This is a genomic window from Nocardiopsis alborubida (assembly GCF_012396365.1).
GTDB classification, from domain to species: Bacteria; Actinomycetota; Actinomycetes; order Streptosporangiales; family Streptosporangiaceae; genus Nocardiopsis; species Nocardiopsis alborubida.
This window is the reverse complement of record NZ_JAAXPG010000031.1, coordinates 1-56773: the sequence shown is the minus strand read 5'-3', so window position 1 is coordinate 56773 and position 56773 is coordinate 1. Positions and strand designations below refer to the sequence as shown.

Sequence of the window (56773 nt, the reverse complement as noted above, 5' to 3'; positions counted from 1 at the left end):
TGCCCTACTTCTGGTCCGACCAATACAGGATGAAGGTCCAGCTGCTGGGGCAGGGCGCGCCCGCCGATCAGGTCGCCTTCGTGCACGGCTCCCCGGAGGACCGAAAGTTCGTGGCCTTCCTCGGCCGCGGCGGAATGCTCACCGGTGTGCTGGGGCTGCGCTCCACCCCCAGGACCATGCGCTACCGGAGTCTGCTGGAGAAGCCGACGACGTGGGACGAGGCGTTGGCGGCCGCGGGGGTCACTCCCGCACGGTGATGGCCCTCTTGGGGCACATGCGCTCGGCCTGGCGGACGCGTTCGTGCGACGCGGCGGCGGGTTCCTCGGTGAGCAGGTAGAGGAAGTCGTCGTCGCGGACCTCGAAGACCTCCGGTGCGGCGGCCATGCACAGGGCGTTGCTCTCGCACCGGTCGTAGTCGACCTCGACTCGCATCGTCACTGGACTCCTCGCGCGGAAGGCGGTGTGACCCCCGACTCTAGCCGGGGGCGGACGGGGTGCACAGGCCTGGACGGGTGTCGGGACGCGCGTCCAGAACTTCGCTTTTGTCCATAAAACGGATGCTGCGTGAACCGTCAGCGTGCGCGCGCTGTCCCACTGCCGACAGCACCGGGTAGTCCGGTGCCGTCGTGAAAGGGGCATACGGGTGAGCGAGGACGAGACCGCCGGGAATCCCGAGGGCCGCCGGTCGACGGTGGAGGCCGCTCCCGCGCCGGGGCCGCACGGGACCCCCGCGCCACCGGGTTCGCCGGAGCGGGTAGGACGACCGGGGCGACCGGCTCAGGTGGGGCAGCCGAGTCCGCCAGGACAGACGGGCCATCCGTGGCACATGGAGCAGGTGAGGCAGCAGGGTGCCCACCAGAGGCCACAGCAGTACGGCACGACGTTCGCCCACCTGTCGCACCTGTCACACCCTCAGCAGTACCAGCAGGCTTACCACGACCCGGCCTACCGGGAGCGGACGCGGGCGCCCCTGCCCCGGGCACCCGCGTGGCTGCCGGTCGCCGTACTCGGCGTCGGCGTGGTGGCCGCACTGCTGGCCACGTTCGACCGGCCCGGGATCGGCCTGGTCATCACCGGTGTGGTCGCGGCTCTGACCGCGTTCGCCGCGCTGACGGCGCGCCCCGCCACCCCCGGGAGCGAGACCGGGGACAAGGAGGCCCGAAGCGGGGAACCGGGATCCGGGGAGGCTTCCGGCACCGAGGGGAACCCGGGGGTCCACATGACCGAGGGTTCCGGTGATCCCGGTCCGGAAGCGGAGAGCGGACCGGCCGGAGGCAACGGGGAACCGCGGCCCGAGAACCCCTCCGGCGCCGCGGAGGACCCGGAGGACCTCGGAACTCCCTCCGGGATCGAGAACGCGGTCTCCGGGACCGGGGGGGACCACGAGGCTTCCGCGACCAGTCCCTCGGCTGAGGAGGGAGGGACATCCGAGCCCGCGGAGGGCAGCGATTCCGACAGCAGCGGAACAGGTACGCCAGGGAGTATGACCTCTGGGGACACGGGTGCCCCAGAGGCTGATGAGGGTTCCGCGCCGAGCGCCTCTGAGGCACCTGAGCCGTCCGGGAGCGGGGATGACGCCAGAACCGCCTCCGCCCCCGAGCTCCCTGGGCCGGTCGCGTCCGACGGTACAACCGGGAACCCAGAGGCCACCGAGGCCGCTGGGACCGGCGAGGCCACCAGGACAGGGCCCACCGGAGCTGGCAAAACTGCTGAGGCTTCTGAAACCGCTGAGGCCACTCCAGCCGCCGCACCCTCACCTCCGCCCCTCTCCCACCCCACAGCCGCACACGCCACCGCCCCCCGACCCGCCTCTCAAGCCACACCCGCCCCTGCTCCCGACCCCGAGCCCACACCCGACCGCCACTCCTACGCCTGGTCGGCGGTATACGGCGTGCTCGCCGCCGTCCTGCTGTTCACGGCGGTGTTCCGCGACGCGGGCTGGGTGCTCTTCTGGACCCTGACCGCGTCCTTCCTCCTCGCCTCGATGGCCTTCGCCGCGCGCGGCCCCGCCTCCCGCCAGGGCGCGGTGGGCGTCCTCGCCGGCTCGCTCGCCCTGTTCCGCAACCTGCCCTCCACACCGCGGTTCCTGACCGCGCCGCTCCAGGGCAGGCGGTCCCGCCGCCTGGCCGGGCCGGTCCTGGCCACCACGGTGGCCACGGTCGGCCTGCTGCTCGTCTTCGGCGTGCTCTTCGCCTTCGCCGACCCGGTGTTCGGCAGCTACCTGAGCCGGATGTTCACCGACCTGCTCCTGGAGAGCGACCTCAACCCGGTCGGCGACCTGTTCGCCATGGCGACGGCTATGCTCCTCACCGGATCCGCCGTGCTGACCGCGCGCCGCCGCCACACGCCGAGGCCCGCCGCCCACACCGCCCCCGCGGACCCCGTCCCCACGGGCCCCTCCCCCGAGCGGACTCCCCTGCCGGTGTGGGTGTGGACGATCCCGCTCAGCGCCCTGCTCCTCCTGTTCACCGCGTTCCTCGCGGTCCAGGCCGTCGCCATGTTCGGCGGCGACGAGTACGTCCAGCGCGTCGCCGGGGTCACCTACGCCGAGTACGCACGCCAGGGCTTCTTCCAGCTGGTCGTGGTCAGCCTGCTCGTCCTGTGCGTCATCGCGGTGGTCGTGCGCGTCCTGCCCTCCAGCACCACCCGCGTCCTGCGCAACACCCTGCTCGGGCTGCTGTGCACGCTCACCCTGGTCATCCTCGCCTCGGCGATGATGCGCCTGCAGCTGTACATCGACGCCTACGGGCTGACCCGGATGCGGGCCAGCGCCGAGGCGTGGATCATGTGGAGCGCGGGGGTGTTCGGCCTGCTGCTCGCGGCGGGTGCGCTCAACACCCTGGGCCGGTCGGCGGCCTGGCTGCCCCGTGCCACGGCCGCCCTGGCCGGAGCGGCCCTGGCCGTGTTCGCCTACGGCAACCCGGACCTGCGTATCGCCGAGAGCCACCAGGACCTGGACCTGACCACGGTCGACACCTGGTACCTGCGCGACCTGTCCGCCGACGCGATCCCCGGTCTGGTCGAACTGGAGGGCAACGACCGCGACTGCGCCCTGGTGGGCTTCCAGAACCTCGTGGAGGAGTCCGACGACACCGGGTTCGCGTCATGGAACCTGTCCCGTCACCGGGGGGTCCGGCAGCTGGCCGATCTGGGCCTGTTCGAGATCGGCGGCCAGGCCGGGATGAGCTGCTCCTACGAGCGCGGCCACTAGGGAGCGTGGCGGGCGCCTCGCGCGGTTCCTCCCGCGCACGGCTCCCGCCGCGTTCGTGGACGACCGGACCGGCCGGGGACGCGGGGCGCGGGGGCTCCCCGCACTCCGCGCCTCTTCCGAAGAGCCGGGGCGGCCCTCCCGCCCGTCCCGGGGCCGGGCCGCCCGCGCCCGGGTTACTTCGCGAAGCGGTCGGTCGCCTCGATCAGGTGGTCCAGGATGCCGGGCTCGCTGAACGCGTGCCCGGCGTCGTCCACGATGTGGAAGTCCGCCTCCGGCCATGCCTTGTGCAGGTCGTAGGCGGTGCGGGCCGGGGTGCACACGTCGTAGCGGCCCTGCACGATCACGCCGGGGATGTGCCGGATCGCCTCCGCCCCGTCGATGAGCTGGTTCGGTGTGAGGAACCCGCGGTTGACGAAGTAGTGGTTCTCGATCCGCGCGAAGGCCAGCGCGTAGTCCTCGTCCGCGTGGTGCTCGCGCAGCTCGTGGTTGGGCAGCAGGGTGACCGTGGACCCCTCCCACACGCTCCACGAGCGCGCGGCGGCCAGGCGCTCCTCCCGGTCGGGCGAGTTCAGCCGGCGCGCGTAGGCGGCGACGAGGTCCCCGCGCTCCTCCTCGGGGATGGGCGCCAGGTAGGACTCCCACAGGTCCGGGAAGAGCTGGGAGGCGCCCTCCTGGTAGAACCAGCGCAGCTCGCTCTCGCGCAGGGTGAAGATGCCGCGCACGACCAGCTCGCTGACGCGCTCGGGGTGGCGCTGGGCGTAGGCCAGCGCCAGGCAGCTGCCCCAGGACCCGCCGAAGACCTGCCAGGACTCCGCGCCGATCATCTCGCGCAGCCGCTCCATGTCCTGCACCAGCGTCCAGGTGGTGTTGGTGGACAGGTCGGTGTCCATCTGGCTGGCGTGCGGGGTGGAGCGGCCGCAGTTGCGCTGGTCGAACAGCAGGATCCGGTACCGCTCCGGGTCGAAGAGCCTGCGGTGGTCGGGCACGCATCCGCCGCCGGGACCGCCGTGCAGGAACACCACGGGCTTGCCCGCGGGGTTGCCGCACAGCTCCCAGTAGACGCGGTGTCCGTCGCCGACGTCGAGCATCCCCGAGTCGTACGGCTCGATGGGCGGGTACAAGGTACGCAAAGCGTGGGCCCTTTCGTGGACGTGGTTCCTCCCCGGGGGACCCCGGCGGAGTCGGGCGCCGCGGCCGGGAGTACCCGGGCGCCCGGTGGGGGGCCGACCGGTCAGAGCCGGTCGAGGAGTTCGGCCTTCTTGGCGCTGAACTCCTCGTCGGTGAGCAGCCCCTCGGCGTGCAGCCGCCCGAGCTCGCGGATCTTGGCGAAGACCGCCTCGCTGCCGTCGTCGGCCGCCGCGGTGAGCTCCCCGGTCCCCGCCTGGGCCTCCCGCGCCGCCGCGACGTGGGCGTTGACGGTGGCGGCCATCAGCAGGGTCTCCTCGCTGCCCTTGGTCCCGTGCGAGGCGAGCGTGAAGAAGTCGTTGTCCAGCGCCGTGGCCTCGGGGATGGTCACCCCGCGCAGCACGATGCGCAGGTGGCCCTCGGTGACGTCGACCGGCGGGTGCCAGTGGGCGGTCTCGATCTCGGAGAGCCGGTAGTCGCGGGACTTCTCCTTCTCCTTGGCCGTGCTGGCCAGCCAGCCGTCCCACTGCAAGCGCACGCGGGTGCCGTCGAAGGAGGCCGACCCCTCGGCGGTGCGGACCTGGAGCGGGGGCCGGGCCACCAGCCCTCTGGCCACCTCGCGCGGGTCGGGTTCCTCGGTCAGGGTCTCGCGGGCGAAGCGGGCCGAGGCGGCGACCCGCTCGGAGTAGTACTCGGCGAGGAGTTCGCCCTCGTGCGGGCCGGTGATCAGCAGCGGGGTGGGCACGTCCCGGCCGGGGACGCCCAGGAGCGCGTAGGGGTCGGCGCCCTCCACCAGCCTCAGCCGGAGCCGCCACCCCTGCTTGCGGCTGCCCCGGTCGAAGTCGACCTCGCGGACGGCGGTCATCGGAACCGCGCAGCCGCCCAGCGACCGGAAGAGGGTGGGCACCTTGCGGCCGGAGTCGAAGCGGATACGAATCGTCTCGTCGTCGATCCGCCAGATCCCGTGGTGTCCGCGAAGTTCCTCCATATCCACACATCCTAGAGCCAGAGGGCCCCGCGTGAGGGGGCGCGGGACGGTCGGCCGCACCGGGTGCGGGGGAGAGGGCGCTCCGGAACCGGACGCCGCCCTCCCGGAGGCGCGTCACCGCCTCGGATCCCCGTCCGCCGCGGCCTCCACCGCGGGTGAGGCGTCGCTGCAGCGCATCCCGGGTAGGACCAGCGGGGCACACCCGTTGCACCGCCCCGCCCGGGCGGGACCGGCGGACAGTGCGGTCGGCGCCCTGTCCCTGAACCGGAGGTCGCCACATGTCGAGAGAGACGGCAGCCGCGGGCGCGGCCGAGTTCCGCGCCGCCCGGGACCTGCTCCTGGACCTGCGCGAGGACCAGGAGAGGGCGCACCGGGAGTTCACCTGGCCCCGGTCGGACCGGTTCAACTGGGCGCTGGACTACTTCGACGAGGTGGCCGAGCGGCGTCCGGACCGGACGGCGCTGTGGATCGTGGAGGAGGACGGCGGCCAGACCAGGTACACCTACCGGCGGATGTCGGAGCGCTCCGGCCAGGTGGCCAACTGGCTCAACAACCAGGGCGTGCACCCGGGCGACCGGATCCTGCTGATGCTCGGCAGCCAGGTGGAGCTGTGGGAGACCCTGCTCGCCGCGGCCAAGCTCGGCGCCGTGGTCTGTCCGACCCCCACCTCCCTGTCCGAGAGCGACCTGCTGGACCGGTTGGAGCGCGGCGAGATCGCGCACGTGGTGTGCTCGGCCGCCGAGACCGAGAAGTTCGCCCCGCTGCGGGGGCACTGGACGCGGATCTGCACGGGCTACATGGAGGGGTGGCTGAACTACGCCGACTCCGAGCACGCCGGTCTGGACTTCCACCCCCCGCACCCCACCCATCCCGACGACCCCCTGCTGCTGTACTTCACCTCCGGCACCGCCGCCCTGCCCAAGCTGGTCGTGCACACCCAGCGCTCGTACCCGGTGGGGCACCTGTCGACCATGTACTGGCTGGGCGTGCGACCGGGCGACGTCCACCTCAACGTGTCCGAGCCGGGGTGGGCCAAGCACGCCTACGGCAGCGTGTTCGCCCCGTGGAACGCCGAGGCGACGGTGCTGGTCGTCAACCAGGAGCGCTTCGACGCGGCGGGGCTGCTGGACGCGGTCGTGCGCTGCGGGGTGGACACGCTGTGCGCGCCGCCGACGGTGTGGCGGATGCTGGTGCAGGCCGGCCCCGCCGCGTGGGCCGTGGGGCTGCGCGAGGCGGTGGCCGCCGGGGAACCCCTCAACCCCGAGGTGGTGGACCGCGTGCGTGAGGCGTGGGGAGTGACCGTGCGCGACGGGTTCGGGCAGACCGAGACGACCGTGCTGCTGGGCAACGGCCCCGGCCAGGAGGTGGTGCGCGGTTCGATGGGGAGCGAGATGCCGGGCTACGACGTGGTGCTGGCGGACCCGGCCACCGACGAGGCCGCCGACACCGGGCAGATCTGCGTGGACCTGGCCCGGGAACCGGTGGGGGTGATGAAAGGCTACGCCGACAACCCCGACCTCAGCCGCGAGGTGATCCGCGGGGGCCGCTACCGCACCGGTGACATCGCCAGCCGGGATTCGAACGGTTACATTACCTATATCGGTCGATCCGACGATGTGTTCAAGGCCTCAGATTACCGCATCTCACCATTCGAACTCGAAAGCGTTCTGGTCGAGCACGAATACGTGGTCGAGGCGGCCGTGGTCCCCTCCCCCGACCCGCTGCGGCTGGCGGTGGCCAAGGCGTACGTGACCCTGGCCGCAGGGGTGGCCCCGGACGCCGAGACCGCCCGGTCGATCCTGGCCCACGCGCGCGAGCGCCTGTCACCGCACCAGAGGGTGCGCCGCCTGGAGTTCGGCGAACTGCCCAAGACCGTCTCCGGTAAGATCCGTCGCGTGCAGCTGCGTCGGGCCGAGGCCGAGCGCGGCACGGTCACCGACGGCGCGCGCAACCCGCGCGAGTACTGGGAGGAGGACCTCCCGGGGTCGGGGCGGTGACCGAGCGGGCGCCGGAGCAGCCCCCGGCGGAAATGACCGCGGGAACCGGGAAAATACCGTCTCACGAAATGAGACGCTTTTCGGCGCCCGAAACCGGTGTGGTGTTTTCTGTCACGTGAACCGTGCCGGCCGACGCGCCCGCAGAGCGCCGAACCGTCCGCGCTACTGTTTTCATAAGACGGTTTTCGTGGCGACAGCGGAAAACACGACAGACGGGACCCGAGGGGAACACCATGCCGAGCACGAACGACACACGGGTGGCCAGTTACAAGCCGCTCATCGCCCCCCGGGACCTGCTGGCCGAGCTTCCGCTGGGTCCCGAGCGCAGCGCCCTGGTCGAGGAGTCACGCGCCGAGGTCAAGCGGGTGCTGGACGGTGAGGACGACCGCCTGCTGGTCGTCGTGGGCCCCTGCTCGGTGCACGACCCCGAGTCCGCCATGGACTACGCCCGCCGCCTGAAGGAGCTGGTGCCCTCCCTGCGCGACGAGCTCTGCGTCGTGATGCGCGTGTACTTCGAGAAGCCGCGCACCACCGTCGGGTGGAAGGGCCTGATCAACGACCCCGGCCTGGACGACACCTACGACGTGCACCGCGGCCTGCGCACCGCGCGCAAGCTGCTGCTGGACATCAACGCGCTCGGGCTGCCCGCCGGGACCGAGTTCCTCGACCCCATCACCCCGCAGTACATCGCCGACGTCGTCTCCTGGGGCGCGATCGGGGCGCGCACCACCGAGAGCCAGGTGCACCGCCAGCTGAGCAGCGGCCTGAGCACGCCCGTGGGCTTCAAGAACGGCACCGACGGCGACGTCCAGGTGGCCGTGGACGCGGTCGGCGCCGCCGCCGCCTCGCACACCTTCTTCGGGATCGACCCGGCCGGCGCCGGTTCGGTGGTCGTCACCGAGGGCAACCCTGACTGCCACGTCATCCTGCGCGGCGGCCGCAGCGGCCCCAACTTCGACGCCGGGCCGGTCAACGCCGCCCTGGACGTCATCGAGGGCGCCGGGCTGCCCCGCCGCCTGATGATCGACGCCAGCCACGCCAACAGCGGCAAGGACCACACCCGTCAGCCCGGTGTGGCCGCCGCGATCGCCGCCCAGGTCGCCGAAGGCCAGAAGGGAGTCATCGGCGTGATGCTGGAGAGCTTCATCGTCGAGGGGGCCCAGAAGCTGGGCGACCCCGCCTCCCTGACCTACGGCCAGTCGATCACCGACAAGTGCATGGGCTGGGAGACCACCGGGGACGTGCTGGCCCAGCTGGCCGAGGCCGTGCGCCAGCGCCGCAAGGCCTAGGTGGTGCTCTTCGGACCTCCGCTTCGCTGAGGCCCGCCCAGGAACAGCCCCTCTTCCGTGCATCGGCCCGCTCCCGCCACGGGGGCGGGCCGACGCGCGTCGCGGGGCCCGCGCGTCGCTCAGGCGGCGCGTTCCTCCTCGGGCAGGACCTCCAACTCCACGAGCATCTGCCGTCCCAGCGACTCGCACAGCTCGGCGCAACCGTCCTCCTCCAGGTCGAGGCGCAGCGCGAACGTGTACAGGTCGTCGCCGCGCTCGACCCAACCGACCCACCAGCCCTGCGCGGGGTCGACCTTCCCGCTCCACCCCGTCTTTCCGTGGAGGGCGTAGCCGTCGCCCTCCTCCAGGGCGGCGAGTTCGCGCACCGCCTCCTGGTGCGCGTCGTCCACGGGCAGCTCGTCTCGGGCCAGCCTCGCCAGGAACGCGGTCTGCTCCATCGCGGAGATCTCCAGCGGCCCCTCCACCCAGAACCGGTCCAGCGCGCCCGCCTCGCCCACCGAACGGTTGCCGTAGTCCAGCCGGTCCACCCAGGCCGCCATCGGCTCGTGCCCGACCCTGCGGGCCACCTCCTGGTAGACGGGGAGGTTCGAGGCGGGAAACGCCTCGCGCAGGGCCGTGCCCCGCTCCCAGCGGTCGACGGGCTGGGGCCGCACCACCTCGTCGACGTCCCCGACCGCGCCCGTCTGGAGACCGACCAGGGTGCTGACGAGCCCGAAGGTGGACGCGGGGACCGTGCGCTCGCGGGCCTCCTCCGGTTGCACGACGGTCGCCTCCCGCTCCATCACGTCGTGGAGCACGAAGGTGCCCTCGACGCCCGCGTCCGCGAACACCGGCTCCAGGTCCTCGCGCTCGACGGCGGCCACGTCGCCCCGCGTCAGGGGCGGGGGCCCGGCCTCCGCCCCCTCCCGGGCGGGCCCGTCCGGCTCCAGCGGTCCGCCCACGGCCCCGGCGCACCCCGTGCCCGCGGCCAGGGACAGCACGCATCCGGCCGCGAGCGAGCGCGCCCCGCGCGCCGCCCTCCCGGCGTCGGTTCGCATCCGTCTCCCTCCCCCCGGTCGGTACTCCCCGCACACGCTAATCCCCGCCTCCCCTCTCCAGGGCGGACGCGGCCGGAGTGTCGAAGACCCAAGGACACGGCGGACGCGGGCAGCGGGCGCGGGCGGCCCGGGAGCGGAGGGCGGACACGGAGCGGACGGCGCGCGACGGGGCCGCTCACGGGCTCCGGCGGGAGCACCGGCACCGCACCGGGCGCCCTTGGGCGCCGTTCACGGCCGCTGCTAGGCTGAACGTGTTGCTGACCCCGTACGGGAGAGTGCCCGCGTATCCAGCGCGGGCCGCCGAAGGAGCAATCCCTCCCCGAAGACAACCTCTCAGGCACAGCGGACCGTACGGGCGAGACCACTCTGGAAAGCAGGGACAGCCGTCCCTCGCCGAAGGTGCAAGCCGCGCCGAGCGCGCGGCGAAGCTCTCAGGCACAGATGACAGAGGGGGAGGATGGCAACGCCACGCACGTCACGACGCCCATCCTCTCGGGAGTGCCCATGTCAGACGCCTCATCCGCGCCGCGCGCGACAGCGCTGCGCGAGATCCACGAGAAGGCCGGCGCCACCCTCGTCGACTTCGCCGGGTGGCTCATGCCGCTGCGCTACGGCAGCGAGACCGCCGAGCACCGTGCGGTACGCGAGGCCGCGGGCCTGTTCGACCTCTCCCACATGGGCGAGATCCGGCTGACCGGCCCGCAGGCCGCCCAGGCCCTCGACCACGCGCTGGTCGGCCACCTGTCCCGGGTCAAGGTGGGACGCGCCCGGTACTCCATGATCACCGCCGAGGACGGCGGTGTCCTGGACGACCTCATCGTCTACCGGCTGCGCGAGGACGAGTACCTCGTCGTGGCCAACGCCGCCAACACCGCGGTCGTCGCCCCGGCCCTGGCCGAGCGGGCCGCGGGCTTCGACGTCGAGGTCCGCGACGAGTCGGCCGAGTACGCGCTGATCGCCGTCCAGGGGCCGCGCGCCGTCGACGTCCTGGCGCCGCTGACCGACGCCGACCTGGACGGCATCCGCTACTACGCCGGGTACGAGCACACCGTCGCCGGTGAGCCCGTCCTGCTCGCCCGCACCGGCTACACCGGCGAGGACGGTTTCGAGATCTTCGTCAGCCCCGCGGAGAAGGCCCCCCGGGTGTGGGAGGCCCTCATGGCCGAGGGCGGGCGGCACGGCCTCGTCCCCGCCGGGCTCTCCGCACGCGACACCCTGCGCATGGAGGCCGGGATGCCGCTGTACGGGCAGGAGCTGACCGCCGACCTCACCCCCTTCGACGCCGGTCTGGGCCGGGTCGTGAAGTTCGACAAGGGCGACTTCGTGGGCCGCGCGGCCCTGGAGGAGGCCTCCCGTTCCTCCCGTCCCCGCCGCCTCATCGGCCTCGTCGCGCGCGGGCGCCGCCCGCTGCGCCAGGGCCAGGAGGTCCTGCGCGACGGCACCTCCGTCGGAACCATCACCAGCGGCGCGCCCTCACCCACCCTGGGCCGCCCCATCGCCATGGCCTACGTGGACGGCGACCTCGACACCTCGACCGGCGCGTTCACCGTGGACGTGCGCGGGCGGGGCGAGGACGTCGACGTGGTCGAGCTGCCGTTCTACAAGCGGCAGTCGTAGGAGCAGGGGCCTTCACACCCCGAAGGCCCGCACGCCCCTCGCGGCGGGATCCCCCCACAGGGGACCCGCACGCACGGGGCGCGACCGGGCGTAGGCCGGGCCGGGCAGCCGTACGGGCGCGCGGCAGGAAAATGGAACACCTCCAAGGAGAGTTGAAGTGAGCGTTCCCACGGAGCTGGGTTACACCGCCAAACACGAGTGGGTCGTGGTCGAGGACGGGATCGCCACCGTAGGGATCACCTCGTTCGCCGCCGAGTCCCTGGGCGACATCGTCTACGTCGAGGTGCCCGAGGTCGGCAGCGAGGTGTCCGCGGACGAGCCGTGCGGCGAGGTGGAGTCCACCAAGTCCGTCAGCGACGTCTACTCGCCCGTGAGCGGTGAGGTCGTCGAGGTCAACGCGATCCTGGAGAACGAGCCCGAGACCATCAACTCCTCGCCCTTCGAGGACGGTTGGCTGTTCAGGGCCCGGATCTCCGAGGAGCCCTCCGACCTTCTCTCCGCCGAGGAGTACACCAAGCTGACCGAAGGCGAGGAGTAGGCCCCCGATGGCTACTGACAACACGCTCAACCAGACGCTGGGCGAACTGGATCCCGAGGTGGCGGCCGCGGTCGACGCGGAGCTGGCCCGCCAGCGCGACACCCTGGAGATGATCGCCTCGGAGAACTTCGCCCCCCAGGCGGTGATCGAGGCGCAGGGCACCGTCCTGACCAACAAGTACGCGGAAGGGTACCCGGGCCGCCGCTACTACGGCGGGTGCGAGCACGTCGACGTCGTCGAGCAGCTCGCCATCGACCGCGCCAAGGCGCTGTTCGGCGCCGAGCACGCGAACGTGCAGCCGCACTCGGGCGCGCAGGCCAACACGGCCGTGTACTTCGCGCTGCTCAAGCCGGGTGACACCATCCTGGGCCTGGACCTGGCCCACGGCGGCCACCTGACCCACGGCATGAAGATCAACTACTCCGGCAAGATCCTCAACGCGGTGGCCTACCACGTGCGCGACGAGGACGGCACCGTCGACTACGACGAGGTCGAGGCGCTCGCCGAGGAGCACCGGCCCAAGATGATCGTCGCCGGCTGGTCGGCCTACCCGCGCCAGCTGGACTTCGCCCGCTTCCGCAAGATCGCCGACTCGGTCGGCGCGCTCCTGATGGTGGACATGGCGCACTTCGCCGGTCTGGTCGCGGCGGGTCTGCACCCCAACCCGGTGCCGCACGCCGACGTGGTCACCACGACCACGCACAAGACCCTGGGCGGTCCGCGCGGCGGCATGATCCTGTCCAAGGCGGAGCTGGGCAGGAAGATCAACTCCGCGGTGTTCCCCGGCATGCAGGGCGGACCGCTGGAGCACGTGATCGCGGCCAAGGCGGTGGCCCTCAAGGTCGCCGCGGGCGAGGAGTTCGCCGACCGGCAGCGCCGCACGGTCTCGGGCGCCAGGCTGCTCGCCGAGCGGCTGACGCGGCCGGACGCAGCCGAGGTCGGCGTGAAGGTGCTCTCGGGGGGCACGGACGTGCACCTGGTCCTGGTGGACCTGGTGGACTCCGAGCTCAACGGCCAGGAGGCCGAGGACCGCCTGCACTCGATCGGGATCACGGTCAACCGCAACGCGGTGCCCAACGACCCGCGTCCGCCGATGGTCACCTCCGGTCTGCGGATCGGCACCCCGGCGCTGGCCACCCGCGGTCTGGGCGACGAGGACTTCGCCGAGGTCGCGGACGTCATCGCCGAGGCGCTCAAGCCGGAGTTCGACGAGGCCGCGCTGCGCGGCCGGGTCCAGGCGCTGACCGCCAGGTACCCGCTCTACCCGAACCTGTAGAGCCCCGCCGTGCGGGGCCTGGCGGCCCCGCACGGCACCCTCATGCCCCGGGCCCTGTACTCGACGAGGAGGACAGCCATGGCCATCAGCGTGTTCGACCTGTTCAAGATCGGAATCGGACCGTCCAGCTCGCACACGGTCGGGCCGATGAAGGCCGCGCGCACGTTCGTGGCCGGACTGCGCGAGGAGGGCCTGCTCGACGGCGTGGCCCACGTGCGCGCGGAGCTGTACGGTTCCCTGGCGCTCACCGGCAAGGGGCACGGCAGTGACCGGGCGGTGGTCCTGGGACTGATGGGGCACACCCCCGAGCACGTGGACGTGGACGCGGTCCCCGAGCTGGTGGAGCGGGTGCGCGAGGAGCGGACCCTGTACCTGGGCGGGCCCGAGGGTCCGCCGGTGGCCTTCGACTCGGCCGTGGACGTGGACTTCCGCCGCAGGGAGAGCCTGCCCGACCACCCCAACGGGATGCGGTTCACGGCGCTGGACTCCTCCGGATCCGAGCTGGCGGCGAAGGTGTACTACTCGGTGGGCGGCGGGTTCGTCGTGGACGAGCGCGCGGCGGGCGCGGACCGGATCAAGGCCGACGACACCGAGGTGCCCCACCCCTTCGGCAGCGCCGAGGAACTGCTGGGGATCTGCGCCGACACCGGGATGTCGATCAGCGCGGTCATGCTCGCCAACGAGCGGGCCTTCGGCCGCTCCCCCGCGCAGGTGCGCGCCGAGCTGCTCGTGCTGTGGGAGGCGATGCGCCAGTGCGTGCGCCGCGGGGTGAACACCGAGGGCAGCCTGCCCGGCGGGCTGAAGGTGCCCCGGCGGGCGCACCGCCTGTACCGGCAGCTGGGCGGCAACTGCGACGAGTCGGGCCTGCTGGCGCCGACGGGGGTGGACTCCGACCCCATGCGCGGCAGCGACTGGATCACGCTCTACGCGCTGGCCGTGAACGAGGAGAACGCCGCGGGCGGCCGCGTGGTGACCGCGCCGACCAACGGGGCGGCGGGCATCGTGCCCGCCGTGCTGCACTACTACCTGCACTTCAGTCCGGGCGCGGGCGACGAGGGCGTGGTGCGCTTCCTGCTGACCGCGGGGGCCGTGGGCATCCTGTTCAAGCAGAACGCGTCGATCTCGGGCGCCGAGGTGGGCTGCCAGGGCGAGGTGGGCTCGGCCTCCTCGATGGCCGCCGCCGGGCTGGCCGAGGTGCTGGGCGGCACCCCCGCCCAGGTGGAGAACGCCGCGGAGATCGCCATGGAGCACAACCTGGGGCTGACCTGCGACCCCATCGGCGGCCTGGTGCAGGTGCCGTGCATCGAGCGCAACGCGCTGGCTTCGGTCAAGGCGATCAGCGCCGCGCGCATCGCGCTGCGCGGCGACGGCAGCCACTTCGTGTCGCTGGACAAGGTCATCCGGACCATGCGCGACACCGGCCGCGACATGATGGACAAGTACAAGGAGACCTCGCGCGGCGGCCTGGCCGTCAACGTCATCGAGTGCTGAAACCACCCGCGCCAGGCCCCGGACCGGGCTTGGCGGGCACCTCCCCCATTCTGTTAACAGTATGGAGGTATGCCCCCTGCGGAAGCTCGCAGGCAACGGCACACTGACGCCCTCTGCCCTCTATGCCCCCTTGAACAGGCCAGATCCCAGGGGAATGGCCGTGGAACCAGTCGACCGCCATGGTGTTAACAAAATTCACGCATTGCAGTGCGCTTGCCTTCTCCATCGCGCGCCTGTACCGTGGACACCAAGTTGGACGACGCGGACCCCGTGGTTCCCGAGCCCCCGCACCTGTGCCGCCCCCGGACACAGCTGTGCCCCGGGTGGCGTGCTGAGCAGAGGCGGCCCGGGGCTTACGTCCTCAACGCTACCACGCGGAACTCGGAGCAGACAGCCCCCGCCCCCCCGACCGAGACGGAAGAAGGCCCTGTTGAGCGACGACATGCCGGAGTGGATGTACACCGTCTACTCGCGTCCGCGCCTGGCTCCCTACATCGCCAGCTGCGGCGGAGACGCTGCCAGGGCGGCCCGCCTGTACCACTGGAACGTCGCCGTCTCCGCTGCCTTCTACCACCCCCTGCACGTTCTCGAGCTGGCGCTGCGCAACTCCATGCACGACCGGCTGTCCGACCACTTCGAGCGGGCGGACTGGTGGCGCGCGGCCCCGCTCCATCCCAGAGGCCTCCAGCTCGTGGACCAGGCGAGGGAGACCTGCCTCCGGAGGGGCTCCCTCGCGGCCCCGGACGACGTCGTCACCGAACTGTCCTTCGGCTTCTGGTCCTTCCTCCTGGTTTCCCGCTATGACCGCAGCCTCTGGCGAACGGCCCTGCACCGCGCCTTCCCCTCCTACAGCGGGCCGCGTGAGAACCTGCGCAGGGAGCTGGACTACCTGCGCACCTTCCGCAACCGCATCATGCACCACGAGCCCATCCACCACCGCCACCTGGAAGCCGACCACAGCACGATCTACCGCGTCCTGTCCTGCATCAACTCGGAGGCGGCCAGCGGCATCAGGCACCTGGACCGGGTCCCCGAAGTGCTCCTGGTCAAGGAGCAGATGTGCCGGGGCGAACTCCCGCCGAACCCCTGAGGAGGCCATCGTGAGCAAGGAAGGGCCGACCCTGGTGTCGCGCGCGCAGCTGGCCAGGTACGCCGGGGTCAGCCGCGCCGCGGTCACCAACTGGCGCAAGCGCGGGCCCGACTTCCCCGAACCGGCGGACGCCGAACGGGAGCTGTTCGACCTCGACCAGGTCGCCGACTGGCTGTCCTCGCGTGCCGTACCCGTCAACGCCCGACAGCCGCACGAGCCCACCGGCACCACCTACGCGGACCGCGTACGCGCCAGTATCAGGGCCCAAGGCACGGGAGAACCCCTTCCCTCCTCCGCACCCGACGCGGGAGGGGAGGGTTTCGACAAGACCGTCCGCGAGGTCGAGCGCCTGCTCTGGCACGCTCTGGACGGACTCCGTGGGTACTTCCCCCCCTCCGAGAGCTGCTACCTCCTTCTCGACCTCCTGTACATGCACGCGGAGCACACGGACGCCTGGCGGGAACTACTGCTGCACATCGAGTCCCCGTCCGGTCCCACAGACCTGCCGGACGACGTCACGGCCCTCCTCCGCCCGCGCCTCTCCCTCTCTCTTGACGCGCTGGGCAAGAAGGACCCGTACAGGGCCCTCAGGAACATCGCGCTCATCGGTTCCGGCGATGACCGCACGGAGAAACTGGTCATCGCCTTCGACCTCCTGCTCTCGATCCTGGAGGAGGACAGGTCCACAGGAATCCTGCGCACTCCCGACAGCTTGGTGGAGGCGGTCGTCGGACTGCTCGTCACCGACACCGCGCCCTCCGCCCACGTCCACGATCCGTTCTGCCGGACCGGGGAGTTCCTGATCGCCGCGGACAAGCGACTGCGCAACGGTTCGTCCGCCACGTCCCACAGGCTCAGCGGCGCCGGGGGCCACACCGATCAAACGCGTACCGCGGGGATGAACCTCCGCATCCACGGCGTGGAAGCCGACCTCCTGACAGAGGCCGTCGAGCCGGGGCTGCTCCCGGACCTCTCCCCAGCCGACCTCGTCATCACCAATCCACCCTTCAACGCGCGGTTGCCGACCGTCTTCGGCCCTCCAGGATCCCCACCACTCGACTGGCCCACGCCCGTCCGTCGGGATGAACGCTGTTTCCCCTACGGGCTCCCTCCGGAGTCGAACGCGAACTTCGCCTGGCTTCAGCACGTCGTGACGATGCTCGCTCCGAACGGCAGGGCCGGTGTCCTGATGCCGACCAACGCCGCCTTCTCCGACCACCCGGACGAACGCAGGATCCGCTCGGCCATGGTCGAGGACGGGGCCGTGGAGGCCGTGGTGGCGTTTCCCAGTCAGCTCTTCCCGACCACGGGCATCCCGGTGAGCCTCTGGCTGCTGCGCAGTCCCGCAGGGCGCTGTTCCGAGATGCTGTTCATCGACGCGGGCGACCTGGGTTCGATGGCCTCCCGGACCCGCCGAGTGCTCCTTCCCCCGGACATCGACGCCGTACACGCCGTCTACCGTTCATGGAAACGTGGAGAAGCACTCGGGAACGGACTTCCAGCCCCGGGCCGTGCGGTGGGGATCGACGAGATCCGGAACCGGGACCACTCACTCCATCCTCCGTCCTACGTCACGGCAGGCCACGACCCCGAAGGCGCCGGAGCGCAGGCGGCCGAGCGGTTCAACCAGCTGACGAGGCGGCTCAGTGCTCTGGAGGGCCAGGTCCCCGAGACCGACAGCAGAGTCCGCCACCTGCTCAAGGAGGTGCACCGGTGGATTCCCTGATCGGCCCTCTTCCCGCTGGCTGGCGTGAACAGCAGCTCGGCGAGGTCTGTGAGATCCAGGCCGGGCCGTCCGGCGCGGGCACGTCCAGTCGGGAGTTCACCGACAGGGGAACTCCCCTGGTGCGTCCGAGGGACATCCGCGACCGCCGTGTCGACGGGGCCGAAACAGTGCGCGTAGCCGATGCGGTCGCCGCGCGCCTGGACCGCTACCTGCTCGCAGCCGGGGACGTCGTCGGCACGAGGACGGGAACCCTGGGCCGGTTCGCCGTCGTCGCACCCGAACAGCGGGGTTGGCTCTACAGCACCCAGATACTGCGGCTGCGCCCCTCACCGGAGCTCGATCCCGTCTACCTGACGCACTACCTGGCTCTGCCACCGGTGCAGAGATGGATCGACAGACACGCCTCCGGGAGCACCGTCAGGTCCATCACGCAACGCACCCTGCGCTCACTTCCCACCGCCCTGCCGCCCCTGTCCGTCCAACGTGCCGTCGGGGCGGCGCTCCACGCCCTGGACGACAAGGCCCGCCTGCACGCCGAGATCAGTCGCACCACGAACGACCTGCGCGAGGCTCTCGCGCCCATGCTGTTCTCCGGCCGGGTTCCGGTTCCGGAAGGGGATACTTCTCCTCCACCGGCATCTTGAGGTGGCGTCGCCCAAGGGCGAAAGCGGACGGGGGCCGCTCCCGGTCGGGAGCGGTCCCCGCCTGTGTCAGGCGTCGGTTCCGGTGGGCGCGGGCGCCTCGGCCGCGGCCACCCGCGCCGGGTCGGGGGCCTTGGTGACCAGGCTGGCCACGACGAGCGCGACCAGGGCGGAGGGCAGGGCGACGATGACCGCGTTGAGGCCGCCCGGGGTCCCGGCGACCTGCCACCCGATGGTGGTGGCGGCGCCGACCACCAGCGCGGCGACGGCGCCCGCCGTGGTCGCGCGCTTCCAGAACAGCACCGACAGGACCACCGGGGTGATCGCGGCGCCGTAGACCGTGTAGGAGTACATCTGCAACTCCAGCACGGTCGGGAAGAACAGGCTCAGCGCGAGGCCCGCGAGGGCGATGCCCAGGACCGAGAGGCGCTGGACCACGAGCTTGCGCCGCTCGTCCGCGCCGTCCCCGGCGAAGCGGGCGTACAGGTCGTAGGCGACGTTGGAGGCGCAGGAGAGCATGTACGAGGATCCGGTCGTGATGACGAAGGCGACCGCCCCGGCCAGGATCAGACCGCCCAGCACCGCAGGGAGATAGCCCTCGGAGGCCAGGCTCAGGACCGCCATGTCACCGTTGATGCCGGGCATGAGGACCGCGGCGGCGGTGGCGAGGAGCACGACGGGGACGAAGACGAAGAAACTGCCGACGAGCATGCCGGCGGTCGAGGAGCGGGCCTCGCGCTCGTCCTTGGCCGCGGCCAGGCGCTGGTACATGTTCTGGTCGGCGAGCAGCAGCAGGAAGAGCGGGAGGAAGTAGCCGAGGAGCTGGAGGGCGGTGAGTCCACCGCTGAAGGTGGTCGCCTGCTCGGGCAGGCCGTCCCAGTAGGCGCCGGGGCCGCCGACCGCGGCGAACACCAGCGGCAGCGACACGAACAGGCCGAGCACGATGAGGATGGCCGAGACGAAGTCGGTGTAGGCGACCGAGAACAGGCCTCCGGTGACGGTCAGCAGCGTCACGACGACCGCGACGAACAGTGTTCCCTGGGTGGCGGACAGCGGCGTGACCAGGCTGACGACGTACCCGCCGCCGACGAACTGCGAGGCGGTCAGCCCCAGGAAGGCGATGGTGGTGACCACGGCGGCGACGGTGCGCACGCCGATGCCGAAGCGCACCTCCAGCAGTTCGGGGATGGTGTGCCGGGACGCCCGGCGGATCCGGCGGGCCGCCAGGAGCAGGACCAGGATGCCCAGCGGCGTCCCCGCGAAGAAGACCATGCCCGCCATGGGGCCGTAGGTGTAGGCGAAGTTGGCGCCGCCGATGATGGTCCCCGAGCCGACCCAGGTGACCAGCATGGTGGCGATCATGACGGGGCGGGGGAGGCTGCGCCCGGCGAACAGGAAGTCGTCGCCGCCGCGCAGCCTGCCCGAGCGCACGAAGTAGAGGGCGATCCCGAGCATGGCCAGGATGTACACGGCGAGAATCACGAGATGGGTCGTCTGCATGGGCCACCTTCGCGGCGAGGTTCGGGATCAGGGGACGTGCACGGAGGGAACCGGCCAGCGGAGGCGGTCCGACCGGGCCATGTAAGCAGCCCCACCGCGTGAAGTGCAACACTTATTGCATTGAACGTGACCCTGATCACGTCACAGTGGTGTCACCGCGTCGTCCCAGGTCGTTTCCCCCGGCGTCACTCAGAAGAGCTCCGAACTCTCCCAGAGCCGCTCGGTGTCGCGCACGGCCGCCAGCACCGCGTCCCCGCCGACGCGGGCCAGCTCGGCCAGCACCGCGTGGACGACCGCCATCGCCGGGGTGAGGGAGGGGAACATGCCCACGCCCTCGCTGGGCACCAGCAACACGTGGTCCGCCCCCTCCACCAGCGGGGAGTCCCTGCGGTCGGTGATCACCGCGACCGGCACCGACCGCTCACGGGCCACCCGCGCCGCGGACCGCAGCGCGACCGGCAGCCGCCACAGGTCGCACGCCAGCAGCAGGTCGCCGGGGCCCATCCGCGCCAGCGCGCTGACCAGGCCGGTACCCCCCAGCTCCAGGCGCTCCACGTCGTAGCCCATGATCCCCGCGGCGTGCGCGAGCTGCACGCCCGGCGCCGCGAAGGTGCCCGAGCCCACCACCCGCGTCCGGCGCGCCCCGTGCACCGCGCCCGCCAGGGCGCGCACCCGGGCGGGGTCCAGGGTCCGCTCCAGGTCGCGCAGCCCCTCGCGGTCGGCGCGGAAGGCCTCGCGCACGGGGTCGGCGTCGGCCCCGGCGTGCTCGGCCAGGACCTCTCCGGCGCTGAGCGAGGCCAGGTAGCGCGAGCGCAGTTCGACGCGCAGGGCGGGCCAGCCGGTGAAACCGAGGGCCTGCGCGGCCCGCACGACCGTGGCGACGTTGACCCCGGCCCGTTCGGCGAGCTCGGCGGTGCTCGCGTAGGAGGCGAACCTCGGCTCGTCCCGCAGCACCCTGACCACGCGCTCGGCCGCGCGCCCCAGGCGTCCGCCGCCGAGCGCGGCCTCGATCCAGTCCGCCATCACCCCTCCGTCCCGGCGCCCCGGACCGCGCCGCCACCCAAGCGATACCACCCCCGAGGGGTGGCCCCTCCGCCGTGATGCAACATATATTGCAACAACGCGAACCCCGACGGAGGTATCCATGACCCGCCAGTCAGAACCGCACATCCTCTTCACGGGCGCCGGACTGCTCGACCCCGAGGCGGGGACGCGGACGCCCGGCTCCTGGCTCCTGGTGCGGGACGGCCTCATCGCGGGCAGCGGCCCGGGCACCCCGCCCGAGGTGGGCCCGCAGGTACCGACCGTGGACCTGGCGGGGGCCACCCTCATGCCGGGCCTGATCGACGCCCACGTGCATCCGACCGCCTTCAGCGCCGACCTCGGCGCCGCGATGGACGAGTCGCCCTCCTACGTCGCCAGCTACGCGGGCCGTTCCCTGAGCGCCATGCTCAGGCGCGGCTTCACCACCGTCCGCGACGTCGCCGGGGGCGACTGGGGTCTGGCCAGGGCGGTCGAGGAGGGGCTCGTCGACGGCCCCCGACTCATGTTCGGCGGCAAGGCGCTGTCGCAGACCGGCGGCCACGGCGACTTCCGCGCGCCCGGACGCCAGGGCAACGACACCCACGCCTGCTGCCCCGGGGCGGGCATCGTCTGCGACGGGCCCGTGGAGTTCCGCCGCGCGGCCCGCGAGCAGCTGCGCACCGGCGCCCACCACCTCAAGATCATGCTCTCGGGCGGTGTGGCCTCCCCCACCGACCGCATCGACTCCACCCAGTCCTCCGAGGACGAGATCCGGGCCGTGGTGGAGGAGGCCGAGGCGGCCAACCGCTACGTGACCGGCCACGCCTACACCGCCCGTGCCGTCAACCGCGGGCTCCGGCTCGGCGTGCGCTGCATCGAGCACGGCAACCTCATCGACGAGAGCAGCGTCGAGCTGTTCCTGGAGCACGACGCCTACCTGGTGCCCACCCTCGTCACCTACCAGGAGCTCTCCCTCCAGGGGGCTGCCAACGGGCTGCCCGCGGCCAGCCAGGCCAAGGTGGACACCGTGCTCAGCCGGGGTCTGGACGCCCTGCGCATGGCCCACGAGGCCGGGGTGAACCTGGTCTTCGGCAGCGACCTGCTCGGCGGCATGCAGGACCGCCAGAGCCAGGAGTTCGCCATCCGCGGCCGGGTCCAACCCGCCGCGGACGTGCTGCGCGCCGCCACCGTCAACGCCGCCCGGCTCCTGGGGTTGGAGGGGGTCGTCGGCACCCTGCGCGACGGGGCGCGGGCCGACCTCGTGGTGGTCGACGGCGACCCGCTCGCCGACATCGGGGTCCTGGCCTCGCCTGAGTCGAACGTGCGCACCGTGCTGCGCGACGGCCGGGTCCGCCACGAGCGCGACGCCGTGCGCTGACGCGACCGGCGGGCGCGGGTCCCGGAGCCCGCGCCCGCCGCCGTTCAGGAGATGGTGGCGGTCGCGTCCATGTACAGGAACTCCCACAGGTGGCCGTCGGGGTCGGCGAAGGAGCGCGAGTACATGCCGGTGTGCTCGGTACTCCTGGCGTGGGTCGCCCCGGCCACGGCGGCGGCCTCCGCGATCCGGTCGACGTCCTCGCGGCTGTCGGCGCTCAGGCAGGTGATCACCTCGGCGCCCGCGGAGGTGTCGGCTATCCCCGAGGGCGTGAACTCCGCGAAGAAGGGTTCGGACAGGAACAGGACGCGCGATTGGTCGCTGACGACCATGCACAGCGCCTTGTCGTCGGAGAAGGCCTCGTCGTAGCCGAAACCCAGCGCGCTGAAGAACTCGCGGGTGGCGTCGACGCTCTTGACGGGCAGGTTCACGAAGGTCATTCGAGTCATGTGGCGAAACTAACAGCGGGTACAGACAATCCGCGGCACCTGCTCAGGCCAGGCTGCGCCGCGGGTTCTTGGCCGGTGCCGTCATCGACATCCGCACGACGGCCGGCACCTGCTCCAGATCCAGCGCCCGGCGCAGGTTGGCCAGCGCCTCCGAGCTCACCCGCCGCCACACCCCGGCCACGTCCGCGTCGTCGTCCAGGGTCAGCGCCAACCGCAGGTGCGGCGCATCGGCGGACTCGGTCAGCCGTGCGCGGGCGCGGCGCACACCCGGGTAGTCGGCGACCTCCTGCTCCAGGGCCCCGCGCGCCACGTTCTCGGACATCTCCAACCGCCCCTGGTCTCCGCGCTCCAGGACCAGGCGCCCCACCGTGTCGTTGAGTCCCTGGGCCATCAGCCAGCGCAGGGCCAGGAAACCGGCGACGAAGGCCACCGCGACCACCGCGTAGGGCACCCACTGCTGGTCGAGTGCCTCCCGGACCCCGGGACCGAGCAGGGCGCTGTCGGCCGCTCCCCCGCCGAACAGGCCGCGTCCCGCGGCCAGCGACACCAGTCCGGCGGCGAGCAGCGCCGCGCCCACGACCGCCAGCCCCCAACGGTTCCCCCGCGCCGACCTGCGCGACCTGTCACCAGCCATGGTCAACCCTCCGCGTACCGCACGTGGGTGGCGATCCGCATGCTGCGCAGCGGCGCCAGCTCCTCCAACCGCCGCTCCACGGCCGCGGTCACCTCGGCGGGCAGCCCCGCCGACCTGCGCATCCCGGTGCGCGCGTGCACCCGGATCCTGTTGCCGCGCACCGTCACGTGCACGCCGTCGACGCCGCTGACGTCCTCGGCCGCGGCGGCCACCGCCCGGCGCAGCGCGGGCCGGGTCAACCCCACCACCAGGGCGGGGTCGTCGGTGCGCAGCGCCGTCCAGCGCCCCCGGCCGGGGGCCAGGGCGGCCACGATCAGGGCCAGTCCGATCAGCGCCAGGACCGCCGAGGCGATCTGCACCGACGGCATCGACCAGGTCGTGGTCGCCGCGTACCCGCTGGCCGCACCGACCGGGATCAGACCCAGCGGGCTCCCCGCCAGGGCCGAGATCACCTCGGCGGCGGCCACGACGGCCACCAGGAGGATCACGAGGCCCGTGATCACCGCGGGCCAGGACCGCCGCGGACGGAACGTGTGGACGGCCACCCGCCTGGCCCGGCGGTCGACGCCCTGGTCGGGGCGTCCGAGCACCTCTTCCACGGTGGTCATGTCAGCGCACCAACTCCGTGATCTCGATGTCGATGTGGTGGACCCGCTTCCCGGTGATCCGCTCGACCCGCTGCCCCACGTGCCCGCGCACCCGTGCGGCGACCTCGCGCACGGAGTGCGGATAGTGGACGCCGATCCGCAGCCTGAGCAGCACGACCTCGCCGCTCACCCGGGCCCGCGCCGTGCGCGACCGGGCGGGGAGGGCGCCGGGGACCTCGCGGACCGCACGCGCGGCCGCCTTCTCGACCACACCGGGCTCGATGACGGTGCGGCCGCCCGGGTCGCGGTCTCCCCCGCCCCCGGTCCGCTCCCGGGCGACCTCGTCGCCCGGGCGTTCCCTCTGTCGGGGAACCGTGCTGGTCCGTACTCCGGCCACGTCCGCTCCCTCACATCTCAGGCGGAGCGCCGCGAGAACATCGCGGTGAGGTCGATCTCGCCCTCCATCGCCCGACCGGCGACGAACCCCGCGATCCCCAGGACCAGGACCAGCGCGAAGGCCGTGAACCCGCCGAACGCGGCGGCCAGACCCAGTACCGTCCCGTAGGACAGTCCGACGATGGGCCACATGGCTTCCCCCTCTTGTCCAGCACCCGATGCTGCCTGCTCAACCGCCCGCCCGTGCGCCGTCCCGCAGTCCCGCGACCACGTCCTCCACGGACACGTGGACGGTACGGCCCCCGGCGATCGGGGTCAGGTCGCGGCGCAGATCGGCGGCGATCTCCGGCAGGGGCCGCCCGAACCGGACCACGACGCCGACCTCGACGCTGTCGGCGCGTACCGCCACCCCGAGGACCCGTCCCCCGGGGACGGGCGTGGTCAGTGTTCCGAAACCCCCCGAGGACAGCTCCACCACGTCCGGAGAGCGCTCGGTCTCCTCCACCAGGCGCCGGGCGACCTCGCCCGGGTCCTCGTCGGCGGCCGCCATCACTGGACCCGGGGCGCGGACTCGCCGTCGTCCTCGCCTCGGTCGTCGTCGGGCAGGTGGATGTCGTCCACCTTGATGTTGATCTCGGTGACCTCCAGCCCCGTCATACGCTCCACCGCCGAGGTGACGTTGCGGCGCACGGCCGCGGCCAGGTCCTGGATGGCGGTGCCGTACTCGACGACCAGGTCGATGTCGACGGCTGCCTGGCGCTCGCCCACCTCGACCGAGACGCCCCGCGAGACCGAACCGCTCTCGCCGCCGCCCCGGGTCACCGCGTCCCTGACGGCGCCGACGGCACGCGCGGTCCCGCCGCCCATGGCGTGCACGCCGCCGATCTCGCGCGCGGCCATTCCGGCGATCTTGGCGACCACGCCGTCCGCGATCTGGGTGCGCCCGCCCTCCTCCCGCGAGGAGTCCCCCCGGTTCGTCCGGCCCGACTCGCGGGCTCCCGGCACCTTGGTCTCGGTCCTCATGTCCGTCACTGGGTCCCCCTACGCAGTGTGCGGGCCGCACGGGCGGTTCCGACGCCCCCTGGGGGCGTCCCCCTGACCGCTCCCCGCGCCTTCCCGGCGGATGTGCCCTCCCAGAGGGCCGGACCGAAACCCGAGCCCGTGTCATGGCCGGAAGGATGTCGAACTGATCACACCATATACATACACACTGTAGCGGACAAGGTACTGTGAGTAATTTTTCCTGGTCGGAACGGGCAACGACAGCCCCATCCTCGACCCAAAACAGCGTCGAGAACCTGACCTGGGCAGGAAAACGCACGGGGGGCGCCCGCGGGCGCCCCCGTGCGGAAGCCACTCCCCGCCGACGTGCGGCGGGCGTCCGGCTCAGCCGAAGATGACCGTCTTGTCCCCGTTGAGCAGCACCCGGCGCTGCGCGTGCCAGTTGACCGCGCGCGCCAGCGCCACCGACTCCAGGTCCCGGCCGATCGCCGTGAGCTGCTCCGGGCTGTGCGTGTGGTCCACCCGGGACACCTCCTGCTCGATGATCGGGCCCTCGTCGAGGTCGGCGGTGACGTAGTGGGCGGTCGCGCCGATCAGCTTCACACCGCGCGCGTGGGCCTGGTGGTAGGGCCGGGCGCCCTTGAAGCTGGGCAGGAAGGAGTGGTGGATGTTGATGATCCGGCCGGACATCTTGGTGCACAGCTGCTCGGAGAGCACCTGCATGTAGCGCGCCAGGACCACCAGGTCCACGTCGTAGGAGTCGACCAGCTCCAGCAGGCGCGCCTCCTGCTCCCTCTTGCTCCCGGCCGTGACCGGCAGGTGGTGGAAGTCCACGCCGTAGGAGTCGGCCAGGAACCCCAGGTCGGGGTGGTTGGAGACCACGGCGGCGATGTCCGCGTCCAGCAGGCCGCTGCGCTGGCGGTAGAGCAGGTCGTTGAGGCAGTGGCCGAACCTGGACACCATCACGATCATGCGCGGGCGCACGTCGCGGGGACTGAGGGTCCACTCCACGAACGCGCCGCCCCCGTCGCCGCCGAAGTCGCCCGCGAGCGCCGCGAAGGCGCTGCGCAGGACGTCCTCCCCCACCACGCCGTCGCCGCCCCGCTCGGCCACGAACTGCATCCGCAGGAAGAAGCGTCCCGTGTAGTGGTCGCCGTACTGCTGACTCTCGGTGATGTTGCAACCGTGGTCGGACAGCAGGTTGGCCACAGCCGCGACGATGCCCCGACTGTCGGGGCACGAAAGGGTCAGAACGTACTCACGCTCACTCATGGAAAGAACCACTCCCGGGGTCGGACGGCTGATCAGCCGTGACATCCCAGGGTATCGCCCCCGCGGCACCGGGGGCCGGTTACCGCGAAGCCGTACGCGGACCGCCCCCGCACGGGTACCGCGTCCCCTTTCCCACGGAGAATATGAAAGACATTCATGTTCTGGCATGCTCAGGACATGACAAGTCTGCGCGAAACGTACGAGGCCGCCACACGCGGTCTCGAAGCCCCCTTCGCCCTCGTCGACATCGCCGCCCTGCGCGCCAACGCGGCCGACCTCACCCGCCGCGCCCACGGCAGACCCATCCGGGTCGCCAGCAAGTCCGTGCGCAGCCGCGAGCTGCTGCGCACGGTCCTCGCCCTGCCCGGCTACGCGGGCGTCATGGCCTTCACCCTGCCCGAGGCCCTCTGGCTGGCCACCGGCGACCACCCCGTCAGCGACGACGTCCTCGTCGCCTACCCCACCGTCGACCGCCAGGCCCTGGCCAGGCTCGTGCGCGACCCCGGCGCCGCCCGCGCCATCACCCTGATGGTGGACGACACTGCGCACCTGGACCTGATCAGCGCCGCCGTCGCCGACGCCGCCGAAACCCGTGGCCCCGACGCCCCTCCGGTCCGGGTGTGCCTGGACGTCGACACCAGCTGGCAGCCCGTCGGGCCGCGCCTGCGCGTGGGCACCTACCGCTCCCCCGTGCGCACCCCGGCCCAGGCCGCCGCGTTCGCCCGCGCCGTCGCGGTCCGCCCCGAACTGGAGCTGGACGGGATCATGGCCTACGAGGGCCAGATCGCCGGAGTGGGCGACGCCCCGCCCGGCAGGCCGCTCTACGGCCGCCTCCTGCGCGCCGTCCAGCACCGCTCGGCCGTGGAGCTGGCCAGACGCCGGGCCGCCATCGTGCACGCCGTCAGGGAGGTCGCCGACCTGCGCTTCGTCAACGGCGGGGGCACCGGCAGCCTGCACACCACCGGCCGGGAGAGGGCCGTGACCGAACTGGCCGCGGGCTCAGGGCTCTACCACCCGCACCTGTTCGACCACTACCGCTCCTTCGGCGGACGCCCCGCCGCCCTGTTCGCGCTCCCCGTCGTGCGCCGGCCCGGACCGGGCGTGGCCACCGCCCTCGGCGGCGGCTACCCCGCCTCGGGGCCCGTGAACGCCCACCGCGCACCGCTCCCCCACCTGCCCGCCGGGCTCTCCTACAGCGCCAACGAGGGCGCGGGTGAGGTGCAGACGCCCCTGCTCGGCGCCGCGGCCGACGGCCTGTCCGTCGGCGACCGGGTGTGGATGCGCCACGCCAAGGCCGGAGAGCTGTGCGAGCGCTTCGACACCCTGCACCTGGTGGACTCCGGCACCGGCGAGTACGCGGGCTCCGTGCCCACCTACCGGGGCGAGGGCCAGACCTTCCTCTGACGTCCTCTCCCGTCCGAAGAGCGGGAGAACCCAGCTCACGGAACCCGTCCGCCGCTGGTGGTCCACGCTTCGAAGCCCGCCTGGCGGCGGGGGCTCCACGTCCTGACACCCACCATGTCCTGGGGCGCTCGCTGCTTGACCGCGTGCTCGATGTTGCGCGCGGCGTTGGTGTCGGCGTGCGCGGTGTGCCCGCGCCCGGGCGCCTCGCACACGAACCGGTCCCGCGACTTCCGGCTGCCCTCGGCGATGTCCCGGCACCGCGAACAGCGCCGCGAGGCGTTCGGGGCGGGCACCCGCACCAGGTGTGTCCGCCCCGGTCGGCGAGCTTGTACTCCAGCAGGGTGACGGTGCGTCCCCATGCCTGAGAGGCGATGGCCCGGTTCAACCCGCGCTTTTGTGCCACGTCGGTGCCCGGGGCCTCCACCGCCCCCCCGGGGCCCTTATCCGTCTCCGGCCCGTGCCGGACGCCGCTCCCGGCGCCCCGTGGACACCCGGCCCGCCCCGGCGGACGCCGCACACACGAGGAGGGGCCCGCGGACGCGGACCCCTCCGACCGTGTGCCGGACCGGCACTACTTCCTCCTGCGGTGCACCGCCCAGGCCACCACGCCCACGGCGACGACCGCGCCGACGCCGACCGCGAGCAGCAGCGCCTCCGGGGGGAGCTGGCCGCGCGACTGGTAGGTGGTGACGACGTGGCCGTCACCCTTGACGACGATGCTGCCCTCCTCGGGCTCCACCGGGTGGCTCTCCACGCGCACCGCGCCGCCCCCGACCACCAGGGCGCGCGCCTCGTCCACGATCCGGGCGCCGCGTTCGCGGGCCCTCTCCATCTGCCTGCGGGCGATGTTGGCGGGCCGGGCCTGCACGCTCAGCTCGTCCAGGGTCTCGGCGAGCTGGCGCTGTTCGCGATTGATCTCGGCGACGACGTCCGCCGGGGTCAGGCGCGGTTCGGTGTCACGTCCCGTCATGGGTGCCTCTCTCCACTAGCGCAGGGTCGTCTGAGAACCCGTGTCCGAGCCGGTGTCCCGGCTCCCTTCCTCCGCGCCGTCGGACGGACCGGAGAATCTCAGCGCGCTGTCGATTCCGTCGACCACGCGGAAGAAGTCCCGCGTGGACAACCACAGTTTATAGATGATGGCGATCTCGAAGGCGAGGAGCAAAACACCCGCCACGGCGGTGATCCACCCGATAAGGGACGGCGCGCCGAACGCGGCGGCCGCCAGCGGAGCGATCACGAACACCGACATCTGGAACTCGATGCCGCCCACCAGGTGTGTTCTGATCCGCCTGGCGTTGAGGGCCGACCAGAACCGCTGGTACCACGGGAAGCGGTTGCGGAACTCCTGGTGCAGGTCCACCTTGGGCAGGGTCAGGTCGGGCTGTTTGCCCGCCGTGCGCTGGTTGCGCGCCTCGCGCTCGTTCTGGCTGTGCAGGATCTGCTCCAACACGCCGATGCCGTGGCGCAGCACCGCCTGCTCGCCGCCGTCGCTCATCGTCCGCCCGCCCGCGCCGGTGGCCGAGCCGGTGTCGTCCTCCTCCGGCTCCAGCATCGACAGGGTGGCGCGGGCCCGCTCCAGGGCGGCGGCCAGGTGCGAGCGCATCTCCCTGCGGACCTTGTACACCTGGAGCGCGTTGAGGTAGCGCAGCATGTCCAGGAAGACCACGGCCAGGGCCAGCCACACGAACCACACCGGCCCGTTGCCCTCGGCGTCCTCGGCGACGACGTACTGTCCGCCCATCAGGGCGACCACGCACACCAGCACCCGGAACCGGTCGGAGACGTAGTCCATCCACGACCCGAACAGCGACTCCGAGCCGGTGAGCCGGGCCAGCTTGCCGTCCGTGCAGTCCATGAGGAAGGACAGCAGGTACAGCAGCGCGCCCAGCGCCAGGAAGTGGCGGTAGCCCAGCGAGAAGCAGACGGCCGCGCCGAGCCCGAGGAAGAGCGCGACCACCGTCAGCTGGTTGGGGGTGATCGAGGTGCGGTTGGCCACCAGGCGCACGAGCCGGACCGCGATGGGGTCCACGAGGTAGACCGTCCACCAGGAGTCGCGCTCCTTGAGGGTCCGGGCCCTGACCTCGTCGAGTGTGAATCCAGGCATCGTCGCCAATACTCTCCAAGCGAAGCGGGTGTGTTCCGGCCCGCCGGGCGCCGCCGACGCGGCGTCCCCGGTGCGCGGCGGACGTCGCCGGGGCCGAACGACAGGACGAGTGCGGTCAACAATAGGTGATCGCACCGCTGGTCACTCCGGATGCGGCCGAACCGAACCGGAATCGCAACCGAAGACCGTCCCCCCAGCCTGGCACAGCCGACGAAGCGCCAGCTCCCGGGGCACCGGAAGGCGGGGAATGGCTAGGGTGAAAGCGAGATACGGCGGGGCGGCGCCGCCCCGCCCGCGAACCCGAGGGGGACACCACGTGAGCGACCCGATCCGCCTGGAGCCCGGCGACCAGGCACCCGACTTCACCCTCGACGACGCCGACGGCAAGCCCGTCACCCTGAGCGAGGTGCTGGCCTCCACCGGCAAGCGCGTCGTCCTGTACTTCTACCCGGCGGCCATGACCCCCGGATGCACCACGCAGGCCTGCGACTTCCGCGACAACCTGCGCGACTTCGACTCCGCGGGCCTCACCGTCCTGGGCGTGTCCCCGGACACGAGCGACAAGCTGGCCAGGTTCCGTGAGAAGGAGGGGCTGACCTTCCCGCTGCTGGGCGACCCGGACAAGGACACCCTGCGCGCCTACGGCGCCTTCGGTGAGAAGAAGAACTACGGCCGCGTCGTGCAGGGCGTCATCCGCTCCACCGTCGTCGTGGGCACCGACGGCCGGGTGGAGAAGGCCTTCTACAACGTGAAGGCCACCGGCCACGTCGACCGGATCAAGAGGGAACTGGGCCTGTGACACGGGTGCCGGGGGCGGTCCCGGCCGCCTGGGGACGCGGACTCCCCTGCGGCCGGGCCCCGCGCCCGGCACCGGTACAGTTGTCCGGAAGGGGCCGTAGTCCAACTGGCAGGAGACGGCAGCTTTAGGTGCTGTACAGTGCGGGTTCGAATCCCGCCGGCCCCACTCGGCGCCGGGTAGCCCTGTTCGCGGGCTGCGCCCGCTCCCCGGACCCGCCTCGCCGCTCCCCCATCGGGGGACGGCCCCGCCCCCCGCGCAGTACGGGGTTTCGCTGCCCGCCGGTGCGCTCCGTCCGCCGCCGAAGGTCAGGACCCCACACCTCACGGCGGCGCCGAAGGGCCGCCGACTAGCGGCCGAGCAGCGCCCAGAGCATGACCGCGAGCAGCACCAGGACGCCGAGGGAGACCGCGGCGATGGTGGCCACCGCGGGCAGGCGGCTGCGCTCGGCGTGCTTGCCCGAACTGGTCAGTCCCAGCGTGTCCGTGGACTCGCGGATCGAGGTCATGACCGAGTTCATCGCCTCGGGGCTGTTGCGCAGCCGCTCGTTGATGGACTCGGCCAGCACGTGCGCGCCCGCCTTGAAGTGCTCGCGGGCCGACTCGCGCTCCTCGCCACCGGGACGGGGATCAGCGGGTGTGGCGGTGCCCTGGGCCGCCGTCTCCGGGCTCGTCTCGGGCGCCCACGGCGCCAGGGCCGCGATCCGCAGCATCTTGGTGGCGTTCTCGGCGGTCAGCCGCTCCGAGGGCTCCACCCGGAGCAGCCCGGCCAGCACCGGCGCCAGCGGGCCCGCGCTGGCGGCCTCGGCGGGCTCGTCCAGCTGCTCCTGGCGCAGGATCTTGATGTAGCCCTTGCGGTCGTAGGGAGGGTGTCCCTCCACCGCCGCGTACAGGGTGGCGCCCAGGGACCACAGGTCGGACTCGGGCCCCACCGGGCCCGCCTTGGCCCGCTCCGGCGGGATGTAGGCCGGGGAGCCGATGATGCGCCCGGAGGCGCTCAGCGCCGACTCGCCGTTCCAGGCGGCCAGCCCGAAGTCGGTGAGCACGACCCGTCCGGCCTGGCTGATCATCACGTTCTCGGGCTTGACGTCGCGGTGCACGATGCCCTCGGCGTGCGCGACCTTGAGGGCGTCGATGAGCTGGAGGCCGATCTCGGCCACACGCTGGTAGGGCAGCGGACCGCCCACCTGGATGAGCTCCTCCAGGGTGGAGGCCTCCACCAGCTCCATGACGATCCAGGGGCGGTCGTCCTCGTCCACGACGTCCAGGACGGTGACCAGGCCGGGGTGGGTGAGGCGTCCGGCGACGCGGGCCTCACGGGTGGTGCGCTGCAGGAGCGACTCGCGCTCGGAGCGGCTCAGGTCCGCGGGCAGGCGCAGCTCCTTGACGGCCACCTCGCGGTCGATGACCAGGTCGGTGGCACGCCAGACGGTGCCGACACCGCCCCGGGCGATCTCCGACACCAACTGGTAGCGCCCCTTGAGCAGGCGTCCCTCCGGACGGGGCTCGGCCGTGTCGGCCGCCTCCTGTCGCGCGGAGGAGCGCGACGCCTCAGGGCGCTGCGTGTGGGGGTTCTCTAGGGAGGACACGGTTATCCACGGGTCCATTCACCGGCCATGGTGGCCTCCTGCGGGAGCATTGCGGTCGCTGTCACCACGTAGGTGCACGGATCACTCGTTATACCAGCAGGACGCCGGATCCATGCTGGTGGTTGCCACATCACGGACACATAGGTTCGCTTTCGTTATGTCCGGCGACAACCCCAGCATGCAGTGACGTAGCTCTCACTCCGACGCTCCCGTGCCTGCTGGCGGGGGCGGCGCGGGTGCGCGGGCGGACCCCCGCGCACCCGGCGGTCTCAGGTCCAGAGCGAGTCGGGGGTGCGCACCTCGACCGGGCCGATCCCGGTGTCGGTGAGCGGCTGGCGCAGGCGCTCGGCGTCGCCGACGACCACCACGACCGACTCCTCGGGGCGCAGGTACTCGATGGCGGCACTGTCCAGGGACTCCTTGGTGAGCCCCTCGTACCCGGCCCGGACGCGGTCCACGTGGTCCTCGGGCAGGTCGTGCACCACCATGTCGACCAGGGCCCCGGCCATGGCGCGCGCCGTGGCGTAGGTGACCGGCAGGCCCACCGTGTTGGAGTCGCGCACGGCGGCCAGCTCCTCCTCGGTGACCCCCGACTCGCGCAGCTTGGCGACCTGCTCCAGCGAGGAGGTGACCGAGTGCGCGGTGGTGTCCGCCTCGACCTGGGTGGACATGAAGAACACCCCGCTGTCGCGGCGCAGGTCGAAGCGGGACCCGGCGCCGTAGGTGTAGCCCAGGCGCTCGCGCAGCTCCAGGTTGAGCCGGGAGGTGAACATACCGCCCAGGACCTCGCTGACGCCCTCGGCGCGCGGCAGGTCCACCTGCGAGCGGGAGGGGGCGCGGTGCGCGATGACCAGGGCGGACTGCACGGAGCCGGGCCGGTCCACGATCAGGACGCGGGGCAGGTCCCCGGGCGGCGGCGCGGGCGCGGTCTGCTCGGTCGTCCGCACGGCCGCGGCGTCGCCGAACACGGTCTTGCCAAGGTCCTCCAGGTCGATCCCGGTGAGGTCGCCGACGACCACGAGGGTCCCGGCCACCGAGGCGACGGAGTCGGCGTGGAAGGCCGCCACGGTCTCGGGGGTGACGTCGGCCAGCCGCACCGGACCGCCCGCGAGCGGCGTGGCGTAGCGGCCGGTGAACAGCTGCCCGCCCAGGCTGCGCATGGCCAGGGTCCCGGCCGAGGCCGCCTCCAGCCAGAACCGCTCCAGCAGCTGGTCGCGGCGGCGGACGACGTCGTCGGGGGCCAGCGCGGGGCGGCGCACCGCGTCGGCGAACAGGCGGACCGCCTCGGGCAGGCGTCCCGCGGGGGCGTCCAGCCCGGTGATGAAGGCGTCCCAGTTGACGCGGGAGACCCACTCGGCGCCGTGGCGCTCCAGGGCGGGTGCCAGGGAGCTGTTGCCGTCGGGGCCGTCCTCCAGGACCTCGCTGGTCAGCGCGCTGACGCCCATGGCGTCGAGCGGCTCGGCGGCACCGCCGTGCGGGTGCACGAGGCGGAGGGAGACGAGCTGTTGGCCGGGTACGTCGATGGCGACGACCGTGCCGCCGCCCACGGTGAGGCGGCGGGGCTTGGGGAAGGTGTAGGACGCTACGGCACCGAGGTCCGGGCGTGTCTGCGGCATGCTCTGCGGCTCTTTCTGCGGCTTGCGGTAACGGAACCCGGATCAGGCGTCGACGGTGTCGGCCCCGGCCGCCTCTGCGGCCGCGGACTCCTCGGGGTCGAATCGGACGACGAGCAGGTTGTCGTCGACCAGCACGCGCTCGGCGGCGGCCCGCACCTCCTCGGCGGTGATGTCGTCCCAGCGCCGGGGCCAGGTGTAGGCCAGCTCGGGGTCGTCGAACAGCTGGGTGCAGCTGCTGATGCTGTCGGCGAGCCCGGAGGGGCTGGAGATGGACTGGAGGTGGTCGCGCTCCAGGACGGCGCGGGCCCGGTCCAGTTCCTCCTCGGTGATCCCGGCGGCCAGCTTCGCGATCTCCTCGCGCATGGCCGCCTCCAGCGTGTCACCGCTGACGCCCTCGCGGGCGAGCATGTTCACCAGCATCAGGCTGTCGGTGTAGCGGAACGGCAGGATGTCGGCGGCGCCCCCGCCGTCGTCGGCGGCGATGGGGCGGTCCACCACCAGGGAGCGGTACAGGCGGCTGCCCTGCCCCTGGCCCAGGACGGCCGAGGCCAGGTGCATGACGTCGAACCCGCGCTCACCGTAGGGGGCGACTCGGAAGCCGACGAACACCCCGGCGGCGGGCACGGTCTCCGTGACCGAGTCGCGGACCGGTCCGCCCAGCGGGGCCTCCAGCGTGGCGTCGGGCGCCTCGGGGACGGTCTCACGGGCCGGGATGGGACCGAAGAACTTCTCGACGCGGTCCCGGACGTCCTCGGGGTCGAGGTCGCTGACCACGGTGAGCACGCAGTTGTCCGGACCGTAGTGGACCTTGTGGAACGACTTGACGTAGTCGAGGTCGGCGGCGTCCAGGTCGGCCATGGAACCGATGGTCGGGTGGTGGTAGGGGTGGCCCTCGGGGTAGGCCAGGCGCAGGATGCGCTCCAGGGCGGTGCCGTAGGGCTGGTTGTCGTAGCGCTGGCGGCGCTCGTTCTTGACGACGTCGCGCTGGTTGTCCAGGACCTCCTGGGTCATGCCCTCGCGCAGGGTCGCCAGCCGGTCGGCCTCCAGCCACAGGATCCGGTCCAGGGCGTGCTCGGGGACCGTCTCGTAGTAGTTGGTGCGGTCGGTCGAGGTGGAGGCGTTGATGTCGCCGCCGAGCCGCTCGACCTCCTCGAAGTGCTCGCCCTTGGCGACGCCGCCGCTGCCCTGGAACATCAGGTGCTCGAAGAGGTGCGCGAACCCCGTGCGACCGGGGACCTCGTGCCGGGAACCCACGCCGTACCACAGGTTCACGGAGGCGACCTGGCCCGTGGAGGCCGCAGCGGTCACCAGGCGCAATCCGTTGTCGAGCGTGTACTGAACGACACGTCCCGCCGCTCCGATGGTGGTCACCAGTGCTGCCCCCGATTCACGTCGCCTGCGACCGCGCCGCCCGCGCGGGCGGCCGTCGTCGTCGTAACGAGTACGACCCTACGGCCTCATCGGACCGCGGGGACACCCGATCGGGTAATCGGTCGAACCGAAACCGCGACGGTCAGCTCTGGTACTCGCTGGTGTCCATGGACAGGGCGATCTCGTCGTACACGGCGGAGTACTGGGAGTCGGCCGACCACACGTAGAGCAGGACGTCGCTGACCGGCAGGAACCACATGCGCACCTCGAAGGTGTCGCCGTTGACGCACGACACGTTCCACACCGAGTGGTGCGAGGTGAGGCCGTCGGCGTGGTCGGTGAAGTCGGAGACCGCGAGCTCGGCCCCCTCCACGCCGATGCCCCCGGACGCGGCGGTGTTGAGACTGCGGCAGCTGCCGGTGTCGGCCGCCCATCCGTCGTCCTTGGTGAAGGCCTCGCCCTCGCCCGGCCAGCTCTGGGGGTGCTTCTCGGCCGCGTGCGGGGTCAGCTGAACCGAGCCGTATCCGCAGGGTTCCTGTCCCGGCGGGCTCACGCAGAGCACACCGCCCTCGCTCTGGGTCTGCCAGCCCTCGGGGACCTTGACGGACACGCCCTCGATGCTCTCGGTGGCGAACTCCTCCGGCGCCGGGGGTTCCGCCGCGGGCAGGGATCCGCTCTCGCCGAGCTGTAGTTCGGCCTCGCTCCCGCCGGAGCAGGCCGCCAGGAGCAGCAGCGCCGCGGCAGCCGCGACCGTTCCCGTGCCGACGCGTGCGGCGCGTACCCGCCGCCGTCGCCCGTGGATGCCCGCCATGCCGTCGTCCCTCTCGTGGATCACGTGCTCGAAGACACCGTTGACCTTAGCGCGCCCACCGACCGCATCGCCCGATTCGGCACGTTCCGGACGGCGTTCCACACCCCGGAGCACTACGCTGGGGCCATGGTGGACCTCGCGAAGATCATGAAGACCCGACAGCGCCCCCAGGGGCCGCTGGTGCTGGAGCTGGACCTGACGGAGGGGGTCGCCGACCAGGCCCCCGGGGATCCGGTCAGCCAGATCATGAACCGGCGCAGGCAGCAGTACCTGGACGTCCTGGAGGGGATCCGCCGCGGCGCGCGCGACCCGCAGGTGGCGGCCCTCCTGGTCCGGGTGGACGCGCGCTCCCTGGGATTCGCCAAGATCCAGGAGCTGCGCCACACCGTCGCCGACTTCCGCGCGGCGGGCAAGCCCGCGGTGGCCTGGGCCGACTCCTTCGGCGAGACCGGCGAGGGCAACCTCCCCTACTACCTGGCCTGCGCGTTCTCGCGCGTGTTCATGGCGCCCACCGGCGTGCTCGGCCTGACCGGTCTGATGATGCGCACGACGTTCGTCAAGGGCGCCCTGGACAAGCTGGACGTGTCCTACGAGGTGGGTGCGCGCCACGAGTACAAGAACGCGATGAACAGCGTCACCGAGACCGGTTACACCGCCGCCCAGCGCGAGGCCAGCGACCGGATCGTCACCTCGCTGGGCGACCAGATCGTCGAGGCGGTCTCGCAGGCCCGGGGACTGCCCCGGGAGGAGGTGCACGCGCTGGTCTCGCAGGGCCCGTTCCTGGCCCGCGAGGCGGTCGACAAGAACCTGGTCGACGGGCTCGCCCACCGGGACGAGGTGTACGCGCAGGTGCGGGCCGAGGCCCAGGAGGCGCGCGGGAAGCAGGGTGACAGCGGACCGCAGCTACAGTTCGTCACCCGCTACCACCGCAAGCACACGCCGCCGCAGCTGTCCCGGGACACCAGGGGCTACATCGCGCTGATCTCGGCCACCGGGACGATCAGCCTGGGCCGGACGCGGCGCTCGCCGCTGGGCGGCGGCACCGTCATGGGTTCGGACACCGTGGCCGCGGCCTTCCGCGCCGCGCGCAAGGACCCCCGGGTCAAGGCGGTCGTGTTCCGGGTGGACAGCCGGGGAGGCTCCCCCACCGCCTCCGACGCGATCCGCCGCGAGAGTGAGCTGACCAGTCAGGCGGGCATCCCCGTGGTGACCGTGATGGGCGACGTCGCCGCGTCCGGCGGCTACTACGTGACCCTGGGCTCCGACGCGGTCGTCGCGCAGCCGGGCACCCTGACCGGCTCCATCGGCGTGATCACCGGGAAGCCCGTCCTCGGCGCGCTGAAGAAGCAGTACGGCGTGACCAGCGACTCCGTGCGCACCGGCGAGCACGCGGGCATGTTCGACACCGACCGGCCCTTCACCGAGACCGAGTGGGAACGGGTCAACGCGCTCCTGGACGAGATCTACGAGGACTTCACCGGCAAGGTCGCCGCCGCGCGCAAGATGACCCGGGATCAGGTGCACGAGGTGGCCCGGGGCCGGGTGTGGACCGGCCGCGACGCCCACGAGCGCGGGCTGGTGGACGAGCTCGGCGGCCTGGAGACCGCCGTTCGGCTGGCCCGCAGGAAGGCGGACGCGGGGCCGCTCCCGGTGCGGGCCTTCCCCCGGCCGCACCCGCTCGACCGGATCCGCCAGCACGAGTCCAGCGAGGACGTGGCGGCCTCCGGACCGCAGACCGTGGTCAGCGCCTGGGGTCCCCTGGAGCACGTGGCCGTGGCGATGGGCCTGCCCGTCGGCGGCCCGCTGATGATGCCGGGGCTCTGGGAGATCCGTTGACTTACCTGGACGCGATGGCCCTGCTGCCCGTCGGCGTCACGGTGGTGACCGTCGCCGACGGCCGCGACGACGTGGGAGCCACCGTCAGCGCCTTCGGGTCGGTCTCGGCCGACCCGCCCGTGGTGTCGGTGAGCGTCGACGCCAGCGGTTACATGGCCGAGGTGATCGAGGAGGTCGGCGCCTTCGCCGTCAACGTGCTGGGCGGCGGCCAGCGGGCCGTGGCCGGGCGCTTCTCCGCCGAGGGCCGTCCCAGCGCGCGCCTGCTGGTGACGGACCAGCCCCACCACCGGGGCGAGCACACCCGCGCGATCGTGCTGGACGAGGCCCTGGCCGCGCTGGAGTGCTCCGTGCGCCAACAGGTGCCGGTCGGCGACCACGTGGTCTTCTTCGCCGACGTCACCAACCTGCCGGAGGTCCGGGGTCGGGGTGCGGCCCTGGCCCGCCGCTCCGGCCGGTACCGGGTGGTCGAATAGGCGGGCCGGTGGAGTGGGCGGGCCCGTGCAGTGGGCGGGGCAGGAGGCCTCGGGGAGGGTGAGCGCGCGCCGGCGGCTCACCCCCGCGGGGCCGAGGCGCCGAGCCCTGCCGCCGCCCCGGCCCCCGACGCCCCCGCGACCGCCGGTACCCGACCGCTCAGACCAGCCCCTCCTGCTCCAACCACTCCTGGGCGACGTCGGCGGCGTTCTCGTTGCCGATGACCACCCGCTCGTTGAGCTGGGTGAGGGCCTCGGTGGTCAGGGCGGCGGAGACGGCGTTCAACGCGCCCCGGGCGGTCTCGTCCACCTGCTCGCTGTTGACCAGCGGGGTGACGTTCTGCGCGCCGAACAGGTTCTCCGGGTCCTCCAGGACCACGAAGTCGTTGGCGGTGATCTGCGGGTCGGTGGTGAACAGGTTGGCCGCCTGGATGTCACCGTCCAGGAGCGCCTGGGTCAGCAGCGCCACCTCCAGGGAGCGGAACTCGCCGAACTCCACCCCGTAGACGTCGGCCAGGCCCACCACGCCCTGCTGGCGGGTCTCGAACTCCGGCGGGCCGCCCAGGGTCAGCTCCCCCGCGACGTCGGCCAGGTCCTCCAGAGCGGCCAGGTCGTGCTCCTCGGCGACCTCGCTCGTGACGGTGATCGAGTCCTTGTTCTCCGCGCTGGAGGAGTCCAGGATCTCCAGGCCCTCGGGCAGCGCCTCGGTGACCCTCTGGTTGGTCTCCTCGCTGCTGCCGGTGGGCGCGTTCTCGTCGAGGTAGGCCAGGATCGCGCCGTTGTACTCGGGGAACACCGACAGGTTGCCTGACTCGATCTGCGAGTAGTAGACCTCGCGGCTGCCGATGCCGAGCTGGTAGTCGACCTCCACGCCCTCCGCCTCCATGGCCCGGCCGTAGATCTCGGCGAGCAGGGTGGACTCGGGGAAGTCGGCGGAGCCGATGACGACCGCGCCTCCGGAGCCGCCGGACTCACCGCCGCCCTCCTCCGCGTAGGGGTCGCTGGCGCCGCACCCGGTCAGGAGCAGCGCGGCCAGGGGCAGGGCGATTCTCTTGTACATGGAACCTTCTCTCTGGAGTGGCCTGGCCCTGTGACCCGGCCCGGCTCTGTGGTGTGGCCGGCTCCGCGGCGCGGCCTGGCCGGTGTTCTCCGGACCTCCGCTCCGGCCCGTCCGAAAAACCGAACCTAGCCCCGCGGCGCGGCCTGGCGCAGACCGGGGGCGACGAGGAGTCGCCGGAGTCCGGCGAACAGGAGCGTGGTCAGGACCGCGAGCAGCACCACCAGCACCGATCCGCCGAGCATCATCGTCAGGTCCTGGCGTGCCTGGCCGTCGACGATGTAGCGCCCCAGGCCGCCGACCCCCACGTAGGCGGCGATGGTCGCGGTCGCGACCACCTGGACGGCGGCGGTGCGCATCCCGATGAGGATGAGCGGTGTGGCCACGGGCAGTTCGAGGCGCAGCAGCACCTGGTGGCCGCGCATGCCCATCCCGGCGGCGGCGTCCCTGAGCCGGGACTCCACACCGCGCACACCCTCGTGGGTGTTGACCAGGATCGGGGGCACGGCCAGCGCCACCAGCGCGCACAGCACGGGCACGATCCCGATCCCGGCGGCCAGCACGATGAGGAACAGGACACCGATGGTGGGCAGGGCGCGGGCGAAGTTGGCGAGGCTGGTGGTGAGGAAGCCGCCCACACCGGTGTGCCCGGTGAGCAGACCCAGGGGGACCGCGACGACGGAGGACAGCAGCAGTCCGAGCAGCGAGTAGTAGACGTGCTCGCCCAGGCGCGCGGGGATGCCCGCGCCGCCGGTCCACTGGGCGGGGTCGGCGAACCACGCGACCAGGTCGTTGAGGATGTCCATGGCTACTTCTCCCCCGCCGTGTCACCGGTGCCGGTCTTCGGTCCCGCCTGCGACCGGCCCGCCGCCGGGGCCCCGGCCAGCGGATCCGCGGCCGGAACCGGCCCGGCGCCCACCGCCGGATCCGCCGCGACCGCCTCCGCCGCGACCGCCCGGCGCCCGCGGCGCGGTGCGGCGCCGTCGCTGCGCGCCCACGGGGTGAGCAGGCGCTGGGCGAGCACGAGCGCGGCGTCGGTGACGAACGCCAGTGCCACCGTGAGCACGATGCCGACCACGATGGGCGCGTCGAACTGGCGCCGGAAACCCTCGCTGAGGATGAGCCGGCCGAGCCCGCCCAGACCCACCAGCGAGGCGACGCTGACCATGCTGATGGTGGCCACCGAGGCCACCCGCAGCCCGGCGATGACCACCGGCACGGCCACCGGCATCTCCACGTACAGCAGGCGCCGCAACGGGCCGAAGCCCATGGCCACGGCGGCCTGGCGTACGTGGTCGGGTACCTGGCGCAGCCCGTCCACGACGTTGGGCAGCAGGATCACCAGGGTGTACAGGGCCAGCGGCACGACGGCCGTCCAGTCGCTGAACCCGGTGTAGGGCAGCATGAGGAAGAACAGGGCGATGGAGGGCACCGCGTAGAGCACGTTCACACCGGTCAGCACCGGCGGGTACAGGGGCTTCCAGCGCGCGCACGCCAGGCCCAGGGGCAGGGCGACCGCCAGTCCGATGAGGATGGACAGGTAGGACAGCCGCATGTGCTCGGTCAGGCGGGGCAGGACGCCCCGGTCGGGGTCGCCGGGGTGGCTCCAGTTCGTGACGCCCCAGTCGACGACGCGCACGACCCAGTCCCACGCCCCGGCGACGGCTCCGGTGTCGGCCCCGGCCGCGGCCCCGACGTCCCAGACCCCGGTGGCGGCCTCGGCGATCACTCGGTCACCGACCACAGAGCGGCGCCGAGGTCGTCCTGCGAGACCACGCCGACCACCCGTCCGTCTGCGTCGACGCCGACCGCGCGGCCCGCGGGCGAGAGCACCGCCGCGTCCAGGGCGGCGCGCAGGGAGTCGGTGCCGACGGCGAAGGTGTGGCCGTAGGGTGCGAGTTCGAGCGAGCCGAGGGCGGTGTCCGCGGGCTCGTCGGCCAGCGTCCGCGCGCTGACCCAGCCCAGGGGCATGCGGTCGCCGGTGACGACCAGGGCCCAGGGCTCGCCTCCGAGTGAGGCGGTCGCGGCGCCCGCGCGGACGCTGTCCTCCAGGACGGCCTCCTGGCGCGGGGAGAGCCTGTCGGCGGGGAAGAAGGACAGGCGCCGCACGCCCCGGTCGTAGCCGATGAAGGACTCCACGAAGGCGTCCTCGGGCGCGGCCAGCAGGTTCTGGGGGGTGTCGTACTGGGCGAGCCTCCCGCCGGGGCGGAAGACGGCGATGCGGTCGCCGAGCCGGACTGCCTCGTCGATGTCGTGGGTGACGAAGACGATGGTCTTGTGCAGCTCCTTCTGCAGGCGCAGGAGCTCGTCCTGGAGGCTGGCTCGCACGACGGGGTCCACCGCGCTGAAGGGTTCGTCCATCAACAGGATGGGCGGGTCGGCGGCCAGTGCGCGGGCGACGCCGACGCGCTGCTGCTGACCGCCGGAGAGCTGGTGGGGGTAGCGCCTGGCCTGGGCGGGCTCCAGACCGACCAGTTCCATGAGCTCCGCGGCACGCGCCCTGGCCCTGGCCCGGCCCCAGCCGAGCAGCAGGGGCACGGTGGCGATGTTGTCGCGCACGGTGCGGTGCGGGAAGAGCCCGGCCTGCTGGATGACGTAGCCGATGGAGCGGCGCAGTGCGGCGGGGTCGCGCTGGCGCACGTCCTCGCCGTCGATGCGGACGGTGCCCCCGGTCGGTTCGACCATGCGGTTGATCATCCGCAAGGACGTGGTCTTGCCGCTGCCGGAGGGACCCACGAAGACCGTGGTCTGGCCGGTCTCGACGGTGAGGTCCAGCTGGTCGACGGCCACCGTGCCGTCGGGGTAGAGCTTGGCGGCGCCCTCGAACGCGATCATCGGCGGTGTCGTCTCCATTCGGGGAACCGGGAGGTCCGGAAGGTGGGGTGTGGCGAGGGGCAGGCCGTTCGCACGTTACCCCCGCGCGCGCGGGTCAAACCGCGAGGTGAAGGCCGTGACCGTACCGGGACCGAAGGTCGCTCGGGCACACCGAGGGGCCGGGCCCCACGGCCCGGCCCCTCGGTGTGCCGCCTCAGTCCTGACGGCCGATCCAGTCGGCGAGCTGGTGCAGGTCGTCCAGGACGGCGTCGGCGCGGGCCGCCTCCTCGGCGGCGGCGTGGCGGTAGCCGTAGATGCCCCGGCGCAGCAGGACGGTGCGCATCCCGGCGGCGCGGGCGGGGAGGACGTCGTTGTCGACGCGGTCGCCGACGTAGACGATCTCGCCGGGGTCCGCGCCGGGACTGGTGGCCCGGACCAGGGACAGGACGCGGTCGAAGAACGCGGGCTCGGGCTTCTTGACGCCCCAGTCGTCGGAGATGCCGATGCCGTCGACGCCCAGGTCCATGGCGGTCAGGGCGGGTCCGGCCTCGGGCGGCTGGTTGCCCGCGATGACCAGGGAGACCCCGGACGCGCGCATGGCCGCGAAGGCGGGACGCACGTCGGGGTAGAGGTCGCCCGCACCGAAGTGCTCACGCTCCCCGTCGGGGTCCTCGGCGCGCCAGCGCGCGCTCTCGGCCGCGAGGTCGAACCCGGGCACGAGCAGGCGGAAGCCGTCGGTGAGGGTGCCGCCGGAGGCGAGCACGCCACCGATGGTCCCGAAGAAGGCCATGTGCGGGATGCCGAAGCGGTCGGCCCAGCGCGCGAAGATCCGCGTCTCGTCGATGAGTGTCTCGCCGACGTCGAACACCGCAGTACGAATTGCCACGGTCAGGGAGTGTACAAGCCGCCGACGACGGTTCCCGAACAGGGGAAAGGACCGCGGCCCGGGTTCGACCGCGGCGCGCACCGCTCGGGCACCGCGCGCTCCCGGCGACGCGGCCCGCCCGCGAAGCCTCAGCTGGGCGGGCGCAGCACCGCGAAGGCGTCGGTGATCTGGAGGCTGCGGTCGCGGAACCGGAAGAGCGCGGCGGGCCTGCCCCCGGAGCGGCCCGAGGGCACCGAGCGGCCGGTCTCCTCGATCTGCCCGCGGCGCAGCAGGACGCGGCGCAGGTTGGTGGCGGCCACGTCGTGGCCCAGCGCGGCCCGGTAGTAGCCGGACAGCTCCGACATCGTGAACTCCGGCGGCGCGAGGGCGAACCCGACGTTGGTGTAGCTGAGCTTGGCGCGCAGCCGCTGGCGCCCGGAGCGGACGATGGAGGCGTGGTCGAAGGCCATGGGCGGCAGGTCGGCGGCCGGGTGCCAGCCGGTGTCGCCGGGCACGACCGGGTCGACGTCGGCGGGGACCAGCCCCACGTAGGCGGTGGCCAGGGTGCGGCGTCGGGGGACGCGGTCGGGGTCGCTGCGGGTCTCCAGCTGCTCCAGGTGTGACAGATCCCTCACGTCGACCTTCTGGGCGAGTTGGCGCCGGATGGAGGCGCCCAGGTTCTCCCCCGGGCCGAGCCTGCCGCCGGGCAGCGCCCAGGCGCCCTCGCAGGGCGGCAGGGCCCTGCGCCACAGCAGGACGCACAGTTCTCCGGCACGGATCTGGAGCACGACCGCGAGCGCCTCGTGCACCGAGAGCTCCGTGTGGTCGGACGCGGAGCAGACGGACGCCGCAACCTGTCCGTTTTCCTGAGGGATGTCCACCCTGTCCCTTCCGTTACCCGTCATGTTAAGCTTCACCAGGTTTGTGCCTGACAGACAAAAACCTGTTCTCCATCCGCACCGACCCTCCCCGGCACGGCGCCCGCACGGCGTTGCCCACAGCCTCAAGGAAGTAATTGGACATGGCACCGGTCACCGCCACGGCGGACACCATGACCAGGCAGGAATGGGCCGCTGAGGTCCACCGCCTGGCGAAGGAACGCGACGCTGTCATCCTCGCGCACAACTACCAGCGCCCGGAAATCCAGGACGTCGCCCACCACACCGGCGACTCCCTGGCGCTGTCCCGCCTGGCCGCCGGTGTCGACGCGAGCACCATCGTCTTCTGCGGTGTGCACTTCATGGCCGAGACCGCCAAGATCCTCGCGCCGGAGAAGACCGTCCTGCTGCCCGACCCCAACGCCGGGTGCTCGCTGGCCGACACCATCACCGCCGAGGACGTGCGCGCCTGGAAGGCCGAGCACCCCGGCGCGGTCGTGGTCGCCTACGTCAACACCACCGCCGCGGTCAAGGCCGAGACCGACATCTGCTGCACCTCCTCCAACGCCGCGGACGTCATCCGCTCCATCCCCGAGGACCGCGAGATCCTCTTCCTGCCCGACCAGTTCCTGGGCGCCCACGTCAAGCGGGTCACCGGCCGCGAGAACATCCACGTGTGGATGGGCGAGTGCCACGTGCACGCCGGGATCGACGGGCACACCCTGCGCGAGCGGGTCGCCGCCGAGCCCGACGCCGAGGTCTACGTCCACCCCGAGTGCGGCTGCGCCACCTCCGCCCTCTACCTCGTGGGCAGCGGCGCCGTCCCGCAGGAGCGCGTCAAGGTCCTCTCCACCGGCGGGATGCTCACCGCCGCGGAGAACACCAGCGCCAAGAAGGTCCTCATCGCGACCGAGACAGGCATGCTGCACCAGCTGCGCAACGCCAACCCGAGCACGGAGTTCGAGGCGGTCAACTCGCGCGCCGAGTGCCACTACATGAAGATGATCGACGCCGACAAGCTGCTCAACGCGCTGCGGTTCGGCACGACCGAGATCACGGTCGACGCCGACACCTCCGCGCGCGCCCGCCGCTCCGTCGAGCGGATGATCGCCATCGGGTCGCCGTCACGCGGCGGAGAGTAGCCGATCCGCGACCGTCTGGGCCCGCATCCGACCCTGAGGTTACAGAAGTCTTACCTTCACGACACAGGTAGACGATTCACCCACGCGTCGCTGCTCCCCTCGCTACCGTCACGGGAAACGGGGGGTTAGAAAAGTGACCAGAGGTAGCGAACCAGGCGAACCGTCGACGGTCGGGGCGCTCTACGACGCCTTCGCGCCGTCCCTGTACCGGTACGCCTGGTCGCTGTTGGGTGAGGACACCGGGCAGGTGGCCGAGGCCGTGCACGACGGCCTGGTCGCCGGTGTCGTCCTCGACTCGCGGCGCGCGGACCCGGCCGACCTCGGCTCCTGGCTGTACGCCCTGGTCCGCTCGGCCTGCCATCGCCGGGGCCTGGCCCACGTGAGCCCCTACACCCGGCTGGCCACGGTGCCCGCGGAGGAGCCGGCGGCCCGCATGTTCGCCCGGCTGCCCGCCAGCCACCGCGAACTGGTGGAGCTGAACCTGCGGCACGCGCTGCCCACCTCCGCGGTCGCGCGCGTCCTGGGCCTGGACCCCCAGATCTGCGGCGAGCTGACCCGCTCGGCGATCCGCCGGGCCGCGGAGAACCTGGACGGACACCGCGCTCCCGCCTCCCGGGCCCCCCGGGAGGCGGGAGCACCGGACGGAGCCGAGGACACCGGCGGCCCGGGCAGCGCCGCCTGGCGCGCCCAGGTGCACGACGTCTCCCAGGCGCTGGCCCTGCTGCGCCCGCCCGGCCCGCCGCCCGGCCTGCGCGATGCGGTGGTGCGCACCTGCACGGATCCCGGCCTCGGCGCCGTCCGCGAGCGCGTCGCCGCGCAGATGCACCCCCTCACCGGCGAGGGGTATCCGGCGCACCGCTCCCGCGCAGCGGGGACGGTCGAGGAGGAGGCCGAGGCGGCCGAGCCCGGCCCCGAGGCGCCGCCCCGCGCCCTTCCCGGCGACCGGTTGACCACGCGCGACCACCCGGTGCGCGAGGAGGCGGTCACCCCGCTGGCCGGACCCGGGGGCGGTCCCGGATCCCGTGCCGGTACCGCCACCGAACCCGACTCCGCTGACGATCCCGACGGCAGGGAGCGTTCCGCCCGCCGCCGCTGGCCGCTGCCCGCCGTCTCCGGACTGGCCACGGCGGTGCTGGCGGTCGCGCTGTGGGCGTGGGCCAGCGCCGTGGGCGCCCCCTCGACGATGATCGGCGCCGGACCCGACGAGGCCGAGCGCGGCCCGCTGGTCCCGGGGGTGGAGACCGACGCGACCGACGCGGACACCAAACCGGAGGTCGGACCGACCGCGGAGCCCCCGGCCACGTCGACGGAGCGGAGCGAACCGGAGACCGCCACGGAGCCGCGGCAGGAGGACGGCGGCGGCAGCGGGTACGAGGCCCCCGCCCCGGATCCGGAGCGGACCACGCCCGCACCGCCCACCGGGGAGGCGAGTCCGCCGCCCGGGAACGGGGAGTCCGACAGCGGTGCGGACGAGCCTGAGGGGGGCGACTCCGGAGACGACGACGCCCCCGGCGACCCGCCCGAGGAGGGCGGGGACGGGGGCGACAGAGGTCTGCTCGACGGGCTGTTGGGGCTGTTCTTCGGCGGTGGCTGACGCCGGTCCCCGTCGGGACGGGGGGAGGAAGCGGATCAGAAGGGGGCGAGCAGGCGCTCGGCCGCGGCCTGGAGCCGCCGCTCCACCTCGTCCACGTCGCGGCGGCCCTTGAGGACCTCCACCAGCTCGAAGATCCACACGCTGGTCAGCGCGCCCACCAGGACGTAGCCGGTGCTGTCGCGGTCCACCTCGGCGCCGTCCTCATCACCGGCGCCCTCCAGGTTGCCGGTGGCCACCCGCCACACCAGATCGGAGATGCGCACGTCGAGCTCGATCTTGACCTCGGCCATGATGAGCGAGCGCACCAGCGCGTCTGCCAGCTCGGGCTCGCGCATCAGTCCGCGCGTGGCCCTCAGCAGGACGTCGACCGCGCGTTCGGCGGGGGTGTCGGCGGTGGGCGGGCGGCGGACGATACCGCCCTCCAGCAGGTCCAGCTCCTCGGTGACCACGGCCACGACCAGGTCCATCTTCGAGGGGAAGTACCGGTAGAGCGTACCCAGGGCGACCCCCGCGCGCTCGGCCACCGAACGCATCTGCATGGCCTCGACACCACCGCGCACGGCCAGCGCGGCCGCCGTCTGCACGATGCGCTTGCGGCGCTGGGTCTGACTTCGTGACATCGTTCCGCTCGCCGCCTGCACCGCCACAGGGTCTTCCCTTCGTCGTCAGCCCGCGCGCTGCCCGCTCGCCGCGGCGCTGATGCCCGTCGCCGACGCCCACCCAGAGGCGGCGGCTGTTACGAGAACACGTTATCTAAAGGATGCCCCCCGAGGTGGCCCTCCAAGCCCATGATCCTCACCTCATCGCCCGACGTAGCAGTAGCAATACGAAAAGGGGACCGGGGTTTTCGGATCACCTGACAGGCTTTGTAGAATTTGTTCTCATTTGTGTACTGCGCATGAACACGGCCCCTCCCCCGGCCGCCCGGACGCCCGCCTCCCTCCGCGCGCTCCGCACCGCCACCCGCCCCGCACCGCAGCCCGGACGCCCGCCCCTCCCCACACCGCCCCGCCCGCGACCGGGAGCCGTCCGCGCCCTAGAATCGAACCGGATTCGGTTTCTAGTGAGAGGTCGCCCACCGTATGCGCGACACACCCCCCGTAGAGGACCTCGGCGACGGAGTCTGGAGCCTGCCGGTGCCCATCCCCGGCAACCCCCTCGGCTTCACCTACGTCTACGTCCTCACCGGCCACGGCGGCCCCGTCCTCGTCGACACCGGCTGGGACCACGACCAGGCCTGGGACGCGCTCGTCCGCGGCATCGAGCGGACCGGGCACACCGTGGAACAGGTCCGCGGCGCCGTCCTCACCCACTTCCACCCCGACCACTCGGGCCTGGCCGGCCGCCTGCGCGCGGCCTCCGACGCCTGGATCGCCATGCACCCGGCCGACATCGCCGTCATCGAGCGCCTGCGCGCCGTCCCCCCGCGGACCCGGCTGGCCGGGATCGCCGACCAACTGCGCCGCTCCGGCTTCCCCGAGGAGGACGTGCGGGCCCTGCGGGAGGACCGCGACCTGGTCAGCGCCCCCGCGCTCCCCGACCTGGCCCTGTCCGACGGCGAGGCGGTCGACCTGCCCGGCCGCGACCTGCGCGCCGTGTGGACCCCCGGGCACACCCCCGGCCACCTGTGCCTGCACCTGGCCGACGGCGGCAGGCTCTTCACCGGGGACCACGTCCTGCCCCGCATCACCCCGCACGTGGGCCAGTTCCCCCTGCTGTCCGAGGACGGAGACCCGCTGGGGTCCTTCCTCGCCTCCCAGCGCGACGTCGGCCGCCTCCCCGGAGCCGACCGCCTGGAGTGCCTGCCCTCGCACGAGACGCGCTTCCTCGGACTCACCGCACGTGCGCGGGAGATCACGGCCCACCACGAGGAGCGGCTCGACGAGATCGTCCGCCTCCTCGACGACGGCCCCGCCACGCTGTGGGCGGTCACCTCCGGACTCGCCTGGAAACGCCCCTGGGACCGCATGCGCGTCCAGGCCCGTCACATGGCCGCCTCCGAGACAGCCGCCCACCTGCGGCTCCTGGAGGAACGCGGCCTCGCCCGCCGCGCCGGACGCGACGACGTGCCCCGCTGGAGCGCCACCGCGGGACGTCCGACATAGGATCCCTTACCAACCGGCCCGACGCCGACCCGAACACAACTGCCGAGTAACATAGGCACGCGCGCGCCTGTCACCGGCCGACGGCATCCGCGCCCACGGCGACCGGGCCCGCGACCCAACGAAGAGGTGGACTCTTGACCCAGTCGGGCACCACACCGAGCCCACGGCCCCGTGCCGAGCGCCCCCTGCGCGTCGCCCTGCTGTCCTACCGCAGCAAGCAGCACGTCGGCGGACAGGGCGTGTACGTCCGCCACCTGTCGCGTGAGCTGGCCGCCCTGGGCCACGAGGTCACCGTCCTCTCCGGCCAGCCCTACCCCGTCCTGGACGAGGGCGTGACCCTGGAGAAGGTCCCCTCCCTGGACCTGTACAACGACGCCCACCCCTTCAAGGCCCCGCCCGTGCGCGAGTGGCGCGACTGGATCGACGCCCTTGAGGTCGCCACCATGTGGACCGCCGGGTTCCCCGAGCCCCTCACCTTCTCCCTGCGCGCCAACCGCGAACTGCGCCGCCGCCTGGACGACTTCGACGTCGTCCACGACAACCAGACGCTGGGCTGGGGACTGCTCGGCATCAGGTCCGCCGGGCTGCCGCTGGTCACCACCATCCACCACCCCATCAGCGTGGACCGCAGGATCGAACTGGCCGAGGCCCGGGGGCTACAGAAACTCACCAAGCGCCGCTGGTACGGGTTCGTGGGCATGCAGGCCAGGGTCGCCCGCAGGCTCGACCCGATCCTGGTGCCCTCCCAGTCCTCCGCCGACGACATCGCCCGCGAGTTCGGCGTCGCCCCCGCCGCCATGGAGGTCACCCCGCTGGGTGTGGACACCCGCCACTTCCACCCGCGCCCCGAGCTGGAGCGCGTACCGGGACGCATCGTGTGCACCGCCAGCGCCGACAGCCCCCTCAAGGGCGTGGCGGTCCTGCTGCGCGCCGCGGCCAAGCTCGCCACCGAACGCGACATCACCCTGACCGTCGTCAGCAGGCCCAAGCCCGGCGGCCCCACCGACCGGCTGGTGGACGAGCTGAGCCTGCGCGACCGCGTCGAGTTCGTCAGCGGCATCGACGACACCGCCCTGGCCGAACTCGTCGCCAGCGCGCAGGTCGCGGTCGTCCCGTCCTTCTACGAGGGGTTCTCCCTGCCCGCGGTGGAGGCCATGGCCTGCGCCACGCCACTGGTGGCCAGCCACGCCGGGGCCCTGCCCGAGGTCGTGGGCACCGACGGGGACGCCGGGCGCCTGGTGCCCCCGGGCGACCCCGAGGTGCTCGCCGACGCGCTCGCCGCCCTGCTCGACGACGACGTCGAACGCGAGCGCATGGGCGCCGCCGCCTGGCGGCGGGTCCAGGAGCGCTTCACCTGGAGGGCCGTCGCCGAGCTGACCGCGCGCCGCTACGCCTCCACCATCGACGCCGTGAGGGGGGACCGCCCCGCCGACGGCGGCAACCGCCCCGCCGACGGAGACGCGCGCCCCGCACCCGCTGAGCCCGCACCCGAGCGGGCCCGCGCGAACGGCGCCTGACACACCGGGGCCGCACGGCACCCCGGCGGGCCGCGCGACGACCCACCGCCCCGCGGCCGCGGGGCCGAAAGCCCAGATCCCCGAGCCAGATCCCCAGGGAGCCTCCACTGATCACCGTCGACTTCAACCTGTTCCCCGTCGGCCCGGGCGACCGCGTGCTCGACCTGGGCTGCGGCGGCGGCCGCCACGCCTTCGAGGTCTACCGACGCGGCGCCGACATCGTGGCCTTCGACCAGAACGTCGCCGACCTCGCCGAGGTCGAGACCATGTTCGCCGCGATGCGCCACGAGGGCGAGGCTCCCGAGGAGGCCAGGGCCGAGACCGTCAAGGGCGACGCCCTGGACATGCCCTTCGACGACGCCAGCTTCGACCGGGTGGTCGCGGCCGAGATCTTCGAGCACGTCCCGCACGACACCGCCGCGATGGCGGAGCTGTTCCGGGTGCTGCGGCCCGGCGGCATCGCCGCGGTGACCGTGCCGAGCTTCCTTCCCGAGCGCCTGTGCTGGGCCCTGTCGGAGGAGTACCACACCAACGAGGGCGGGCACATCCGCATCTACACGCGCGCCGAACTGGAGGCCAAGCTCAAGGCCACCGGCTTCGAGATCGGCCCGCACCACCACGCGCACGCCCTGCACGCGCCCTACTGGTGGATCAAGTGCGCGGTGGGCACCGACCGGAACGACCACCCGCTCGCCAAGGCCTACCACGACATGCTGGTGTGGGACATGCTCAAGGCACCCGCGGTGACCCGCGTGGCCGAGCGCCTGCTCAACCCGGTCATCGGCAAGAGCGTGGTCGTGTACGTGCGCAAACCGCACGCCGCCTGATGTCCGTCGCCCCCACGCCCACGGCCGGAACGCCGCCGCGCGCCGCCGCCCTGAGCCTGCCCGGCGTGCTCGACGCCGAACAGCTGCACCGCTCGGCCTCCTACCTCGTGCGCTGCCAGGAGGACAGCGGGGCCATCCCGTGGTTCCCCGGCGGGCACACCGACGTGTGGGACCACGTGGAGTGCGCCATGGCCCTGACCGTGACCGGCCTCGGCTCGCCCGGACACGCCGAGGCGGCCCGGCGCGCCTACCTGTGGCTGGCCGACAGCCGCGCGCCCGAGGGCGGGTGGCCCGCCAAGTTCCGCCAGGGCGTCCCGGTGACGCGGCTGCGCGAGGCCAACCACGCCGCCTACCCGGCGGTGGGCCTGCTCCACCACCTGCTCGCCACCGGGGACACCGCGTTCGCCGAGCGGATGTGGCCGGTGGTCGAGGAGGGCCTGGAGTTCGTCCTGGCGCTGCGCGGCGAGCACGGGGAGATCCTGTGGGCCCGCTCGGAGAACGGCGCCCCCGGCGACCACGCGCTGCTGACGGTGTGCGCGAGCGTGCACCACGCGCTGCGCTGCGGCGCCGCCCTGGCCGCGCGCCTGGGCCGCTCCCGTCCCGCGTGGACGGCCGCCGCCGACCGTCTCGCGGTGCTCATCAACGAGCACGAGGACCTGTTCGCGGACCGCGGCCGCTTCTCGATGGACTGGTTCTACCCCGTCCTGGGCGGCGCCGTGCGCGGCACCGCCGCCAAGGAGCGGATCGCCGCGCGCTGGGACCGCTTCGTGGTGCCCGGGCTGGGCGTGCGCTGCGTGAGCGACCAGCCGTGGGTGACCGCGGCGGAGTCCTCCGAGCTGGTGCTTGCCCTGGCCGCCGTCGGCGACGTGGACGCGGGTGTGCGCCTCCTACGGGACGTGCAGCACCTGCGCGACGCCGACGACGGCGTGTACTGGACGGGCTACCAGTTCGCCGAGCAGGTGCGCTGGCCGGTGGAACGCAGCACGTGGACGTCGGCCGCCGTGATCCTGGCGGTGGACGCGCTCACCGGGACCACGCCGGGCTCACGGGTCTTCCTGCACACCTGGGACGGGGACCCCGTCGGCTAGGCCGCGACGGAACACGGGAGACCCGACACAACGGGGAGGGCCCGGCGGTGCGCACCGCCGGGCCCTCCCCGTTCTCACCGGCTCCGGTCACCACCGGACCCGGCCGTCACCAGAGGTCGTCGCGTCTGGCCGGCGGGCTCTCGCCGCCGTCACCGCCGCCGCCCTCCTCTCCACCGCCGCCCTCACCGGTACCCGGCTCGGTCCCGGGGCCGGGGAACTCCGGCCACTCCGGCGTGGTGGGCGTCTCCGGCGTGGTGGGCACCTCCGGCGTGGTCGGCGCCTCCGGCTCGGTGGGCGTCTCCGGCTCCACGGGAGCCTCCGGCTGCTGCGGCTGCTCGGGCTGCTCGGTGGACACGTCCGGGGCCCAGTTCTCGGCGGTGCCGCTGAAGGCCGGGTTCGGGAACGAGCCGGGCTCGTAACCCTCCATCGCGTTGCTCATGTACCGGTTCCACAGCGACGCGGGGAGCGTACCGCCCGAGAGACTGCCGTATCCCGGGATGCTGAAGCTCTCGTTGTTGCCGCTGTAGATCCCCACCGCCGTGGACAGCTGCGGGGTGTAACCGACGAACCATGCGGCGACACTGCCGTCGGTGGTACCGGTCTTGCCCGCGGTGGGGTGGTTCGGCAGCCGCGCCGCGGTACCGGTACCGCCGTTGACCACCTGCTGGAGGGCGTGGGTGACGTCTGCCGCGGTCTCCTCCTCCAGAGCCCTGTTGCTCTCCACCTCCGGGCGCACGTTCTCGCCCTCGGAGTCGACGATCTCCCTGACCACGTGCGCCTCGACGTGCACGCCGCCGTTGGCGAAGGTGGCGTACCCGCTGGCCTGGTCGACCGTGCGGGCGCTGGAGGCGCCCAGCGGCATGACCGGCACCAGCTGGCTGTCGGGGACGCTCCCCTCGGGCCACCCCGCGGCGTAGACGGTGTCGCGGACGCTCTCGAAACCGACCTCCTGGGCCAGCTCGATGAAGCCGAGGTTGTTGGAGACCTGGGTGGCCTGGGTGAGCGTCATGACGCCGCCCGGCGAGTTGCCCGCGTTCTGGATGCGCGAGCCCGCGATGGTGCGCGGACCGCGCCCGTCCACGGTGGAGTTGAGGCTGTAACCCTGTTCCAGGGCGGTGGCGAGCACATAGGGCTTGAAGGCCGAACCGGTCTGCGCCGCGCCGAGGAAGGAGCTGTCGTACTGGTTCTCCCAGTAGTCGTGGCCGCCGTAGAAGGCCAGGACCTCGCCCGTCTCCGGGTCGATGGTGGTCAGGCCGACGTTGACGCCCTCGGGCCGGTTCTCCGGCGGGACCATCTCCTCCACCGCCGCGTAGGCGGCGTCCATCATGCCCTGGTCGAACGTGGTGACGATCCTGTAGCCCTGGCGGTTGATCTGGTCCTCGGTGAAGCCGAGCCGCTCCAGCTCGTTCATGGCCTCCTGGAGCATGTAGCCCTTGTAACCGCTCAGGTCCGTGCCCTCAGTGGGCCGTTCGGGCTCGGGCGCCGGGAACTCCATCTCGTCGGCCTCGGCCTGGGTGATGGCTCCCGTGGTGACCATGCCCTCGACGACGTACTCCCAGCGCCGCTCCATTCCGGGAGTGGTCTCCACGTCGGCCTCACCGAAGGGGGTGGGCTGCTGGATGGCGGCGGCCAGGAAGGCGGCCTCGGCGGGCTCCAGCTCCTGGACGTCCTTGTGGTAGTACGCCTGCGAGGCGGCCTGGACTCCGTAGGCGTTGCGACCGAAGTAGATGGTGTTGAGGTACTGCTCCATCACCCACTCCTTCGTCTCGCCCCGGTCGACCTTGAGGGCGATGATGATCTCCCGCACCTTGCGGGTGATGGACACGTCCCGGGTGATGCCCTCGTAGTAGTTGCGGACCATCTGCTGGGTGATGGTGGAGCCGCCCTGGACCTGCTGTCCGGTGACGGTGGACCAGACCCCGCGTGCGGTACCGCTCACGGACACGCCGGGCTCGGTCCAGAAGCCGCGGTCCTCCGCGGAGATGACCGCCTCGACGACGTGTTCACCACCCGCGGTCATCTCGTCGTAGGACAGGATCTCCCGGTGGGTGCCCCGGTAGGCGAACTCGGTCTCGCCGTCGGCGAAGTAGAAGGTCGAACCCTCCTCCAGGACGTCGGCCTTGGCCGCGTCCGGGACCTCGACGGTGGTGTAGAAGAAGGCGAAGACACCGCACCCGGCGATGAAGAACACGCCGGTGACGATGAGGAAGACCCGGAGGATCCTCCACCAGAGGGGCTTCTTCGCCTTCTGGCCCGCACCCTTCTTCTTTCCGTCCCGCGCCTTGGGGTCGCCCGGCCCCTTGGGCCCGCCGGGACCGGTGCCGCCGGGACCGGCCGGTCCCTTGGGGCCGCCGGGGCCGGTGGGACCACTGGGGCCGCCGGAGTTACTGGAGCCGGTGGGGTCGCCGTGTGCCCCGGAGTAGGCGCCAGCCGCGGCCGCTCCTGCGGCACCGGCCGCCGTGGAACCGGGGGCGGCGCCCCGATCACCCTGTGCGTCGGAGGGCGACTCGGACATGTAGGACGAGAGGCGGCGCGGCTCAGGCCACAGGGACGCGGTCTCGGCCGCGGAGGACTCGTCGATCCTCTGCTCTCCGTCGCGGTCCGGGGCGACGGCATCCGGCGCGGCGGGCACAGCGGACGCGGCGGACTCATCGCGCCCGGTGGACCCGTCCTCGAAGTCCTGGACGTCGGTCACGGTTCCGGCCACGGGGCTCTTGGGGGCTCCCGTGTCCTCCTGCCCGCGCGGGCTCCAGAGGTCCGTCCCGTCCTCCGCGGTACCGGCGTTCTCGGAGGCGTCGCCGGGTGCCTCCGCGGCCGAGGCGGCGGCTCGGACGGAGTCGAGCGAGATGGGCTCGGTCTGGTCGGGCGCCGGCGTTGGGGGCTCGCCGGTACCGGCCGTACCGTCCTGGTCGACGGACGTGTCGCCGACTGCGGAGGACCGGTCGGCCGGGGGGGGCTGACCGTGCCCGCGGACGCCGTCCTGGGACGTGTCCGGCTCCTCCGTGCCCGTACTGCCGGCTGAGGCGGGGGAGCCGGCTTCCGGGGAGGCGTCAGTGGCATCGGTGCCGTACGTGTCAGCGGGAACGCCGGAGGTCTCCTCCGCGGCGTCGCCGCTCGTGTCATCGGGACCGAAGCCCTGTTCCGCGAGGTTGCGGGCGACCTTGTCGCGAAGGAAGGTACCGCTGGTCTTGAAGGTGACCGGGCTGATGAACTCCGGTTCAGGCTGTTCTCCTACGCCTTCTTCTCCTCCAGGAGCGTCATGAGTGGATTGGTTTCCCTCGGTGGTGGGTATTCCACCCTCGGGAGTGTGCTTGTCGGACAGCTCTTCGGCAGAGGTGTTCCTGGTGTCCGGCGTGTCCTTCCCGGGACGCTGTCCATCCGCCCCGCTTTCGCCGTGTGTGCTCTCGCTCAGTTCCCCGCCCCCATGGCAAATCACGTCCGGCACCGTGCCGTCCTCATGTTTGACGCGCAGGTGCCCCGGATCGTTCAGTTCGAGTCAGGACCGAAGCGGTAATTCGGGGAATAACGCCGCCATCGCTCAGCCCTCCAAGCCACGATACCCGCCCGTAACCATGTCAAGTCCGAGCAGGTAAGCGTACTGTCACTTCTTACCCAAGGGTTGCCCTTGGCAGCTGTGCATCGGAAAGACTGTTAGCCCGCTCACCTTCCCCCGGTTCGTTCGAGCACGCGCAGGGATCCCACCACACGCGTCTCCTTGAACTCCCCCGAGTCGAGTGCCTTCCGGTAGATGTTGTAGGGCGGTCGGCCGCCGTCCTCGGGGTTGGGGAACACGTCGTGGATGACGAGGGCTCCGCCGGAGGCGATGTGGGGGCTCCAGCCAGAGTAGTCGTTCTGGGCGGCCTCCTCGCTGTGACCGCCGTCGATGAAGACCATGCCGAGCGGGGTGCCCCAGACAGCGGCGACATCGGCGGACCGGCCGACGAGCGCGATGATCTCATCGGCCAGGCCCGCTTCGGTGATCGTGCGCCGGAAGTGCGGAAGGGTGTCGAACCTGCCCGTCGCCTCGTCCACCAGGGACGCGTCGTGGTACTCCCAGCCCTCCTGGTGCTCCTCCGAGCCCCGGTGGTGGTCGATCGTGAGGACCTTGGCGCCCGTGGCGCGGGCGGCCGCGCCGAGGAAGATCGTGGACTTGCCGCAGTAGGTACCGATCTCCACGATCGGTCCGACCTGGGCGTAGTCGACAGCGGCCTCGAAGAGGGCGGTGCCCTCGTCCGTGGGCATGAAGCCCTTCGCGGCCTCCGCGGCGGCCAGGAGCTCGGCGGGGATTGTCTTCGTCATTCGGGAATTGTCCCACCGGCGAGAACAGAAACGGACAGTGGCCTGCGTGAGCGGGACGGTCATGCGCCCCAGGGGTGGAACGCGGGTCGTCCGCAGAACACACCACGCCCCGCCCCCCGCGTTCACAAACGCACAAACACCCACACAAAAAAAGAGGAGACAGAGCCGCCCGACAAGACAACCCCACCACCCCCACAACAAAAAAAGAGGGGAGAAGCCGCCCCGCAAGGCAACCCCTCCCCCCTCAAGAAAAACCGTGGCAGCGACCTACTCTCCCACCCCACCACAGGGCAGTACCATCAGCGCAAAGAGACTTAACGACCGGGT

At 72.3% G+C, this 56773-nt stretch carries 52 protein-coding genes, 1 tRNA gene and 1 riboswitch (1 of these 54 cut by a window edge); of the genes, 23 read left to right on the top strand and 30 right to left on the bottom strand.

The features are described 5' to 3' along the window. Nucleotides 1-257 carry the final stretch of an NAD(P)/FAD-dependent oxidoreductase gene (locus HGB44_RS26055; protein ID WP_061080649.1) on the top strand. It extends 1015 nt beyond the left edge of the window, so only the last 257 of its 1272 coding nucleotides appear in the window; its start codon lies beyond the left edge, outside the window; it ends in the stop codon at nt 255-257. Here HGB44_RS26055 and HGB44_RS26050 read toward each other — a convergent pair. After that, complete coding sequence (locus HGB44_RS26050; protein WP_061080648.1) at nt 241-432, bottom strand: ferredoxin; 192 nt, start codon at nt 430-432, stop codon at nt 241-243. The two genes, HGB44_RS26055 and HGB44_RS26050, sit on opposite strands and share 17 nt — an antisense overlap. Before the next feature lie 1459 nt (nt 433-1891). On the opposite strand from HGB44_RS26050, the gene HGB44_RS26045 reads away from it, so the two are divergent. Further along, nucleotides 1892-3211 carry a DUF4153 domain-containing protein gene (locus HGB44_RS26045; RefSeq protein WP_061080620.1) on the top strand — a complete coding sequence of 440 codons (1320 nt, stop codon included), beginning with the start codon at nt 1892-1894 and terminating at the stop codon, nt 3209-3211. 173 nt (nt 3212-3384) lie between these two features. Here the strand turns inward: HGB44_RS26045 and pip are convergent, their stop codons facing one another. Together pip and HGB44_RS26035 are read right to left on the bottom strand one after the other, a co-directional pair. Further along, entirely contained in the window at nt 3385-4341 is a 957-nt protein-coding gene (gene pip, locus HGB44_RS26040; protein WP_061080619.1) for a prolyl aminopeptidase, read from the bottom strand. 101 nt (nt 4342-4442) lie between these two features. After that, the gene (locus tag HGB44_RS26035; protein ID WP_061080618.1) at nt 4443-5324 is read right to left on the bottom strand and encodes a DUF4429 domain-containing protein; all 882 of its coding nucleotides are present in this window, start codon (nt 5322-5324) and stop codon (nt 4443-4445) included. Between the two features lie 278 nt (nt 5325-5602). Here HGB44_RS26035 and HGB44_RS26030 point away from each other — a divergent pair, with 278 nt between their 5' ends. Together HGB44_RS26030 and HGB44_RS26025 are read left to right on the top strand one after the other, a co-directional pair. After that, the gene (locus HGB44_RS26030; protein ID WP_061080617.1) at nt 5603-7321 is read left to right on the top strand and encodes an AMP-binding protein; all 1719 of its coding nucleotides are present in this window, start codon (nt 5603-5605) and stop codon (nt 7319-7321) included. Between the two features lie 233 nt (nt 7322-7554). Continuing rightward, nucleotides 7555-8610 (top strand): 3-deoxy-7-phosphoheptulonate synthase, encoded by a 1056-nt coding sequence (locus HGB44_RS26025; RefSeq protein ID WP_061080616.1) that lies wholly within the window; start codon nt 7555-7557, stop codon nt 8608-8610. 119 nt (nt 8611-8729) lie between these two features. Here the strand turns inward: HGB44_RS26025 and HGB44_RS26020 are convergent, their stop codons facing one another. Continuing rightward, nucleotides 8730-9647: a penicillin-binding transpeptidase domain-containing protein gene (locus HGB44_RS26020; protein ID WP_061080615.1), complete on the bottom strand. Its 918-nt coding sequence runs from the start codon at nt 9645-9647 to the stop codon at nt 8730-8732. A gap of 258 nt (nt 9648-9905) precedes the next feature. After that, nucleotides 9906-10007: riboswitch (glycine riboswitch) on the top strand. Nucleotides 10008-10151: 144 nt separating this feature from the next. Here HGB44_RS26020 and gcvT point away from each other — a divergent pair. The 7 genes from gcvT to HGB44_RS25985 all read left to right on the top strand — a co-directional run bounded on the left by gcvT (nt 10152) and on the right by HGB44_RS25985 (nt 18029). Next, nucleotides 10152-11264 (top strand): glycine cleavage system aminomethyltransferase GcvT, encoded by a 1113-nt coding sequence (gene gcvT, locus HGB44_RS26015; protein WP_061080614.1) that lies wholly within the window; start codon nt 10152-10154, stop codon nt 11262-11264. A gap of 157 nt (nt 11265-11421) precedes the next feature. Beyond that, nucleotides 11422-11802, top strand: coding sequence for a glycine cleavage system protein GcvH (gene gcvH / locus HGB44_RS26010; RefSeq protein ID WP_061080613.1), 381 nt, complete (start codon nt 11422-11424; stop codon nt 11800-11802). Nucleotides 11803-11809: 7 nt separating this feature from the next. Continuing rightward, on the top strand, nt 11810-13078 hold the full coding sequence (gene glyA / locus HGB44_RS26005) for a serine hydroxymethyltransferase (protein WP_061080612.1): 1269 nt from the start codon (nt 11810-11812) through the stop codon (nt 13076-13078). A 78-nt stretch (nt 13079-13156) separates the two neighbouring features. Then, nucleotides 13157-14569, top strand: coding sequence for an L-serine ammonia-lyase (locus tag HGB44_RS26000; RefSeq protein ID WP_061080611.1), 1413 nt, complete (start codon nt 13157-13159; stop codon nt 14567-14569). Nucleotides 14570-14999: 430 nt separating this feature from the next. Then, nucleotides 15000-15659: a hypothetical protein gene (locus tag HGB44_RS25995; RefSeq protein ID WP_061080610.1), complete on the top strand. Its 660-nt coding sequence runs from the start codon at nt 15000-15002 to the stop codon at nt 15657-15659. A 10-nt stretch (nt 15660-15669) separates the two neighbouring features. Then, nucleotides 15670-17385 (top strand): N-6 DNA methylase, encoded by a 1716-nt coding sequence (locus HGB44_RS25990; protein WP_061080609.1) that lies wholly within the window; start codon nt 15670-15672, stop codon nt 17383-17385. Continuing rightward, nucleotides 17373-18029 carry a restriction endonuclease subunit S gene (locus HGB44_RS25985; protein WP_061080608.1) on the top strand — a complete coding sequence of 219 codons (657 nt, stop codon included), beginning with the start codon at nt 17373-17375 and terminating at the stop codon, nt 18027-18029. Before HGB44_RS25990 ends, HGB44_RS25985 begins: the two co-directional genes overlap by 13 nt. 66 nt (nt 18030-18095) lie before the next feature. On the opposite strand, the gene HGB44_RS25980 is transcribed toward HGB44_RS25985, so the two are convergent. Next, a complete protein-coding gene (locus HGB44_RS25980) occupies nt 18096-19526 on the bottom strand; it encodes a sodium:solute symporter family protein (protein WP_061080607.1) in 1431 nt (476 codons plus the stop codon). A 189-nt stretch (nt 19527-19715) separates the two neighbouring features. Continuing rightward, a complete protein-coding gene (locus HGB44_RS25975) occupies nt 19716-20549 on the bottom strand; it encodes a MurR/RpiR family transcriptional regulator (RefSeq protein WP_061080606.1) in 834 nt (277 codons plus the stop codon). A gap of 121 nt (nt 20550-20670) precedes the next feature. Between HGB44_RS25975 and HGB44_RS25970 the strand changes: the two genes are divergently transcribed. Next, the gene (locus HGB44_RS25970) at nt 20671-21927 is read left to right on the top strand and encodes a metal-dependent hydrolase family protein (protein ID WP_061080605.1); all 1257 of its coding nucleotides are present in this window, start codon (nt 20671-20673) and stop codon (nt 21925-21927) included. Nucleotides 21928-21971: 44 nt separating this feature from the next. Here HGB44_RS25970 and HGB44_RS25965 read toward each other — a convergent pair whose 3' ends face one another. The 8 genes from HGB44_RS25965 to purU all read right to left on the bottom strand — a co-directional run bounded on the left by HGB44_RS25965 (nt 21972) and on the right by purU (nt 26264). Then, the gene (locus HGB44_RS25965) at nt 21972-22373 is read right to left on the bottom strand and encodes a VOC family protein (protein WP_210752176.1); all 402 of its coding nucleotides are present in this window, start codon (nt 22371-22373) and stop codon (nt 21972-21974) included. Nucleotides 22374-22416: 43 nt separating this feature from the next. Continuing rightward, the gene (locus HGB44_RS25960; protein WP_061080604.1) at nt 22417-23007 is read right to left on the bottom strand and encodes an Asp23/Gls24 family envelope stress response protein; all 591 of its coding nucleotides are present in this window, start codon (nt 23005-23007) and stop codon (nt 22417-22419) included. Nucleotides 23008-23009: 2 nt separating this feature from the next. Continuing rightward, nucleotides 23010-23615 (bottom strand): DUF6286 domain-containing protein, encoded by a 606-nt coding sequence (locus tag HGB44_RS25955; RefSeq protein WP_061080603.1) that lies wholly within the window; start codon nt 23613-23615, stop codon nt 23010-23012. Between the two features lies 1 nt (nt 23616). Next, nucleotides 23617-23991, bottom strand: a complete 375-nt coding sequence (locus HGB44_RS25950; RefSeq protein WP_061080602.1) for an Asp23/Gls24 family envelope stress response protein — start codon at nt 23989-23991, stop codon at nt 23617-23619. 17 nt (nt 23992-24008) lie between these two features. Next, on the bottom strand, nt 24009-24182 hold the full coding sequence (locus HGB44_RS25945; protein ID WP_168444147.1) for a hypothetical protein: 174 nt from the start codon (nt 24180-24182) through the stop codon (nt 24009-24011). A 37-nt stretch (nt 24183-24219) separates the two neighbouring features. Further along, the gene (locus tag HGB44_RS25940; protein ID WP_061080601.1) at nt 24220-24540 is read right to left on the bottom strand and encodes a hypothetical protein; all 321 of its coding nucleotides are present in this window, start codon (nt 24538-24540) and stop codon (nt 24220-24222) included. Beyond that, nucleotides 24540-25013: an Asp23/Gls24 family envelope stress response protein gene (locus HGB44_RS25935; RefSeq protein WP_082768364.1), complete on the bottom strand. Its 474-nt coding sequence runs from the start codon at nt 25011-25013 to the stop codon at nt 24540-24542. The genes HGB44_RS25940 and HGB44_RS25935 overlap by 1 nt, the downstream gene beginning before the upstream one ends. 363 nt (nt 25014-25376) lie before the next feature. Continuing rightward, nucleotides 25377-26264 carry a formyltetrahydrofolate deformylase gene (purU, locus tag HGB44_RS25930; RefSeq protein WP_061080599.1) on the bottom strand — a complete coding sequence of 296 codons (888 nt, stop codon included), beginning with the start codon at nt 26262-26264 and terminating at the stop codon, nt 25377-25379. A 177-nt stretch (nt 26265-26441) separates the two neighbouring features. Between purU and HGB44_RS25925 the strand changes: the two genes are divergently transcribed. Continuing rightward, nucleotides 26442-27668 carry an amino acid deaminase/aldolase gene (locus tag HGB44_RS25925; protein WP_061080598.1) on the top strand — a complete coding sequence of 409 codons (1227 nt, stop codon included), beginning with the start codon at nt 26442-26444 and terminating at the stop codon, nt 27666-27668. A 35-nt stretch (nt 27669-27703) separates the two neighbouring features. On the opposite strand, the gene HGB44_RS25920 is transcribed toward HGB44_RS25925, so the two are convergent. The 3 genes from HGB44_RS25920 to HGB44_RS25910 form a co-directional block, all read right to left on the bottom strand. Next, nucleotides 27704-27961 (bottom strand): transposase, encoded by a 258-nt coding sequence (locus HGB44_RS25920; RefSeq protein WP_231972427.1) that lies wholly within the window; start codon nt 27959-27961, stop codon nt 27704-27706. Nucleotides 27962-28239: 278 nt separating this feature from the next. Then, nucleotides 28240-28638 carry a DUF3618 domain-containing protein gene (locus HGB44_RS25915; RefSeq protein ID WP_061080596.1) on the bottom strand — a complete coding sequence of 133 codons (399 nt, stop codon included), beginning with the start codon at nt 28636-28638 and terminating at the stop codon, nt 28240-28242. Nucleotides 28639-28653: 15 nt separating this feature from the next. Further along, nucleotides 28654-29772 carry a CDP-alcohol phosphatidyltransferase family protein gene (locus HGB44_RS25910; RefSeq protein ID WP_061080595.1) on the bottom strand — a complete coding sequence of 373 codons (1119 nt, stop codon included), beginning with the start codon at nt 29770-29772 and terminating at the stop codon, nt 28654-28656. Between the two features lie 316 nt (nt 29773-30088). Here HGB44_RS25910 and bcp point away from each other — a divergent pair, with 316 nt between their 5' ends. Further along, nucleotides 30089-30571 (top strand): thioredoxin-dependent thiol peroxidase, encoded by a 483-nt coding sequence (bcp, locus tag HGB44_RS25905; protein WP_017568093.1) that lies wholly within the window; start codon nt 30089-30091, stop codon nt 30569-30571. A 90-nt stretch (nt 30572-30661) separates the two neighbouring features. Next, nucleotides 30662-30736: transfer RNA gene (locus HGB44_RS25900), tRNA-Leu, on the top strand. A 181-nt stretch (nt 30737-30917) separates the two neighbouring features. Here HGB44_RS25900 and HGB44_RS25895 read toward each other — a convergent pair. The 4 genes from HGB44_RS25895 to HGB44_RS25880 all read right to left on the bottom strand — a co-directional run bounded on the left by HGB44_RS25895 (nt 30918) and on the right by HGB44_RS25880 (nt 35954). After that, a complete protein-coding gene (locus HGB44_RS25895; RefSeq protein WP_233458903.1) occupies nt 30918-32174 on the bottom strand; it encodes a serine/threonine-protein kinase in 1257 nt (418 codons plus the stop codon). Nucleotides 32175-32425: 251 nt separating this feature from the next. After that, complete coding sequence (locus HGB44_RS25890; protein WP_061080594.1) at nt 32426-33772, bottom strand: M16 family metallopeptidase; 1347 nt, start codon at nt 33770-33772, stop codon at nt 32426-32428. Between the two features lie 42 nt (nt 33773-33814). Further along, nucleotides 33815-35143, bottom strand: a complete 1329-nt coding sequence (locus tag HGB44_RS25885; RefSeq protein ID WP_061080593.1) for a M16 family metallopeptidase — start codon at nt 35141-35143, stop codon at nt 33815-33817. Between the two features lie 142 nt (nt 35144-35285). Continuing rightward, a complete protein-coding gene (locus tag HGB44_RS25880) occupies nt 35286-35954 on the bottom strand; it encodes a hypothetical protein (protein ID WP_061080645.1) in 669 nt (222 codons plus the stop codon). A 126-nt stretch (nt 35955-36080) separates the two neighbouring features. Between HGB44_RS25880 and sppA the strand changes: the two genes are divergently transcribed. Continuing rightward, entirely contained in the window at nt 36081-37790 is a 1710-nt protein-coding gene (gene sppA / locus HGB44_RS25875; RefSeq protein ID WP_061080592.1) for a signal peptide peptidase SppA, read from the top strand. Between the two features lie 14 nt (nt 37791-37804). Further along, complete coding sequence (locus HGB44_RS25870; protein WP_061080591.1) at nt 37805-38263, top strand: flavin reductase family protein; 459 nt, start codon at nt 37805-37807, stop codon at nt 38261-38263. 157 nt (nt 38264-38420) lie between these two features. Here HGB44_RS25870 and HGB44_RS25865 read toward each other — a convergent pair whose 3' ends face one another. The 6 genes from HGB44_RS25865 to HGB44_RS25840 form a co-directional block, all read right to left on the bottom strand. Further along, nucleotides 38421-39320, bottom strand: coding sequence for an ABC transporter substrate-binding protein (locus HGB44_RS25865; RefSeq protein WP_061080590.1), 900 nt, complete (start codon nt 39318-39320; stop codon nt 38421-38423). Nucleotides 39321-39445: 125 nt separating this feature from the next. Continuing rightward, nucleotides 39446-40123: an ABC transporter permease gene (locus HGB44_RS25860; RefSeq protein WP_061080589.1), complete on the bottom strand. Its 678-nt coding sequence runs from the start codon at nt 40121-40123 to the stop codon at nt 39446-39448. Between the two features lie 2 nt (nt 40124-40125). Next, complete coding sequence (locus tag HGB44_RS25855) at nt 40126-41046, bottom strand: ABC transporter permease (RefSeq protein WP_061080588.1); 921 nt, start codon at nt 41044-41046, stop codon at nt 40126-40128. Continuing rightward, a complete protein-coding gene (locus tag HGB44_RS25850) occupies nt 41043-42152 on the bottom strand; it encodes an ABC transporter ATP-binding protein (protein WP_061080587.1) in 1110 nt (369 codons plus the stop codon). The genes HGB44_RS25855 and HGB44_RS25850 overlap by 4 nt, the downstream gene beginning before the upstream one ends. 193 nt (nt 42153-42345) lie before the next feature. Beyond that, on the bottom strand, nt 42346-43017 hold the full coding sequence (locus tag HGB44_RS25845; RefSeq protein WP_231972665.1) for an HAD family hydrolase: 672 nt from the start codon (nt 43015-43017) through the stop codon (nt 42346-42348). Nucleotides 43018-43145: 128 nt separating this feature from the next. Further along, entirely contained in the window at nt 43146-43877 is a 732-nt protein-coding gene (locus HGB44_RS25840; protein ID WP_061083552.1) for an NUDIX hydrolase, read from the bottom strand. Between the two features lie 140 nt (nt 43878-44017). On the opposite strand from HGB44_RS25840, the gene nadA reads away from it, so the two are divergent. Together nadA and HGB44_RS25830 are read left to right on the top strand one after the other, a co-directional pair. Continuing rightward, nucleotides 44018-45016 carry a quinolinate synthase NadA gene (nadA, locus tag HGB44_RS25835; protein WP_061083553.1) on the top strand — a complete coding sequence of 333 codons (999 nt, stop codon included), beginning with the start codon at nt 44018-44020 and terminating at the stop codon, nt 45014-45016. Between the two features lie 133 nt (nt 45017-45149). Further along, a complete protein-coding gene (locus HGB44_RS25830) occupies nt 45150-46610 on the top strand; it encodes an RNA polymerase sigma factor (protein WP_061083554.1) in 1461 nt (486 codons plus the stop codon). A 35-nt stretch (nt 46611-46645) separates the two neighbouring features. Here HGB44_RS25830 and HGB44_RS25825 read toward each other — a convergent pair whose 3' ends face one another. Then, nucleotides 46646-47257 (bottom strand): TetR family transcriptional regulator, encoded by a 612-nt coding sequence (locus HGB44_RS25825; RefSeq protein ID WP_061083555.1) that lies wholly within the window; start codon nt 47255-47257, stop codon nt 46646-46648. A gap of 435 nt (nt 47258-47692) precedes the next feature. Between HGB44_RS25825 and HGB44_RS25820 the strand changes: the two genes are divergently transcribed. The 4 genes from HGB44_RS25820 (at nt 47693) to HGB44_RS25805 (ending at nt 52147) form a co-directional block, all read left to right on the top strand. Next, on the top strand, nt 47693-48715 hold the full coding sequence (locus HGB44_RS25820; RefSeq protein WP_061083556.1) for an MBL fold metallo-hydrolase: 1023 nt from the start codon (nt 47693-47695) through the stop codon (nt 48713-48715). Between the two features lie 134 nt (nt 48716-48849). Next, complete coding sequence (locus HGB44_RS25815) at nt 48850-50232, top strand: glycosyltransferase family 4 protein (RefSeq protein ID WP_061083557.1); 1383 nt, start codon at nt 48850-48852, stop codon at nt 50230-50232. Between the two features lie 107 nt (nt 50233-50339). Next, nucleotides 50340-51059 carry a class I SAM-dependent methyltransferase gene (locus HGB44_RS25810; RefSeq protein WP_061083558.1) on the top strand — a complete coding sequence of 240 codons (720 nt, stop codon included), beginning with the start codon at nt 50340-50342 and terminating at the stop codon, nt 51057-51059. Further along, complete coding sequence (locus tag HGB44_RS25805) at nt 51059-52147, top strand: glucosidase family protein (protein WP_061083559.1); 1089 nt, start codon at nt 51059-51061, stop codon at nt 52145-52147. The genes HGB44_RS25810 and HGB44_RS25805 overlap by 1 nt, the downstream gene beginning before the upstream one ends. Nucleotides 52148-52253: 106 nt before the next feature. Here the strand turns inward: HGB44_RS25805 and HGB44_RS25800 are convergent, their stop codons facing one another. Together HGB44_RS25800 and HGB44_RS25795 are read right to left on the bottom strand one after the other, a co-directional pair. Next, nucleotides 52254-55592, bottom strand: a complete 3339-nt coding sequence (locus HGB44_RS25800; RefSeq protein ID WP_061083560.1) for a transglycosylase domain-containing protein — start codon at nt 55590-55592, stop codon at nt 52254-52256. Nucleotides 55593-55807: 215 nt separating this feature from the next. Further along, complete coding sequence (locus HGB44_RS25795; protein ID WP_061083561.1) at nt 55808-56446, bottom strand: class I SAM-dependent methyltransferase; 639 nt, start codon at nt 56444-56446, stop codon at nt 55808-55810. Nucleotides 56447-56773: the final 327 nt, after the last annotated feature.

Excerpts from the sequence above, each read along its gene's own strand:
- HGB44_RS26050 (WP_061080648.1), bottom strand. The coding sequence starts at position 432 with ATGCGAGTCGAGGTCGACTACGACCGGTGCGAGAGCAACGCCCTGTGC.
- HGB44_RS26035 (WP_061080618.1), bottom strand. The coding sequence starts at position 5,324 with ATGGAGGAACTTCGCGGACACCACGGGATCTGGCGGATCGACGACGAG.
- HGB44_RS26030 (WP_061080617.1), top strand. The coding sequence starts at position 5,603 with ATGTCGAGAGAGACGGCAGCCGCGGGCGCGGCCGAGTTCCGCGCCGCC.
- HGB44_RS26025 (WP_061080616.1), top strand. The coding sequence starts at position 7,555 with ATGCCGAGCACGAACGACACACGGGTGGCCAGTTACAAGCCGCTCATC.
- HGB44_RS26020 (WP_061080615.1), bottom strand. The coding sequence starts at position 9,647 with ATGCGAACCGACGCCGGGAGGGCGGCGCGCGGGGCGCGCTCGCTCGCG.
- gcvT (WP_061080614.1), top strand. The coding sequence starts at position 10,152 with ATGTCAGACGCCTCATCCGCGCCGCGCGCGACAGCGCTGCGCGAGATC.
- glyA (WP_061080612.1), top strand. The coding sequence starts at position 11,810 with ATGGCTACTGACAACACGCTCAACCAGACGCTGGGCGAACTGGATCCC.
- HGB44_RS26000 (WP_061080611.1), top strand. The coding sequence starts at position 13,157 with ATGGCCATCAGCGTGTTCGACCTGTTCAAGATCGGAATCGGACCGTCC.
- HGB44_RS25980 (WP_061080607.1), bottom strand. The coding sequence starts at position 19,526 with ATGCAGACGACCCATCTCGTGATTCTCGCCGTGTACATCCTGGCCATG.
- HGB44_RS25975 (WP_061080606.1), bottom strand. The coding sequence starts at position 20,549 with ATGGCGGACTGGATCGAGGCCGCGCTCGGCGGCGGACGCCTGGGGCGC.
- HGB44_RS25970 (WP_061080605.1), top strand. The coding sequence starts at position 20,671 with ATGACCCGCCAGTCAGAACCGCACATCCTCTTCACGGGCGCCGGACTG.
- HGB44_RS25965 (WP_210752176.1), bottom strand. The coding sequence starts at position 22,373 with ATGACTCGAATGACCTTCGTGAACCTGCCCGTCAAGAGCGTCGACGCC.
- HGB44_RS25960 (WP_061080604.1), bottom strand. The coding sequence starts at position 23,007 with ATGGCTGGTGACAGGTCGCGCAGGTCGGCGCGGGGGAACCGTTGGGGG.
- HGB44_RS25955 (WP_061080603.1), bottom strand. The coding sequence starts at position 23,615 with ATGACCACCGTGGAAGAGGTGCTCGGACGCCCCGACCAGGGCGTCGAC.
- HGB44_RS25945 (WP_168444147.1), bottom strand. The coding sequence starts at position 24,182 with ATGTGGCCCATCGTCGGACTGTCCTACGGGACGGTACTGGGTCTGGCC.
- HGB44_RS25940 (WP_061080601.1), bottom strand. The coding sequence starts at position 24,540 with ATGGCGGCCGCCGACGAGGACCCGGGCGAGGTCGCCCGGCGCCTGGTG.
- HGB44_RS25935 (WP_082768364.1), bottom strand. The coding sequence starts at position 25,013 with ATGAGGACCGAGACCAAGGTGCCGGGAGCCCGCGAGTCGGGCCGGACG.
- purU (WP_061080599.1), bottom strand. The coding sequence starts at position 26,264 with ATGAGTGAGCGTGAGTACGTTCTGACCCTTTCGTGCCCCGACAGTCGG.
- HGB44_RS25925 (WP_061080598.1), top strand. The coding sequence starts at position 26,442 with ATGACAAGTCTGCGCGAAACGTACGAGGCCGCCACACGCGGTCTCGAA.
- HGB44_RS25915 (WP_061080596.1), bottom strand. The coding sequence starts at position 28,638 with ATGACGGGACGTGACACCGAACCGCGCCTGACCCCGGCGGACGTCGTC.
- HGB44_RS25910 (WP_061080595.1), bottom strand. The coding sequence starts at position 29,772 with ATGCCTGGATTCACACTCGACGAGGTCAGGGCCCGGACCCTCAAGGAG.
- HGB44_RS25895 (WP_233458903.1), bottom strand. The coding sequence starts at position 32,174 with ATGGACCCGTGGATAACCGTGTCCTCCCTAGAGAACCCCCACACGCAG.
- HGB44_RS25890 (WP_061080594.1), bottom strand. The coding sequence starts at position 33,772 with ATGCCGCAGACACGCCCGGACCTCGGTGCCGTAGCGTCCTACACCTTC.
- HGB44_RS25880 (WP_061080645.1), bottom strand. The coding sequence starts at position 35,954 with ATGGCGGGCATCCACGGGCGACGGCGGCGGGTACGCGCCGCACGCGTC.
- sppA (WP_061080592.1), top strand. The coding sequence starts at position 36,081 with ATGGTGGACCTCGCGAAGATCATGAAGACCCGACAGCGCCCCCAGGGG.
- HGB44_RS25870 (WP_061080591.1), top strand. The coding sequence starts at position 37,805 with ATGGCCCTGCTGCCCGTCGGCGTCACGGTGGTGACCGTCGCCGACGGC.
- HGB44_RS25865 (WP_061080590.1), bottom strand. The coding sequence starts at position 39,320 with ATGTACAAGAGAATCGCCCTGCCCCTGGCCGCGCTGCTCCTGACCGGG.
- HGB44_RS25860 (WP_061080589.1), bottom strand. The coding sequence starts at position 40,123 with ATGGACATCCTCAACGACCTGGTCGCGTGGTTCGCCGACCCCGCCCAG.
- HGB44_RS25850 (WP_061080587.1), bottom strand. The coding sequence starts at position 42,152 with ATGATCGCGTTCGAGGGCGCCGCCAAGCTCTACCCCGACGGCACGGTG.
- nadA (WP_061083553.1), top strand. The coding sequence starts at position 44,018 with ATGGCACCGGTCACCGCCACGGCGGACACCATGACCAGGCAGGAATGG.
- HGB44_RS25820 (WP_061083556.1), top strand. The coding sequence starts at position 47,693 with ATGCGCGACACACCCCCCGTAGAGGACCTCGGCGACGGAGTCTGGAGC.
- HGB44_RS25805 (WP_061083559.1), top strand. The coding sequence starts at position 51,059 with ATGTCCGTCGCCCCCACGCCCACGGCCGGAACGCCGCCGCGCGCCGCC.
- HGB44_RS25795 (WP_061083561.1), bottom strand. The coding sequence starts at position 56,446 with ATGACGAAGACAATCCCCGCCGAGCTCCTGGCCGCCGCGGAGGCCGCG.